Here is a 47,724-nt window from a genome sequence, read left to right on the forward strand (position 1 = left end):
CCAGTCTGTTGCATCTTCTACAGTATCTTTTACTGTATCCTTTACTTTATCCCAAAATCCTGCATGTACTGATACGCTTTGTGATAATAGTAACGTCGTTAATAAGATTAATGATATGGATTTCTTGATTACCTTAGTAGTTTTTTTCATGAATTTCCTCCTTAATAATATAAATAACATTTTAAAATAAGAATTTATATTAAGAGAATTATACTTAATAGCATTTCTTATATTAAAATGAGTATTTTAAATGTAGATAGTTATCATCTGCATGATTACAATTGTAGTCATTGTGGGCAGATTAATACTTTCATAAAGCATTGATGCGCTATTTAATCATAGGATACATTTCACATTGCATTGATTACTTTTGTAGTCATTATTTATTTTAAATATTATCATAGATTAATAAAAATGTAAATGATATCTTTCGTTAATCGCCTCTATTCTTAAATTTTTATAACAATTTCTTCTAAATCTATTGAATCTTTTTTTATTTTTTATATAATATATATAAGTTGAATTAAATAATTGCTATAGAGCCAGCAATTACTTGGTTCTATTCAACTTATAAAATCAAGGAAAATATATTGAATTTATTCAAATAGTGTATAGCTGTTTAAGTTAAATATATATTGGTGATTAATATGCTGGACTTGGATTATTTATTTGATTTGTGTATTATAACCTCAATTAAAGGCATTGTTCTTATTCTGATTATTCTATTGTTACAACATTTTTTCCGGAGAAATTTTACTGCTAGATGGGTTTATACCCTATGGTCATTAGTTATAATTAGATTACTGATACCTACTAGCCCCCTTGAAAATGTATTATCACTTTATAATATGGGAATAGTCAAAAGACTAAGTTTTAATATGAATGATTTAATATTGGGTAGGTTAGGTACCTCTTATGATAGCTTTGAGTTTATTGGAAATAACATCAACATAAACTCATTTGTAAATAATGCTTTTTCAATAGATTGGAAACATCTGTTTGCAATAATATGGATAATAGGCATTTTATTTTTCTTGTCAATTTTTATTTATATCAATATAAATATATTGATACTTTTCAAAAATTCTAATGTATGTACTGATAAAAATATACTAGATATCATGAATAAATGTAGTGAACAGATAAATGTTACTAAAAATATTAGATTATATATTTCTTCTAATTTATCATCACCAATGACTTATGGAGTAATATTTCCTAAAATTATTATACCAAAAGATGTTATTGCTAACCTTGACTATAAAGAATTAAGATATATATTTCTACACGAACTGGTTCATATTAAGAGGTATGATGTTTTATTTAATATATTGGGTATGCTGGTATGTATATTACATTGGTTTAATCCTCTAGTATGGTACGTCTTTTTTAGAAGTAAAAAAGATTGTGAATTGGCATGTGATGAGAGTGTCTTACAATATTTAAGCAGCCAAGAATATACTAATTACGGACTTACTTTAATACAAATCTTGGAATTAACCATTTCAACGAAAGTCACTAACACTATTGTTGCCAAAGCGCTTATAAATGACCGTTCAGAAGCTAATGCAAGAATATCACAGATAACTAATTATAATAAGAAAAGCAAATCCGTTATTATTTTTTCGGTTATTTTGATAATAATAATAGCATTGATAGGTCTTAATGAAGATACTAGTACAAGACCTGCTCTTTCACACAACAAACATAATGTATATGGCTATTTGGGAGTATCTGAACATAATATTCGCACTAGTTTTGGTATCAAGCCGGTACATACCTTCCTTTTGAAGACCAATAATATTCCCTACTATGTTTTATATTATAATGTACTTGGAGAAAAAGTAGAGTTCTGGTTTGATGGCACTGATGGAGATGGGACATCCAGAAAAGCTCTTGAAATTACAACTACTGAATATAAAGGTATTATTCAAGGCATGCCTGCTGATAAAGCCATTAAAATAGCCCAAACAAATGATATGAAACTAATTAACAAGGAAAGCTCTAATTCATTCACTAAATATTTTTATCAAGATACAAAATGTAACATCATGATACTAATTGATTCAGATAAAGGAAAAGTTTATAGTTTAACTTTATATTAAAGGTGGAATGAAATGAGATTAAATAAAAAAATATTTATTGTATTATCATTTTTATGCATAGCCATGTTATTTTACATATTTATAGTGGAAGATATTTACATACATTATGAGGATAACCCTTTAGATGAACCTTTAACTGATAATCTATTTGATGATATTAGTCCTTATGTAGTTGATTCTTATAATGCTATTATAACTGAAAGTACTATATCTACAGGGATGTTTACTGACGCTAATTATAAAAACTTCTATGTTACTATTAAAATTCCTAGTAGCCATCCTTTGTTAAAGGATAAAGATAACGTACATATTGAGTTTGAATCAAGACTGCAAAGCACAAGTGAATGGGTGTGTAACAATAAATATGTTATAAGAATGTACTACTATGAAGACGATAATCCCAATAATGAACCTATAACTTTTTTTAAAAAGAAATGGGTGGGTATAGATAATAGAGTATCTTCTAGACTGCTTGTTCCAGAAGAAGCGCGAGACAATTCTATATATATCCAATATATTTCTGATATAGGATCATTGTTTTTCTTAAAAAATGGTAATGATGTTCGTTTTTTCCATAATTATCTCTCAATCAAAAGTTAATTCATTTAAAACAAAGTATCAATTATTATAAATCTTATTAAAAAATAAAACTCATCAACTGGGTTTTATTTTTTGGTTTCATTTTCATTTAGTAAATCTTTCAATACATCTATATCATTCTGTGTCAGCTTATTATTCTTCACAAAATTAGATACCAAAAGACCTATCGAACCTTTGTATACTTTATTGATAAATTTATCAGTTGCTTCTTTAACACATTCTTCTTTTGACAATAGAGGATAGTACATATTGAATTTTTCTTTTTCAACACCTAATACATTTTTATCAACTAACCTTCTTATCAATGTTCTTACTGTCTTATCACTCCAAGTGGTTTTTAATTCTAACTTTTTAATAATATCATATGCTCTTATCTTTTTGCCATCCCATACAATCTCCATTATTTCCCATTCAGCGTCTGATATTCTATTATCTGTTTTCATGATCTATCATCCTTCTAATTAATTTATATTATATTATTATACACCATTTCTATATAAATAACTAACTTCATCATATACGATTTCATGTAAAATAGAAAGTAGTACTTTCTCATTAATAAAAATAAAAACCATAATTAAAATAATTTTTAACCATGATTTTCAATATATGAATATAATATTTCTATAACTCTATTCTTCCTTCTAATGCCCTTGATAAAGTTATTTCATCAACGTATTCCAGATCTCCACCAATAGGTACACCATTAGCAATTCTAGATACCTTAACATCTAAGGGTTTTATTAATTTACTTAGATACATTGCAGTAGCTTCTCCCTCAACTGTTGAGTTGGTAGCTAAAATAACTTCTTTAATTGTATCGGAAGAAAGTCTAGTCAATAATTCTTTAATCTTAAGTTCCGAGGGTCCTATCCCAAGCATTGGAGAAATTGCTCCGTGAAGTATATGATATACTCCTTTGTATTGTTTTGTTCTTTCATAGGCAGCCATATCCCTAGAATCTTCAACTACCATTATAGTATCTACATCTCTTTTTGGACTGCTACAAATAGGACATAACTCTGAATCTGTAATTGTACAACATTTGCTACAATATTTTACATGTTTCTTAGCATCAACTATTGAACTCGATAATCTTTCTGCTTGTTCTGCTGGCATATTTATAATATGAAAAGCTAATCTCTGAGCTGTTTTAGCTCCAATACCAGGTAATCTTGATAATTCTTCTATTAACTTTCCTATTTGATTTCCAAAGTAGTCCATTATATCATCCTTCTATTAACTATATATAACTTCTGTGGTACTAAAACATTCCTGGCATATTTAATCCACCAGTAACTTTTGACATCTGCTGGTTAACCTTCTCATCAGCTGTACGCATTGCTTCATTAACAGCTGCAAGAATTAGATCTTCTAACATTTCTACGTCGTCTTCATCTACTACTTCTGGGTTAATACTTACTTTTGTTACTTCTTTTTTACCAGTTACTATTACTTTAACTGCTCCACCACCTGCTGAAGCCTCAAATACTTGATTATCCAGGTCTTCTTGCATATCCTGCATTTTCTTTTGCATCTTTTGTGCTTGTTTCATTAAATTGTTCATATTATTAGGCATTCCGCCTCCAAAACCGCCTTTTTTTGCCATTGTAAAATCCTCCTTAAATTCAATAAATTATTGATAATTCTTATTCTGATTTATAGAATCTTAACATCAAAGATACCTTTTGACGTTATTTCTTCATAGTTCTCGTTAATCATTTCTTACCCTCTGTATATTTTACTAATAAAAGCCTCTTATGACAAGTACTTTTTATTAACATCATCAACATAGACAATATACTACACCCCTCCATCTTTCGCAAGGGATTGTATTTATATAAAAATTGAATCCAATAATAATCGTCTATTAAATTATATCACAAAAAGCTAAATATATTCCATAACAAATTACTTATGCACGTATATCAACCAAGTAATCTGTATCTATTTTTGCTGATTCAAAGGTTATCATATTATTCATCATAGCAAGAGCTGATTCAATTATATTAAACATTAAAGGGCAACCCGTCCCCTCTCCCAATCGCATATTCATATGTAAAAATGGTTCTAATCCCATAGTATCCATCATAGATTTGTATCCCGGTTCTAGCGAGTAATGTGAAGGAATCATATAATCTTTGATCACCGGATTCATGGTATAGGCAAGTAATGCAGCTGCTGCCGATATAAATCCATCTATAACAATTGGTACACGGTAATATGCTGCTCCAATATAACAGCCTACAAGGCCCGCTATATCTAAACCACCAACTTTTGTTAATACATCTATAGGATCATTTGGATTTGGCTTATGAAAGTCAATGGCTTTACGAATAACTCTTTTTTTATTTTCTAATGCCTCATCGGTTAAACCACCACCTTTACCTACAGCTATATCCTCATCGCATCCTGTAAGTGTCATGAGAATAGCACTGCTTGTACTGGTATTGCCTATCCCCATTTCCCCCGTACCTAACAGGTTGTAGCCTTGATCTACTAACTGCTTCACTGATTCAATACCAATATTAATAGCTTCAATTGCTTGTTCTCTACTCATTGCCGAACCTTTTGCAAAATTATGTGTCCCATACATTATTTTTTTGTTAATGAGTCTTGGATGCTCTAAATCTGCTTTTATTCCTATATCAATGACTCTAATTTTTGCACCAGCTTGTTTACTCAACACACTGATTCCAGTTAATCCATCTAACATGTTTATGGTTTGCATAGCTGTCACATTCTGAGGGGTTGAACTCACACCTTCTTCAATAATACCGTTATCTGCTGACATAACAATTGTACATTTCTTTTTAATTATATTATTTATTTCTCCTGTGATACCTGCTATTTGTACAGCAATGTCTTCAAGTCTTCCTAAACTTCCTAAAGGTTTTGCCAAGCTATTAACCCTTATTTGGGCTTCAATGAGAGCTTTTTCATCCAACGTATTAATAGATTCCATTATATTCTTTAATTCCATCACTCTACCACTCCTTTAATAAAAGGCTAGATCACTGTTAAAATTTCAAGTGAGATAGCCTTCTTTATCATAAGCATTTATTTATTGTTTCTATAAAATTTCAACATCCAAATTAACCTTTGCTGCAATTTCCCCATAATTATTTTCTACTTTATCCGTATTAACTGTTGAATTACCACCACTTAACATCTTATATTCATCTGCATCTATAATCTTAAGATCGAATTGCTTACCACCTATAGTCTGCAACTCACCGTTTATTTTACTCTTAATCTCCTCTTGGGACAAGTAGTTCTTACCTACATCATCTTTACAAACAATGTATAATAACCCATCATCCATAAATGTAGGCTTTGCATCAACTATAAGTGCTTTTCCAATACCACTGAAATGTTCCACAAATTTATCCCAATTCTCAATGACCTTTTTAATATCTTCCGGAACAGCCTTGGATAAAGGTTTCATCTTAGGCATCATTTTTTTTTCTGGCTCCTTGGAAGTTACTGCACTTTGTGTTTGTACAATTTGGACACCTTTTTCCAATTTTTCTTCTAGGTCCTTAATACGCTCTAGTAAACCCATTGCTGAATTATCCATGGAAGGTTGACATAACTTCATGAGTTCAACTTCTAATAGAATTCTTTTTCTAGATGAATATTTAATTTTGACTTCTAGTTCAGAGAATACTTTTATATAGTATATTAATTCATCCTCTGTTACTCTATCTGCCTGACTCTTAATGTCTTCTATATTTTCCCTAGCCATATCTAGTATTTGAATACCGTCTTTTACTGATTTTAGTACCAATATGTTTCTCAAGTGATTGATCAAATCCATAATAAATTGATTAATATCTCTTCCCTGCATTATTACAGTTTCTGTTAATTCCATACATTTCTTGGCATCTTTCGTATTAACAGCATCTATCATATCTATAAATATTTTAGTATCCACTGCTCCAAGAACTTCTAAAACTTTTTCTATAGTAATCTCTTGTCCTAGATAGAAAGCTATACATTGATCTAATATACTAAGGGCATCACGCATAGAACCATCTGCTACTTTGGCTATATATCTAATTGCTTTTTCTTGTATGTCAATATGTTCCTCGCTCATATAGAACTTAAGTGTATCAGATATTGTCTTTATGGATATTCTTTTAAAATCATATCTTTGACACCTTGAAAGAATCGTTGCGGGAATTTTGTGAGGTTCTGTTGTTGCCAGTATGAATATAACATGTTCCGGAGGTTCTTCCAATGTTTTTAAAAGTGCATTGAATGCTCCTGTCGAAAGCATATGAACCTCATCAATGATATATACCTTGTACTTACCTTCTGTAGGTGTATATCTAACTTCTTCTCTAATCTCTCTAATATTATCTACACCATTATTAGAAGCCGCATCTATTTCAATGATATTCATACTACGATTCTCATTTATGGTTTTACAAACTGAACATTCATTACAAGGGCTTCCCTCTACAGGTGTCTCACAATTGACAGCCTTTGCAAATATTTTAGCAGTAGAAGTCTTACCAGTACCCCTTGTACCGCAAAATAAATATGCATGTGCTATTCTATCTGCCATTATCTGATTGCTCAATGTCTTAACTATATGTTCTTGTCCCATCACGCCCTCAAAACCTTTTGGACGCCATTTTCTATAAAGAGCTATATATGACATGCTTACACTTCCTTCTATACATCTAAGAGATTATTTCTCATCAAAAACTTTTTCTAACATGCACACTATATTAAATTATATCACAAAAAACACACTTGTTAAATAAATACACAAATTTAGGATTCTCCTAAAATTTTATAGATTATAATAAAAATAGTCAGTATTGTATTAACAGGATAAAAAGTTTTTTGTGACCTATATTGAGTGCAAAACACTTTTCTGTCTTACTTATACTTAATTTCTAGAAAAACCAATTCAAAAAAGGCCACTAATAATTACTAGTCAGCCCCATAAATTACATAATTAATCCGTGCACCGCACATCGACAAATATTCATAAGCGTTACCTTTATAGTTAGCTCAAATCAGGCAACCTTACGGCACACAGGAGGTTCTACTTAGTGCTGCTTCCTTCCAGACCTGACACAGTTCATAGATTCCTGTTGCGTAAGACCCAATCATCATCGCCACTTTTAAAGGGCTGCCTTACAAAATAAATGCCTCCGATTGGCATCACCCCTGCTATAGCGGATTGCAGGTATAGGGCACCGCTAACTCCCCGGCTGCACGGAAACTTTATATTATTCATATCTAGTCAAAAATAACCTAATATGATAATTCACTTTTTATAATATAAGTATAAACAAATAAGCAATTATTATACTTTATATTGTATCGAATAGTATATCTGTTTTTCACTAATATGTCAACTGGAATATTATATAATTCATCAAATTTTAATCTTATGTTTGGTCTATTATTTCTTATTAATGAAAAGTTGATGTATTACACTTATTATATTATCCACCTGCTTAGCGTGTTTATAAACTTCAATTTTAGCTTTTAGTCCTTTAATATCTGCTTGAGATTTAGTTGCGTATTTAACACCTAATTTATCTAATAATCCATTAAGAGATTTTAATCTCATACCAAAATCATTATAATCTTTTAGCTTTTCTTCAGTCCACCCGATCTCTGATAAAGCACATAATCTAGGAAATGTTAGATAATCAATTCTATCCAAATCTTTAACATATTCTGTCCATAGAGGTGCTTCTACCCCTAATATATTTTGTTCTTTATCTTTTTGTATACCTTCAAAAACAGGGCTGAACTCATATGTTTTCTTTAAAGGAGTAAGTCCATATGGATAATCTAAATAAACATGATGAACATCAGACATAATAACTTTCCTGTTCTCATTAATAGCTTTTACAGTATTTTCATGTTTATCTCCATCTAACCAGTGTTGTACAACTACTGATTCATCTAGATTACCTGATTTTAGGGAATCATTCCATGTTATAGCTCTTTTATTTTTTTCTTTTAGAAATTTAGCTATTCTATTAGTAAAATACCCTTGAATCTCTTCTTCATTCTTTAGATTTTCTTCTTTTATTTTGTTTTGACAGTGAGGACATTCTTTCCATTGTTCTTTTGGAACCTCATCACCGCCAATATGTATTAGTTCTCCTGGAAATAGCTCTATCATTTCTTCTAGAACATCAAATATAAATTCATAGGTTCTTTCCTTGCCGACACATGCAATATCCTTGATGACGCCAAATTTTGTACACACATCCAATTGTTTGCCGCTACAACTTAGATTAGGATAAGATGCTAATGCTGCCATGAAATGACCTGGCATATCAAATTCAGGAATAATTGTTATATACCTTTCTTTTGCATACTCTACTATTTCTTTTATATCACTGGCTGTATAATAACCACCATGAGGCGTATTATCAGATTTACCAGCTACTATAGTCTCTTTTCTATTAGATCCGATTTTAGTTAATTTTTTATATTTTTTTATTTCCATTCTAAATCCTTGGTCTTCTGTCAAATGCCAATGAAAAATATTCAGTTTATGGAGAGCTGCTAGATCAATCATTCTCTTAACAACTTTTTTATCAAAAAAATGTCTACACACATCAAGCATATAACCCCTATATTCATACCTAGGTTTATCTTCAATTTCTACACAAGGCAATCTCTTAGGATTGTCATTCATTATCTGTCTAAGAGTCTGCAATCCGTAAAACATACCCTGAAGGGTCATAGAATCAAGCTGTACTCTACTATTGGTAATATGAAGCCTATAACCTTCCTTACCTAGATGTACTGAATCATCATTGAGATTCAACTTAATTATATTATTGCCTTCTGATTCATTAGTAATATTAAACTCTAGCTCCGTAGCTTCCTTTAAATATTGTTCTAGAAATCTTATAACAGGTTTGATCTTGTCATCAAAGCTAATCTTAGTAGACTTATCAAGATTGAATACCCCATCTTTTAAAATAATATGATTAGGTTTTGGTATAATATTAATACTCATTTCTAATTCCTTCTTTCTATATTATTATAAATTCAGGTTTATACATTAGATGTAAAAAGTAGTCATATAACAAAAAGGCTTCGCCTCATTATTGCTATTTGTTCTTTTTTCTTAATTGTCTAAAAAAATCTTTTAATAGTTTACTACTTTCCTCTTCCAAAACTTCTGGAGTTATGTCAACTTGATGATTGAATCTTTCTTCTTGCAATAGATTTATAATTGACCCTGCACATCCGGCTTTTTTGTTATAAGCCGCAATTACGACTCTAGGTATTCTAGCTTGAACTATAGCTCCAGCACACATTGGACATGGCTCTAATGTAATATACATTGTACAATCATCCAGTCTCCAATCTCCAACCGCTTTGGATGCTTCATCTATTGCTAGTATCTCTGCATGGGCTAAAGTATTTTTATCTGTATTCCTTCTATTAAAAGCCTTTGCTATTATTTTATCTTCTTTCACGATTACAGCTCCTATAGGTACTTCATCTATATCAAAAGCCTTTTTCGCTTGTTCAAGTGCCACATTCATATATTTAATATCTTCACTATTTTGCACACGCTCACCTACATATCCTATCTACCCTGATTTATTGAAACATTTTCTTGCATTTTCCCTTAGATAATGCTACCATTATTATAAATTAACAGTGCGATTAAAACAATAATTTAATATAACATTTTAATATAATATTTTAACATAAAATAAGGTTAATTCTAGGGAGGTTATTATGTCTACTTCATTTAACACTGTAAAAAAAGGTTATGACCCTAAAGAAGTACAAGAATACATACAACTATTAGAAAAAGAATTAGCATCTTACAAAGATAAAGAACAATTTATTTCAAGAGCTCTAGTTGAAGCACAAGTATCAGCAAAAAATGTAGTCGAACAAGCTAGGAATGAAGCAGTACAGATTGAAGAAGATGCCAAACATAAACTTGAACACATTAAAGAAAAAATTGAAGAATCGAAAGAAAAGATTTATCAATTTGAAGAAGATTATGCTAAGTTCACCAAAAGATTTGAATCTTCCTTTAACGAAAGCGAACTCAATAAATTACTTACAAGTTTAGATTCTATATATTCATCTTTAGACGTAAGTAAATCGACAAAAGATGAAATAGCAGCAACTAACAATAAGATGTAATTGACTCTTTGGTTTAGTTTAAGATTAGGAGTTTATTTATGAATATAAAAGGGTTTACAAAAACAACTTTATTAGATTATCCTGGTCATATTGCATCCACTATATTTACTGGTGGATGTAATTTTAATTGCCCCTATTGTCATAATGGGGATTTAGTTACTTCACATAAGAACCTAGATAATATAACTGAGCAGAGTATACTTGATCATATCAAAAAACGATGCGGTATAATTAATAACATATGTATAAGTGGCGGAGAGCCAACATTACAACCAGACTTAATCAGTTTTCTACAAAAGATAAAAAAGCATCCAATAAAGATAAAACTGGATACCAATGGTAGCAATCCTAGCATTATTAAATCAGCTTACGAGAATGATTTAATAGATTACATAGCTATGGATATAAAAAATAGCAAAGCTAAATATGCTCTTACAGTTGACAGAAAAATCAATATAACTGATATTGAAGAATCTATCGAATATATAAAAACCTGTGGTATCGATTATGAATTCAGGACTACCGTTTTAAAAGAATTCCATACCATAGATGATATAATCAGTATTGGTGAATGGTTGAATGGTAGTAAACGATTTTTTATCCAACAATACGTTGAAAGTGATAAACAAATAGAACAAGGCTTTCATGCACATAGCACTAAAACATTAATAAACTTTCAAAATTCTGTTGAACCTTATTTTGAATCAGTATCTATTCGGGGAGTTGATTAGATGATTAGTAATTCTGGTTATTCCGAGAATAATCAAGAACCATTAGGTTACAAATCCGATGATCAATATTTCATTGTTAACAGTTGTGGAAATGATAAGTTTTATAATACTAGTTTTTGGCAGAGAAGATTTAACGGAAGAAAAGATTATTATCTGATATATGTTAAAAAAGGTGTTCTATCCTGTAATATTAATCAGACTCCATATAAAATCAATAAAGGTCAAGTAATTATTATAGATCCTGAAATATCACATGAAATATATTATTCAGATAAAATATATCATGAAGTTTTTTGGGTTAGTTTTACCGGATATGGAGTTATTAATGTATTACAGCAATTAAATCTTATTTGTGAAAAAATCTATTATGTCAAAGATTGTCCAATTATTGATAACCTATTTATAAATATAATAAAAGAACTTCAGATTAGAAGTAAATCTTATATCATAATATGTAGCGGATATCTTGTTGAGTTGTTGACAACTATCTCTAGATGTGAAAAAAGCAGTCATGGAAATACCCATGTCGGTGAATCTGAATTACATAAGATTATGAATTATTTGAATGAGAGTTACAACCATCAACATACAATAGAAGAGTTGGCTAATAAATGTAATCTATCTCCCTATTATTTTATAAGAAAATTCAAAAAAGTTTCTGGTTATTCTCCACAAAAATATATATTAAAGATTCGAATGGAAAATGCTAAAAAAATGCTTACAGAATCCAATCTCAATATATCGGATATAGGAACTATGGTTGGATTTCGGAATGCATTGTATTTCAGTAAAGCTTTCAAAGAATTTGTTGGGATAAATCCTTCTCAATTCAGGAAAATTTCACAAGATACAGAAGAATAACTAAAATGGGATAATATAATGAAGTCATTCATATAGAAGTATTATTAAAGCTACAGCTGTCAAAGGAATCTGATAACTATAGCTTTATTACCCATGTTGGTAGACCATTTATTACTATATTCAAACTTACCAAGCAAGTACTGTCTTTGTACTAATATCTTCTGTTGTTTCTATTACTACTACGCTCCCAAAAAAACTATGTTCTTCTGCTTTGAATAAATTAATATTAGAAGAAGTTTCCTCATGAGCAATAAAAACAATATATTCTTTATTATTTTTAGAAATTTTTATTGCTTCTACACTTTTAGGATCATGTCCTATAATTTCCCCAACTGATTTAACATCTAATTTCTGAATAGCGGCTTTTGACACGATAGATTCATCATTGATATCAATTACAAAAGTCCTATGACAATTATTATCCGAAAAACTAGTTTTTACTGTAGTGTTAGACTCTATTTTATTATACACCTTTGATATTTTAGTGCTTATTTTCTCCATGTTAATATTGTCCACAAACTGAATAAAAACATTTGATTTCTTGCTTTTATACGAAATCTTATTATAATTTTCCTTCACTTCAATTTTTCCTTCGTTATTAAAGTGAAAATATTCATTGTATTGGTGTTCTCCACTTGTATACATTTCATCTGAAATGATGTATATATCTGGTTTAATAAAAATTATTTTACGATTTACATATACTCCCTGCTCTAAATAACCAATATGGGCACCTTGAATAAAATCATATTTATCAGAGATATAACCTGGTTGTTTTACTGGTGTAGCCAATTTACTAAATCCCCATGAATTAGTCATTTTCATGAAATCCATATTATCTACAATTATTGTATTATGTCCAGTAGCTCCCTTAAGTTCATGTCGAATAGGATTATCAACATAAGTATATCGCCCACTATCAATTAAGATATCTTCTCCATTAGCAATTAAATCAATATGAAGTTTTTCACAGTGTCCATGACCTCCTCCAACACTTCCACAAGAAAAGTGCAGCAAGTTACCATCCTCTTCCCAACTTGAACGAAGATAATAGTTTCCACTACTTTCAAGAAAATAAGATGTATAATCTAGTTCTTTAGCTTCTATTTGATTATATTTTTCTATGGCATCATATCCTAATTCCCATATACTATTAAAATCAAGCTTAGAATAACCAGCGAATTTCAAAATACTATCATTAAAGATATAGCCACTGATTGTAATAATATCTCTAAGGTCAAAATCATCACTGTCACCTTGCATAAATTCTTTATGATTAGGTTTTTTCCATATTATATTTACTAGTGCCATCTGCTTAACTCTTTTTATGAATTTATCTGAAAAAAACACATTATTTTCTTTCCCTATATGAATAACATCTAAAAAACAATGCAAAACTTCATTGTGGTACATAGGTGATTTTTCCCAATGAACACCATCATCCATGATTTGAATGGATATCTCTTCTTCTAATCTTTGTTTTGCAGTTTTGATGTAATCTTCATTTCCTAGTGCAATACCAACTTCAAAAAGCCCATGATTTTCTAATACTCCCCAGTTACTTATTTTACTGAAGGGTACATCTTTTGATAATAAATAATTCCCATGTTCATTTAAACTATTTACAAATTTAGTTATGACATCAGGTGTAATATATCTACTATCTTTAAAATAATTAAAAGATTTCAACCAATATTCACAACGAAGTCCAGCTTCTATAGATCGCCATGTTGTGTTTTTGGTACTATCATTAAATTTTACATTATCAATCCAATGTTGCAATTGATATGTAAATGTCTTAGCATATTTCTCATCCCCTGTTAATTGATATGCCTGACCTAAACAAATCCAGTATCTATGACGATTAAGCGCATACGTCCATTCCGAATCATTTTCAGGATAATACTCCCAGTCTATTTCATTTTCAAAGTGCACGATTTTGTGAGTTTGTTCCATATCCCAGTTGAGATTGAATATGAATTTTTGATTACAGATATTATTAGCCGCTTCAATAACTTCATTTATTTCTTCTAGGTAGTTTTCTGAGCAATAGTGAGCAATTTTTTTAAATTCAATATTAGTTCGCTTTAGATAATTAGTTAATTCTATATTCTGTGATAACATTTTAATACCTCTTCTATTTTAGTGATATTGCTAGATTACAAGTGTTTTTTGCATTCATAAATGAATCTGTGCCATCTGAAGTAGCGATAAATAGATGGGTTGCTTCATCACCGTCAAATAATAGAAACGGTCTATCCATATTACCCATGAGACGAGTAACACCATCTTCCCATCTAAGATTCCTTGGAAATGCTTTATGTCCTATTTTCAAATCCCAGTTTACTCCATCTGTTGAACTAGCAAAAACCCCTCCTCCAATTTCTCCACATATATTACCATACATATCTTTTGCAATCAAACTATATCCATTATCATTTTTCCAAATAAACGGATCTTCGATATTATGCTCCTTTTCATTAAACAAAGGTTTATCTGTTAAATGAGTATAAGGTCCTTTATAGTGAGGTGCATAAGCAACGCCTAGAGCCATTAGGTCATGTAATTCTCCATTATCATAAGGTGGTTTTTTATAACTTCTTGCCTTATAGACCAAAAGACAAGAACCGTCTTCATTTATGCAAGGTGCTGGATTAGAAACAAGATGATTATCAAATTTATCTGGTCGAGTATCCAAAATAGGATGATCAAGTCTTTCCCAAGGACCAACGACGCTCTTAGATGTAGCTATTCCAATCCTTTTATTCGCTCTAGCAGAGATGAATCGATAATTATGCACATCAAAATTCTCATTAGGATGAACATCGTCAAAAGGATATGTTGTACCCATGTAAAATAGTATATACTCATCTTTATATTTTGTTATATGTGGATTGTGAACACTTCTACCATCCCAATACTCTGCCCCACGAGCGGTTAACACTACTTCTTGAAAAATATATGGTCCTTCAGGTGTTTTGGAAACTGCTCGTACAATTTCACTGGCAACACCCCAACCTGGATGCATGGGAAGTGTTTTTTTCCACCGGGACGCAAACATATGATAATTTCCGTCTTCTCCGAGTATTACCGAACCACACCACACCCAATAGCCATCCATAGAAAAGCCACCTTTTAGAGGAATGGGTTCAAAATGCTCTCCTATATTACATTCATTCCTATTCATAAAAAATTCCTCCATTATATTTATATAAAATCTTACCAATAAAGCTCCCAATCTTTTACAAGTCTAGTAAGTGCTTCAAAATAAAAATAGTCTCCCCAAGTATTACATTCATCAACTCCTACATTATTACAAGGATTATTAGGTGATTTTCTAGCATATACACCATGTAAAAGCTGACCATTTGATAGTTTCGTATCTTTTACACTGTAATCGTCTATAAGAGATTTTAATATTTTCAAAGCAACATCTTTATAATATTCTCTTTCAGGTTTATTTAGATATTTAGACATTTCAAGCATGCCACATACAGCTATTGCTGCTGCAGAACTATCACGTGGCTCATCACTTCCATCTGTGAAATCAAAGTCCCAATAAGGTACTAAATCTTTTGGTAAGTTTTCAATAAAATAATTTGCAATTTCCTTGAAAATCATGATATAGTCATTGTTCTTAGTATATTTATAACTGAGTGCTACACCATAAATACCCCAAGCTTGTCCTCTTGACCAAGCAGATCCATCTCTATTCCCTTGTCTTGTAACTCCTTTTATTGGTTCTCCTGTTTTTGTATCAAAAAAGTATGTATGATAAGTTGACTTATCATCACGCATTATATTCTTCAGAGATGTTTTAATATGTTTCTTTGCTATATCAGCATATATATTATCTCCGGTTACTTCAGTTGACCAGTATAGTAATGGTAAGTTCAAAAGACAATCAATTATTAAACGGTAATTATCTTCTGCACCAAGTTCTCCCCACGCTTGTATAAACTCGCCCACTGGTTGATATCTGGAAATTAAATTATTAGCTGCAAGAAGTGCTGCTTTTTTACCATTTTCACTTTTTGTGAGTTTATAGGCAGCTACACAAGAAAGACTATATAAGAAACCCATATCATGATTATCTATGTCTATCCTATTTTCAATACGATCAAGAAAGTTCTCAACTTGAATTTCAGCAGAATTTTTGAATTTTTTATTATTCGTATGCTCAAATGCTAGCCATATTTCACCAGTCCAAAACCCTGATGTCCAACTTATATTATCTTGTGGTCTATAGAAATTATCTATGCTCGCATCCACCTTAAACTTATATGTAAATTCTGGCAAACAACTTTCTACTTGATTGATAGCATTTTCTATAGCTTTTTTCACTTCACAATCTGTAACTTTTTCATAATCCAATAAATCTATCATAGCATATATCCTTTCTCACTATCCTTTTAATCCTGAAGCTGCAACACCTTCTACAAAAAATCTTTGGAAAGCGATAAAAATAATAAAAACGGGTATTAGGGATACTACAGATGCTGCCATAATAAGCCCATAGTCCGCAGAATATTGAGAAATAAACATCCTTATTCCTAATTGAATGGTTTTATTTGATTCAGAATTAAAATAAATCATAGGTCCCATGAAGTCATTCCAAACACCTACAAAACTAAATATTGTTAACGTAGATAATGCTGGTTTTGAAAGAGGTAATATAATTCTAAAATAAATTCCATATTCACTCATTCCATCAATTCTTCCTGCTTCCAAAAGCTCATTTGGAATACTTAAATAAAATTGACGTATTAAAAACACACCAAATGCAGTAAAGGATTGTAGCAAAATAATACTTGTATGAGTGTCAATAAGTCCAAATTTATTCATCATTGTATATTGTGGCAACATATATACTTGCCATGGAATAGCTATAGTAGCTATATAAAATAAGAATAATACATTTCTTCCTTTGAACTCACACTTTGAAAAACCATATGCGGCAAAAGAACTTGTAAACAACTGAATCACTGTTATTATTATAGTTAATTTTGTGGTATTCAATACAAATAATCCAAATGGTATCTTAGTCCAGATGGTTACATAGTTTTTCCATTGAGGATTATTAGGAATCCATTGAATAGGTATACTAAATACATCTTTATCTAATTTTAACGATGCTGATAGCATCCATATTAGAGGAAGTAGTGTTAATATACATATGATAATAATCGCAACATATAAAATAATTTTAGCAAATTTGTTCATTTTATTCATAGTCAGACACCTTTCCTTACATATAACTTACCCATTTTTTTTCAGCCCTAAATTGTATAATAGTAATAGTAGCTACCATAATGAATAGTACAATTGAAATTGCACTAGCTGAGCCATAATCCCAAGCTAAAAAAGCTTTGTCATAAATATAATTTACAAGTAAAGTGGTACTTCTGCCTGGTCCACCTTCTGTCATAATATATACTAGGTCAAATACTTTAAAACAATTTATTGTTAACATCATTATTACGAAAAATGTAGCTGGTGTTAACATTGGAAGTGTTATATATCTAAACCTCTGCCAACTTGAGGCTCCATCAATCTTTGCAGCTTCATATAGTGAGTTTGGTATACCTTGTAGAGCTGCTAAATATATAATCATATAATAGCCCATACCTTTCCATATGCTCACAATAATAACCGCAGGCATAGCCCAATCTAACGATGCTGTCCAACCTGGAGGATTAGCGATACCTATAAACCTTAAAAACTCATTTATAGGGCCAAAATCTTTTTGGAACAACATATTCCATACGACAGCTACCGCAACAATAGATGCTACATAAGGAAAAAAGATTGAAGATCTAAAAAAATTCAAACCTTTTATTTTTTTATTTAATAAAACAGCTAATCCAAGTGATATTACTGCTGTTGTTGGTACAGTCAATAATGCAAAATAGATTGTATTTACAAATGATATTTTAAAAGTCGAATCACTTGCAAGATCGATAAAATTTTTAAGTCCCACAAATTTCAATGGTGAGAATCCATCCCATTCCATAAAGCTTAATCCAAAAGAAAAAAGCACAGGAATCATTATAAATATACAAAACCCAATAAAATTAGGTAATATGAATGATAAACCCACAAAGGTGTTTCTAGTATTTAAACTCAAACCCTTTTTTGCTTTCATACATTTGCCTCCTTCAAGTCATAATCACCTATAAAAAGGTACTTTAATTAATAAAATACCTTTTTACAAATGAATATTTATTTATGTTAATTTTTAACCATTTTATTATTTCTTAATAATTTCTGAAACACGTTCTTTCATTTCTAAAAGTCCTTCGTCAATACTCAATTCTCCAAACATAATAAGTCCATGTTCTTCACCAAGGATTTTATTTATCTCTAATACATGTTCAGCAATTGGTCTATCTAGTTCAATATTTTTAACTGCCAATGCTTCTGCAACACCTTCTGGCATTCCTTCTGCATTAGATACATTAACTAAAGCTTCCTCAGTCAATATTGAAGGTAAAACACCCTTAGTTGAAACATATGCTGCCGCTTGCTCATTTGTAACGAATTCTATGAATTTCCAAGCTGCATCTTTATTCTTACCAGCTGCATTCATAGCAATAGGAGTTGTTGCACCAACTGTATATCCTTGCTCGATACTTTGTGCGTGTGGAAGTGTAGCAATACCCCAGTTAATATCACTTTCACCTTGAGCTTTTTTGAGAATTATTGTATTCATAAACCATGAACCCATTGGCATCATACCAACTTGTCCATTAAGAAATGGTCCTGAATAATGTATATTAGATGTTTTAAGAGTTGCAAAATCCATTGCTGATTTATCATCATTTTGCATTTTTAAAGCTCTTTCATAATATGGTTTCATGAATGCATAATCATCAGAAACAATTGTATTTTTACCATCTTGTACTGCCCAGTTTTGTACACAACCATTCCATGTATGAGTTAAAGCACCATATATCTTGTTAGCGCCTTCTCCAGATGTAATTTTTGCTGCAACTTCTGCATATTGATCCCAAGTCATATCATTAGTTGGATATGGTTCTGAAGCTGTGTCAAATACATCTTTATTATAATAGAGAATATAATAATCTGTTCTATATGGTAATCCATAAGTACCACCATCAAATTGGAAATTCTCTGCTAAACCGTTATATTTATCAAGCTCTACTTTGCTTTCCTTGATATATGAATTCAAATCATGTAGTTGACCTTTTTTATACATTGAAAGTGTTGTATCTGCATCTTTAATATAAAATGCATCTAAATCAGAACCACCATTTAACATGATTGAAAGTTTATTCGTATATTCTGTTGAAGAGACATCAATATATTCCACTTTAATATTTGGATATTTTTCTGTGAATTTTGCAGCAAGGTCATTACCCACCTCTGTTGTACTATTATCCCAGACTGCAACTTTTAGTGTTATATCTTTTTGTGTATCTTTTGACTTATCTGTCTGACTACTTTGGTTTGAATCATCAACCTTATCTTTAGTTTTTTCTTTTGAACAACCGGAAAACATTGTCACAACCAATATCATAGATAATAATAGTACCATGAATTTTTTTTGCATATTAAAACCCTCCATTTTTCTTTGAATTCTTTTTAGCACATTTGATATGTGTAATATTACTATACTAAATTAAATCTTTTTAGTGAACTTACAATTTCGTGATGAAGTAGTTAATTTTTTTAATCTGTGAAAATATACTACTACTATTTTAATTTTATAATAATATTTTTAGATAATTATTATTATAGTTGAAATACTAATATTTAAATAGTATAATTTATATGCAAATCAACTAATTGAAAGGGTGTATCTACACTTATGTTGAACATAAATACCAAAAGTATAAAATCTAAAATAGTATTATACTCAACCTTTAGCCTTCTTATAATAGGAACTCTCTCCAATATATATGTATATCAATATTTCAATAAAATATTATCTCGTAAAGTGGATACTATAAATAATATGAATGTTAGTAATTTATCTTCACAAATAGATATTAGATTATCAAACCTAAATGATTTAACGTTACTCATAGCAAATAATGAATCAATACAAAATATCATAGGATATGAAATTCTAGATACTTCATTTTTAAAATCAAGCGGTATTGAAGCACAAAATATCTTAACCAACTATATTGGTTCATCTATTGTTAATCAATATGTTAAGAAGGCTATGATTTTCAACGAGGATGGTATGATAATAGAATCCAAGGGTAAAGAAAATGGATATCTAGATGACTTTATGAACGTAATAACTAGTGATAATTTCAACTTGATACTAGAAGATCCCAATCAGCTCTATCAAATCATTTCCGAACCTGTAGTATCTTCTGGAAAATTGTGTATGCCAATTTTAAAACCCATTTATAGTTTAAGTAATAGATATATTAATGGTTGGCTTTATATGGAAATTGATTTAGGTATAATTAATGATGTTTTAGATTCTTATAGATCGTATACAAGTTTATTCGTTGCAACTAAAAATAATGACATTATTCACTCAGATAATAATTACAATATAGATTATCATAGCATTATAGAAGCTAAAAGCAATAATTTCAACAACTATATAATTAAAAACTATACTGTAGATAAATATAATTGGAAGATATATACCGTAGAAAAACTTATGAATATAAATATAGAAACAAGAAATATGTTATCTGTCTTTTTTATAACAGTAGGTATATCCTTAGTTGCTGGATTTCTTATATTTATAGGTGCATCAAATATTATCACAAGACCTATTAAACTTCTAAAAACCCGTATTAAGAAGATTTCTTCAAAAGATTTTTCTTATGATGATGAGACTGAAAATCTTCATGGTGAAATTGGCGAAATTGGTCACGTCATAAATGAGATGGCTGGAGATATGGAAGAATTATTAGAGCATTCTATCGAAATAACAAATGAGAAGAAAAACTTTGAAATTGCTATGTTACAGTCTCAAGTTAATCCACATTTTCTATACAATACATTAAATTCCATTCATTGGATGGCAACTTTACAAAAAAACACAGGTATATGTAGACTGGTTGATGCCCTTACTAATTTATTAAAAAATATGGCCCAATCTTTTTCTGACAAAGTCACTTTAGGAGAAGAATTACGACTATTAGATGACTACCTAACCATTCAATCCATAAGGTATATGGAAAGCTTCGAGTTTGTAAATAATATAGATATATGTCTATATAATAAAAAAATAGTTAAAATGACATTACAACCTTTAGTAGAAAATGCGATCTTCCACGGCATTGAACCTAAAGGTAAATTGGGAACAATCACATTGGATAGTCATATAACAGATAATTGTTTATTTATTACTGTAACAGATAATGGTATTGGTATGACTGATGATGACATACGTAAACTTACAAGCAAGACAAAAGAAACCAGTAAAAGCTCAATTAATGGAATTGGTTATTACAATGTCAATCTACGACTCAAATTGATCTATGGAGACCAGTACGGATTAAGTATAAAAAGTGAATTTTCTAAGTATACAACTATAACAATTAAAATACCAATGGAGGAGTAGTCATATGGATAAAAAATTGATTTATAAAGTATTACTTGTAGATGATGAACTTATTATTTTATCAGGGTTAAAATTCATAATAAATTGGGAAACTATTGGCTGCGAAATAATAGATACCGCAAGCAATGGTCAAGAAGCATTAAAGATTATAAAAGAACAATCCCCTGATATTGTAATCTGCGATATAAATCTTCCAGTTTTTGACGGATTGGAGGTTCTGAAGCAATCAAATGAATTTAATCAAAACATAGTTTTTATAATGCTTACAAATCATCAGGATTTTCACCTTGCTCAACAGGCACTTAAACATAAAGCTGTTGATTATATACTAAAAACTAATTTACAACCAAAACTTTTTACTCAATCTATTGAAAATGCAAAAAATGAATTAAATAAAAGAAAAAAAATAAATAAAATTGATTTTGTTGAGAGTTACATTAATAGAAATGAAAAAGAAATGGTGAAAAACAGTTTATTACGTATTATAAATAGCACCGCTAATGATGTTTATCAGCTAGATGAACAATTCAAGATATGTGAATCAACAGGTATTTTTGAATCATACTCAATTATGCAAATTTATATCAATAATCCTGATATTATTAACATCAACTTATTTTCAGCAGAAGATAAGAAAAAAATAACTGAGTGTGAAAAAGATATTATTAATAAAATTTGCAAAAATTTCTTTGAACATTACATAATATTAGATTATGATAGTAGTTCTGTACTTGTGTTTATTTCAAATCAACCAAATATTGATAAAGAATATATAAGACATTTGTATAGAAAGATATTAACAACTTCAAAAACCATTCTAGAAACATCCATCGATATTGCTATAACCCAAGTTTTTGATACCAGTAAAGACATTTACTTATGTATTGAACAATTAAAGCAAATAAATAATTTCTATTATTATAATAATACGAATATTGTCTTTTATGATGAAATAAATCAAGAACTCTACAATGACAGTTTTGACCTATCTAATATCATTAACGACCTAAGTAAAGCATTAACTAAACATAATACAGAAAATATCAATAATGTATTTGAAAAACTTATAGGGCTATTAATTTCTTCAAAACCAAAGAAACAAAATGCTATAAATTGTTGTATTAGAATATATAACTATACTATTGTGACTTTACAATCCCTCGATAACCAAAAAGCTTTTAATGAAAGCTTTAGCAACAGTGCTGATACTATCAATAAGCTAATGTCTCTTGGCACATTTGAAGACGTTATCATATGGATTAAACAATTAAATACCACAGTTTGTAATTACAACTTATTAGTTACTTCAAAAAGCAATAATTTAATCAACAGTGCTAAAGAATTTATATATGATCATATAGATACCAAACTAACCTTGAATTCTGTAGCAAATTACTTGAGCATTACACCAAGTTACTTATCTTGTCTTTTCAAAAAGGAATGCAATCGTAATTTCGTAGATTATATCAATCAATTAAAAATTGAAAAAGCCTGTAATCTATTAAATGAAAAAAAATACTTGATATACGAAATAGCCTATATGCTAGGATTTGATAATGCCTATTATTTTACTAAAATCTTTAGAAAATATAAAGGAGTTACCCCCAAAGAATATCTACAAAAATCCAAAGGAGATCGTAATGTATAACAAAAGAGAAATTTTACTCGCATTAGAAGATAACATCAATTTGCTAGAAACAGATTATATTAAAGAAATGATTCATGACAATTCATTTATTACTAAACAAATAGACTCATTGAAGAATAATGCAAAAAACTACCACCTAGAGACAGAATCACACATTTCATATAGTAAGTACCGATTATTCAATGATACTGGTGATAGAGCTATTTATGAAAAAGAGTATTTCCGTAGGCGTGGTAATCTTATGACATTTTCATTATTATCTTTTTTATACCCAGATGATAATGTCTATATTACAAATCTAGAAAATATACTGTGGAGTATCTGTAGCGAATATACTTGGTGTTTACCTGCTCATTTTCTGGATGCGAAAAATCACATAATTGATTTTCATATGCGTTCTTGTCATATTGATTTGTTTGCATGCGAAACTGGACTTGCCTTATGCGAAACCTTACAAATAAATAGAAGTAATCTATCCCCTGAACTTATTGCAACAGTTGAAAGTGAAGTAAATAGACGTATTATAGAACCTTTCATGAATCCTGATAACTTTTATCGATTTGAAATAATGTCCAATAACTGGAGCTCTGTTTGCGGGGGTTCCATTGGTTCTATAGCTATGTATTTAATTAAGGATAAATATAAACTTGCTAATATACTACATAGATCTTTATCCTGTATTGACGTATACTTAAAGTCTTTTGGTGATGATGGAATTTGTACGGAGGGTCTATCTTATTGGACTTATGGTTTTGGTTTTTTTGTGGTTTTTGCTGATTTATTACATCAAAAAACCAAAGGGAATCTTGACCTTTTTGCTAATGATAAAGTCAAGAGTATCGCACTAAGCCAACAACTATGTTATATTTGTGACAATCACGTAATAAGTTTTGCTGATGGCATACCTACTGATACTTATCGCATAGGTTTAACTTCTTTTTTGCAAGGAAAGTATAAAGAGGTTAAACTACCAGATATTAAATATGCAAAAAAGATTTATGATGATCATTGTTATAGGTTTTGTTTAAGCTTAAGAGATTTTTTATGGATTAGTACAGATACTACTTTTGGATTAGAAAAAACTGTATCTGAATACTTAGAAGACTCTAATTGGTTTATAAGTAAAAACACTAGCATCAGTATTGTTGCAAAGGGTGGTAATAATGGAGAATCTCACAATCATAATGATGTCGGTTCCTTCATCTATTACAAAAATAATAAACCTATTTTATGTGATGTGGGTGCAGGATTATACGATGACAATTATTTTAGTACTAACCGATACAACAATTTTTGTACTAATTCCAGTAGCCATAATATACCTATCATTAATGGTAATTTACAAGAATTCGGTGAACACTACAAAGCTAAGAATAATAAATCTTTGATAACGGATGAAGTTGACGAATATTCTTTAGAGCTCCAAGACTGTTATAATGACCCTACTTTGAGATTATTTACTCGTAGTATTAAGGTTATCAAAAGTATATCTCCTTCAATAACTATAACTGATACATTTGAATTTGATGAAAAGGGCATTGTTACTGAAAATTTTATTTCTCTCTCTCCAATAGAAGTAATTGATGATTGTGTTGTTTTTACTAATGGCAACTTAATATCTCATATGGAATTTGACTTTTATAATATTGATACTGAAATTATAGAAACTTCATTTGTTGATCATTTCAATAAAATAGTTCCAGCATTTATACTCAAATTAACACCAAAAGAAAAATCTAAAAATGTGAATATTATTTTAACCCTAAGTTAGTTTTTCAAATATGACCATAATTATATTATAAGAGCTACTCATATCTATGAGCAGCTCTTATATCCTACACTTTATCAATACCTGACATCCACCAATTGATTGGTTCTAACCTTATAACATCCTCATCTTTTCTGTCAAAGTGATCAAATGCAAAAACTTTATCTAGAACCTTTTTCTTATCGTCTTCTTCATAATTAGATATATCAATATTATCTTCATCACATTGTGCTTTTATCATAGGATATAATTTATCCCATACTTTTTCAGTATTGATTATTTTCATCTGGTCACAATGATTGATTGATAAATTACTTGCTAATCTATTCAGACAACTTAGAACTTTACTATTTTCATATGGATGAACAACTGTAATATCTTGAAGTTCATATTCTAACATATGATTAATCAACAAACTCTGAATATGTTCATTGTCTCCTTGTATCTCTAATATATAACCCTGATTATCCTTCTCATATACCATGTATCCTTTACCATCATCATCATTACAACATTTAATAGCAATATTCTTTCTTGTTAAGTTTATCTTCCAATTATCTGTATTTCTTGATACTTTGCTATCATAATCATTATATAGTGAACTTAACATAGGTATATCCTCAACAGTTGCCACTCTAATATTCTTACCAGTATTCTTACCAGTATTCTTAACTAGTTTAACAGATTGTCTATAATCTAAAGAAAATTTACAGGTTCTGCCGCTATAATCCCATCCGTAATTTTTATAGCGTTGCCTATTACCTGTTAACCATGATATATCATAACCTTCATCATACATCATCTTGATAATTTCTTTTAACATATAAGACATTAAGCCTTTGTTCCTATATTCTTTTAGTATACATACCGTTCCTATTCCACCAACAGTTAGATTTATTTTGCTTCCCCGATACACAGACTCTAACTCTAGAGGATAAATTCCTATACAGCCAACTATCTTATCGTTAACCTTAAGAATTCTTGTATTGGCAATTTCTATTTTAGTGGCATTATCTACATCTGGGAAAATATGAGGTAAATATTTCACAAACCAATTGTCTTCTTTTTTATTGAATGCATCATTAATTACTAACAATAATTCTTCATAGTCTTTTGGCATACATTTCTCAAAACTTTTACGTAAATTATTATTCATCTTTAACCCTCCTGTTATTACTTGGTTTTCTTATCTATTCCTACAATCATATATTCAAAATCTTGATAAACAAATCTTTCTTCTATCCCTCTCTGTAATAAATCTTTGCTGAAATCATTCATACTATTTTTATTATACGGATTGGATTCTATGTCTATTTCAAATACTTCCTTAGACATATTGTCTTGTACATATACTCTATCCCCAAACCATACCGACTGTTCCGGATGAATATTAGCTTGTGTATCAATATCTTCAATCTTTCCTTTATCATTTTCTAAAATGACTTGTTCATCATTTTTATTATCTTGGAACTTATCTCTAGCAATATTGATTCTATCAATAATGTTATTTACAACCTGCTCGGGATTTTTCCACCAATCTAAACTCCATATTCTATAAAGATTCCAACCTCTTGATTCAAGGAATCTTTTTCTATGGATATCTCTTTCTCTTGTTGAAAATTGGTCATAATAAGAATTACCATCACATTCAATTCCTAATAAATATCTAGAACTATCTTTGTCATACACAGCTAAATCAATTTTATAATCCGAAACTCCTACATTCTTCTCTACATAGTAATCTTTTTCTTTTAACTCAACATATAATCTAGATGCAATATCGTCAATGTCATCTTTAGCTTTACCTTTATCTTTTGTGAATACTAACTCTCTAAGTACATTCTCTGCTTCAGCATTTTCTTTGGAAGATACTTCTCTAACATATTGAAGATAATTTTTAAATAATTTAGCTCCAATATTTTTAGTTCCTTCTACCTTCAGTTCTTCTGGTTCTATGGAAGTTATTACATATATCTTTTCCTTAGCGCGGCTTATTGCAACATTCAACCTATTTTCGCCACCATCTTGAGTTAATGATCCGAAATTGACTGATACCTTGCCTGATTCATTAGGGGCATAACCAATTGAAAATATAATTATATCTCTTTCGTCACCTTGGACATTTTCTATGTTTTTAACAAATATACTAACATCTTCATTTCCATTTTTACGAATCTTTTCATGGTTATATAACTTTTTGAACTCTTTATCATAGTTCCCTCTAGCATCTAATAAATCGCTGATCAAATCCTTTTGTTTTATGTTAAATGTGATAATCCCTATAGTCTCATCGTTTTTACTGTTTTTCAATATAGAATCTACTAAATCTACTACTTTACTTGCTTCTGCATTATTTTTTCTATCTATCCATTTACCATCAACTTTTATTCTTTCTATAGGAGACGGCTTATTACCTCTTATATTAACTATGTTAGGGGATATATTAAGATTACCACCATAAAAAGCATAGTTGGAGAAGTTTATCAATTCCTCATATCTGGAACGATAGTGATAGTTAAGGTGTACTGATGGATAGTTAATCTTAGCTAGATCAAGAAGGCTTTCTTCTTCAAAAGCTGCTGCAGTTTCTATAGTAGTTAGTTCTTCATCAAAATCATCATATCTTGCCATGAATGTTGAACTTGGTTTTAACTGTTTATCATCTCCAGTTACAACTACTTGTTTACCTCTATATATAGTTGGTATTGCATTCTCAACATACATTTGAGAGGCTTCATCAAATATTATCATATCGAACATACCTTCTTTTAGCGGTAATATATCAGATACAGTTTCTGGACTAAGAAGCCAACATGGAAAAACAGTCAATAGAAGCTCACTAAATTCAATGACATATTTTCTGATAGGCCATGTTTTACGTTTTTTCTCAGCTTGTCTTTTAAATTCTTTAAAGAGTGGAGTATCAACAAATACTTGTAATTTATCATTCCATTTGCTTTTTATTAGGTCTGCTGTGAGACTGTTCTTCTCCTTCATTAGATTATCAATTTCTTGTATAGTATCTTGGTACATAGAAAAGTGAAGGTAAAAATCGTTGTATTCTTTTGTTTTTTCAATCTCGTTAATATGTAGTAGTGTCGTAAACGGAATAATGTTTGCTAATACTTCATTAAGCTCTACACCATCTCGGGCTTTATTAATCCCATGATCCAGTATTATTACTTCAATCTCGGATAAACTGTCAACCCTATTTTTTAATCCATGGAATATCTCTAATTTATCTGTAGCATCTTTTATATCTTCTAAATCCTTGCTAATATCGAATTCTAGAACGAATCTTTCACATAATGATTGATACATGTCTTCTCTCATCATTGGTTTCATTTCTTTTATTAAAACTATAACTTCATTTATTGCAATACCATACTTTATAAATAATTTTTCCAGCTCGCTTTTTCTTTCCTCAAAAGTGGACACATTATTTTCATGTTCTTCTTTTTTACTTTTATGTTTTATCCAATGATTAGGACTCCACCATTTATTATCTTCATTTTGTTCTATTAGGTGACCGTTAGTTTTTTGATTGGTCATATGTGCATGGTTAATGACTTGTTGCTTAGTCACTCCAAAATCATTTTCTATATATAATCCACCTAATATTTCTAATTTTTCTAATTCAATTTTTTGTATTTCAGAATTAATTTTATCGATAATCTTAACAATGATATCTTGTAATTCCTGAATTTCTATGAAATCTAATTTCCTTGCAAAAGTATCCATCATTGGATTTTCCTTGCACATATCTATATAACTGATATAACTCTTTGCAATCATAGGATTAGATTCTATATGATCCATTGCTTCTCTTAATTTTTGATATTTATACTTTTCAAAAGGGTTGTCCTTACGAAAATCCCTATAACTTTCATATCTAATATCTTCCGTTGAAGTTATAGCTTCTGAACAAGCATACATATCATGAAGAGTTATACCATATTCCCTTTCTTCATGAAGTATTTCTGCCATATTAGTCAGATAACCTATTTTTTCATCTATAGCCAATGCATCATCATCAATCTTCAGATTTAGAGAATTGTCAAAATCCATTGCTTCTGCACTAATGCAGTCACATACTTTTCTATAGAAATCTCTTTTGTTCTTATTAGCATCATGGACCAGAGCAATCTTGGCATTGATATCTGCTAACCTATTGTATATAACATCAAGTGCAGCTCTTTTTTGAGATACCATCAAAACTTTTTTGCCTTTGGCTAGAGAGTCACATATAATGTTTGCTATAGTTTGGGATTTACCTGTTCCTGGAGGTCCATATATAACTAAATTACTTTTTTCGTTTGTACTAAGAACCGCTTTTTCTTGACTGTTATCAAGTGAAGACAAAAAGTACACGTCTTTTTCTGATAGTTGTTTTACTTTTTCTTCTGGTTCTTTGGTAGGTTCATCCGTTTCATTTTCATCTTCTTTGTTCATTAACAGTAACTCAAGAACTTCATTGTACAGTTCTTCCTGTTCTAGATATTGATAATCTGTGTAAATTGAATTAGACATTGGAAATTGTCCTAGAACCATATAATTTTTTAATATTAACTCTCCTGCTTCATAATCCGGTAATTTTTCATTAGTATAATCAATAAATTTTTCTATATCTCTCTTATTGGTATCTTCTATATTGATTTTATTTTTATCAAGATAGGTGATTAATCCTGAAATTACATCCTCTGAGAATTGTTCTAGTGATGAAAATTCCATTTCTATTTCTGTTATCTTAGATTCATTGAATTTACAATAGGCAAAGATGAACACTTTGTTAATAAGAATTTCTTGATCAACAATATTGGATAACTGCCATTTATTGCTTACTTTTTCTAATTTCACCGGAAACATGAAAAGAGGTGCTCTAACGAAGGTGGAGTCATTGAATCTTCCCTCAACAAAAGGATAGCTTAGATATAATTCGTATTTTCCTGTTTCTTTTTCTACTGCATCAATCTCTCTAAGCAAATAATTAATATTGTTAGAGTAATTGATCATCTTTTCAATCTTAGCATCTATCTTCTTTTTGTCAGCAACTACTTCCATATCATATTTATCATTTATTTCTTGTTTTCTTTTTTCAAGGACTTCTTTTTCTTCTTCAGATACATCATTCAATCCTTTTATAGTATCTTCAAGCGCTAATAATTCCTGTTTTCTATTATTACTATTTTGTTTTTCACTGGTTTTCAGGTCCTCGTTTCTTACTTTATAAGGATCTTCGATTATTATTTTCTTTCCTTTTTCTCTTTTAACCAAGAAATTGATAAGCTCATCATTCATATTTTTATCTAATTCAATCAATCTTGATATATCAAATGATCTTTTTTTATGTATTTTCTTAAGAACTAAACTTCTATTTCGTCCACTTAGGTTTATTAACCTGTCTTTATATGTTTTTAGAATATCTCTCACCTATTATTACCCCCTGCTAAAGTAGATAAACTGATATTTATTGTTTACTAATGGTTTTATTATATCAAAATTATAGCTTATTACAAATTATTTATAATAAAAAAGCGATGGTATCAAATATCTCTACCATCGCTTTTTTCATTATCATGAGTTAACTTATAGATTTTTTAATCAATATTTACTTTGATTATTGAATTCATTTTATTTCCAAACTTTAAATGCATCATGTACTATATACGTATTGGATGAGTTGGTATTCTTAACCCCACTTACAACTATTTTTATTGTATGTTTATTATTGGCAAGACCCCTTACGCTATATAAACGTTGTTGATGCTGTTTAGAAGATGCTTCATAACAATCCAAGTTTTCTTGTACTAGTTGATCATCCAAATATATATCGGCATAACCTAGATTAGAATTTTTCGCACCTATCCATTCTACTCCCGTTCCAGTGAATTCATGTTCTACATAGCTATCTTGTGTATTATTATAATGTTCGGTACCTAAATAATTGCTAAGGTCTTGACTATATTGTACCCATGTACCTTGATATACATTAGCTATGTCAGTATCATCAATAATATAACTATAGGATTTATGATTTCCAGCTTTTGAAATTGTATCAACAACATATGGTATATTCATATCTGGTGCAGATGGATTAGGTCTAGATGATGAACCTGGATATGTAAAATGATCATGGGGGTAATTCTCAGTCATTACTGAATCCATATGTCCAACCATACTATCTCTATCTGACATTTCTGACCAATAACCTACATTTCGATTAAAGAAAAATGTATCTGGCTGTGATGATGCTACTCTATAAACTACATTTCTACTTATATCCGTATATCCTGAACTTCCTTCATCTAAATATATACCTCCTGGTGCTCCTACAACATTATCATGGACATGATTACCTTTTATTCTTGAACCAGGCTGATATCCAAGCATGTAGATTCCACCACCATCATGTAGTTTTTCAAGACAATTTCTTATATGGTTATATTCTATTACGTTTTGTCCAGCTATAGTTGGACAATCGTATCCCCAACTCCATCCACTGCTTATACCTGTATAAGATACGTGATTAAGGTCATTATAACTGACAATTGTTCCTTTCGTTAATCCTAACCATACACCTATAGCTCCATTATAACTTTCTCCAATATTATATATTTTATTGGCTAGTATTTTGTTATTTTTTACAACATGTGCATCTGTAGCATAATTAGATTCTTCTGAATTTTCAGGTCCTATTTGTATACCCGAAGAACCTATACCATCAAATTCACTTCCAATTACAGTATTATTCTGGCTTTCTCTATGGAAATCAACGCCAGCTTTACCTATCATCTTGAACTTACAATTATCAAATCTAATGTTACTGGAATAATCAAATCTGATTGCTCCTGGCATTTTAGTCCAGTTACCGTTACGTTTTAAAAATGACGCCTGTCCTGTAACAGCCCCTTCTTCACTATTTGGACTATTATAACCTGTACATTCAAAGGAGATTCCTGTAAATGATATATTCTTTAAATGGTCATTACTTTCTCCAGAACCTAAAATCAAATCTTCAACTTTTGGTACATAAACTTCTGCACTCTGCATATCTTCACCATTTCTTGGCATATAATAGATATACTTTGAACTTCTGTCGAAATAACTCTCTCCTGGTTCATCTAATAGTTCAAAAGCATTTTGAACATAATTAGGGTCTTGAATAGCAAGAGGCCCTCCTATTCCAGTTTGTACATCATAGAAAGCTTGTGGTTTCATTTCTATGTTTAATCCCCCGGAAGAATTAGTTTGTGCACTCTTAATTGGTATAATATGATATGTCCATCCTACAAGGTATACCATCTCAATATCTGATACATTTCCCCAATTATTCATATTATTAAACTCGTAAGAAGAGTCTGTTGTATATCCTTGATGAACAGTTAGAGTTCTATCTCTTGCAGTATCTTCATAGTATTTTGGGAAACCATCAATTGAATTATCGTACCATGTCATATTTGGATTATCATAACCACTCCATCCATTGATTCCTGTTCCTGTATTTCTTGCGATTACCGCTCTTCTTCCATTAACATATATTTCTCTAGAATAGTCTACATCGGCTGGTGCTAAAGCTCTATAAGCGCCTGCTTTATCTGGTGCCACTTCCCATCCTTCAACTTTTTTCCCACCACTGATTACTGGTGCCTCATTAGGGTATGCTTTATATAATACATTGTATCCGTTTGTTCCTGAATCAGTTTTATTAAATATTATAGATTCATCAATAAAATATGTTCCACCCCTAAGATATACAATTATATCACTTGTCATATTGCTATTTATGGTTCTTACGAAATCTCTTGCTCCTGCAATAGTTTTTAATGGTGCTTCTATAGTTCCAACATTATTATCATTCCCATCGGGTGACACGTATAATTCAGCTTGATAATTATCTTGTTTTGTAACAGTTACATTCCACGTATAACTATTACCATTCTTTGTAGTTACTGTATATTCTACAGATCCATTACTGAAATCCATTGCTTGATTGTTTTCAGGTGAACAAGTTGTATAATCTGTAGTAGTTATTATTGGATACACTTTAGTTAGATCTGTATCACCGAATACTTTTATATTTATTTGTTGATTAGTATAATCTATATTAGATGGACCTATTTGATTTGGTACAACAAATGATTTTATACCTGCTTTTTGAACAACCACATTAACTTCTGGTTGTAAATTGTCAGGATTATTAAAATAAGGTGGTGAAGTAAAAAGATTATTATTAATAGTTCCTGTGAAACGATAAATCCCTGACTGATTGGGATTAAATGGATTGTTTATATCTTCTTTCCAACTTTTATCCTGATCTGATGAAGGATATATATCTATCCTTCCCCTAAGATTATTTTTTTCTTGTGTTGCATACATAGCTTGATGTGGTAATGGAAGATTGTCATTTGCTATTCCTTCTGTGACTATTATATCATCAATACTTCTTATGCTTGTTAGCTTAACAGGTTCTCCATAGACTTCCATTTCTACAATATGGACCCAATCATTACTTGGTGTTAATTTAATGTAACGTACAGTACTGCCATAAGATATGCTGCATTCATATGGCTCATAATATGCAGGACTATTATTTATACCACTTGCATTTGGTGGATCTATTCCCGTATCCTGATCATATACTGTTGTCCAGTTCGTTTTATCATTACTTACTTCTAATTTTATATGAACTGGTGCACACTCAAAATTAACATTATTAGAATTCTTGTTAAAATATAATAACACTTTATTTATGGATCTCTCTTGTCCCAAATCCACAATTGCCCAATAAGGTTCTATATAGTTCTCTTCAAATGGTGCCCAAAATGTTGCCACACCATCTACTGATGCCCTGTCTTTTCTTCCGTCAACAATGGCACTTGCTGGATATTCTGGATAAGATGAAGATGCCTCTACATTTTTACCTAATGCATAATTTTCACTGACCGATTCTGCATGTACTGTTAAATAACTAAATGATAAATTAAATAGATTGGTGGATACATAAAAACATAATACTGTAACAATTAATAAACGTGAATATCTTTTTATACCTATCATAATAAAAACCTCCTTCTTAAAATATTGTTAGTCCTCATTATTTATTATATTTGATTAGATTAAACAAACAATAACAAAATATCACTAAAAATATAAACATATGATTATTATTGATAATTCTTTGGTATAATTTACTGATTAAAAGAATTTTAACAATATATCTTGTAATAATATAGCTTATTATTTTAAATTATACATGCTATTAATTGTACATATTTTACATATGCTATTCTACAACAACATATATTACTTATTCTATTATTATTAAACAATATTTGCTTAGAATTCTTTCAATATAATATGACGTAATATTCATAGATAATATGGTTAAACTAGATATTGAAATAGATATTAGAAGGGAGCATACCATGTTAAATAGTATATACGAAACACGTACAAGATTAGATGAAGGTTACCATATCTCTTTAACCATACCAAAAGAAGAATACACTATCATCTATGGAAATGACATTAATGAAAAAAATGCTACAGATATAGTTACTGAGCATTTACAACACCGAGATGATGATGGAGAAGCTCATGACATAAAGATATATGACCATGAAGCTAGTAATATAATAGAAATAGAAGCTCAGTTGAATTATATAGGAAATGAACATACCGATTATACCAAGTCTCAAGGCGAACTATTCTCCAATAATAGAAACTAATAATACTATAACAAAGGGCTTAATTATTTTAGTAATTAGCCCCTTTTTATTTCCCAATAAAGGACTCATGTCCATTGACTGCTATCGGGAATTATACTATAATTATAGTACTTAAATATATTATTAGTCATATGTATTAATATATTTAAGCATTAAACTAAACAAATTATTGGGAGGATTGTTATGAAAAACAGAGTAAGAAAGTTATTAAGTATGTTATTAGTTCTAACCGTAGTATTTAATCTACATACTGTATTCATGTATGCCAGTGAGGATACTACAACATCAACGCCTGTAACAACTGACACAACCTTACCAGCAGTCAATCAGCTAGAAAATGTCATTGACATATTAACCGTCAACGACTTCCACGGAAACGTAAAAGAAAATGGTAAAAACATCGGTATGTCTAAAATGGTACGTTATGTCAATGATCAAAAAGTTGTAAATCCTAATACGATTGTTGTTTCTGGTGGAGATAACTACCAAGGAACTGCTCTTTCTAATCTTACATATGGTGCTCCTGTTAATGAGATGTTCAAAGGTATGGATGTTCTTGCATCAGCAGTTGGAAACCATGAATTCGACTGGGGTGTTGATAGAATAGAACAATGGGCAAAAGATGGTAATTTTACTTTCCTTGCTTCTAATATCTATGATAAAACTACTAATGAACCTGTAACTTGGGCCAAGCCTTATTTAATTCATGAAATAGCTAACAAAAAAATTGCTTTTATTGGTATATCAACAATTGAAACAGCACATAAGACTAAAGTCGATAATGTAGCAACTCTTGAATTTAAATCAGCTGACGACGCTGCTAAAATTTGGGTAGATTATCTACAAGCTGGTAAAGCTGAAGAAGGAACTCCAGACATAATCATCGCTCTCACTCATGTTCCTACATGGCAAGATAATTATGGAGAAAATCCTGAGACTCCTATAACAGGTGATGAAATCAATGCTCTATGTCAAGTTGAAGGTCTTGATGCAGTGATAACAGGTCATTCACATAAGACTGTCGCTGGTTATATAAATGATAAACCTGTTGTTCAAGCATATAAATATGGTAGAGCAGTTGGTAAAATATCTATTGAATTGAATGAAGATGGTTCAGTAAAATCTATTACTCCATCTGTAGAATCTGTTTATAAAAATTCTAAGGACCTACTTGAAGATCCAGAAACCAAAGAAGTATATGATAAATATGAAAAAGACTTTTCTCCAATAGCTGATGAAATTGTAGGACAATCAAAAGGACGTTTATCACATGATACTAAAAACGTTACTCCTCTTGGCTACTTTACTACAAATATCATGAGAAAAGCTACCAATTCACAGATCGGATTAACTAATGGTGGCGGTCTTAGAAGAAGTCTTGAAGAAGGTACGATTACTATGGGAGATTTATATGAAGTAATACCTTTTGATAACACTTTGGTTACAATGGAAGTAACAGGTGCTCTACTTAAATCCTTAGTCGATCATGGTATTGAAGCAGATGACATGGGAGACGGTCAATTTGCAGGCTTAAAAGTAATATATGATCCTACTGCAGAATATGAGAATAGAGTTATCAGTATTACACTAGAAGACGGTACTCCATTAGACATGGATAAAAAATATACATTGGTAACTAACGATTTCGTCGCTACTGGTGGAGACAAATATAATTTTGAAGGCGCTGAAAATGTTGTAGATACCTTTGTTCCAATAAGAGATGAACTTGTTAAGGCAATAAAAGCAGAAGGTACAGTTGTAGCTCCTACAATAGACGTAATGTCACCTATTGGTACATATAAGATAAAAGCCGGTGATGTTTTATGGAAAATTGCAAAAGTCTATAATACAACTTATCAAGAATTAGCAAAATTAAATGACTTAAAAAATCCTCATAAAATATATGAAGGAAAAGCATTATTAGTACCCGCTAACTAATTAGTATTTTAGTAAGGGGCTGTATCATGATACAGCCCCTTTTCTTAACCTGAAATAAGGAGAAAAATGACATGAAATGTAGATTATTTATTTTAATTGTACTTATTTCATTATTCTTGACGTCTTGTAATTCAAAACCCGAGGGTGATATCACCAAAGATGAAAAATTAGGTGGTCTCGCATCTTATTATGAAGAAGATATGGAAAAACCTGAATATGATGTAGTAAAAGCAAAAGTAATTAGAATAGATAGGGATGATACTACTCTAGAACGCCCAGACACTCCAATAGAACAAGACATCAGATACCAGCATCTCTATATCAAAATATTACAAGGAAAGCATAAAGGCGAAGAATATTCAGTACGAAATACTGTTGAAATGGTTAATCCCTATAGATTAGTATTCAAAACCGGTGATAAAATGTATATCTATGTTTATGAAACCGATAAAGGTACAGTTGGAAATATACATATTTATGAACGTTGTAGAGATAGTGCAATATTTTTTATTGTTATATCCTTTTTAATATTATTAGTAGTAATTGGTGGACTGAAGGGACTAAAATCAGTAATCACATTAACTTTTACAATAATCTTGATAGCATTTGTTATGTTACCTCTCATTCTTAGAGGTTTTAATCCTTTGGTAGTTACCGTAGGAATTATATCAGTCACTACAACTGTTACTTTGATTATAATAAGTGGTTGGAATAAAAAAACAAGAACAGCTATCTTAGGTACTGTAGGTGGTGTTCTTGTCGCAGCATTAGCAGCAGGACTTGTCGGTAGCGTTGCAATGCTTACTGGACTTGGTGATGAACAAGCAAGAATGCTTGCTTATATTCCTCAGAACAGGCACCTAGATTTTAAAGGTATTTTATTAGCTGGTATTATAATAGGAGCTCTAGGAGCTGTTATGGATGTTTCTCTATCCATAGCTTCAGCAATGTGGGAAATCGAAGAAAACAAGCCTAATATAACAACCAAAAAATTAATTAAATCAGGGATGAATATAGGTAAAGATATCATGGGCTCTATGTCCAATACACTTATTTTAGCTTATGTTGGAGGTTCATTACACCTTTTGTTGCTGTTTATCGCTTATGATATAACAATAATAGAGATCCTAAATATGGACATGATAGCTTCAGAAATAGTACGAGCAGTAGCAGGAAGTATAGGGCTTATTTCAGCCATTCCATTGACTACTTGGATAGGTGGTACCTTAGGAAGAAAAAATTAAGTTTTTATAGACAATTAATGCATTATTCTATATAATTATATTTGTACTGTAGCAGAGCAGATATTGCGCGTTAAGTGTTAGCGGATGGGAAGTTTCCTCTAAACGAAAAACCTTATTCTTAGGTTTGCGGTGTAATATTGTTTCCGCTGTTGCATAGAGAATAAGTGTATGAGTAATACCTTTTTTCTTTTTATGTAACAGGTAATATGTAAAAAGAAAGGGGGTTTTTTGTTTATGCAAAATAATACAAATACCGTTTATGTGATGCTTTCATAGCTATTTTCCGATTATTTAATTAATTTTTCAATAAAATAATAGGAGGCACATAAATGAATAAATCACAAACAAGCAAATATATAAAAGTAATAGTACAAACAGGATTATTAATAGCAATTGCACAAATTGTAAAAATGTTCAGCACTTATATCTATTTTGCAGGAACGCCAGCAATCAGAATCAGTTTTTCGGGTCCATTTACTAAAATGCCCGGTATTTTATTTGGTCCTGTCGTTGGTGGTATCAGTGCTGGTCTGTCTGATATTATAGGCTATCTGATTAAACCTCAAGGACCATATATTCCTTGGTTAGGAGTAACAGCTATATTAGGAGGTATTCTCACCCCTCTTATTTGGAAGGCACTAAAAAACATTAGAATCAATAAGCTACAAACTATATGTATTATTGTTTTTTCTGCAATCGGTCTACTTGGCATATTTAATCATCTTCAACTTACTTATAATCAAACTGGTAGTTGGGCAAAATATATATCATCTATTGGTAAAACTACTACTTTCGCAACAGTTCTATTAATAGCTACTTCCCTAGTAGGATTTTTATTACTATTAATAGACAGGGTTATTCAAAAAAGATTTAATGACTTAAAAATATATAACAATTTTTTAAAGTTGATTATATCTGTAGGTGTACCAGGATTAATAGTAACTACAATAAATACTGAATTACTTAGGATGTTTATTCCTGTGTTATCCAAAAAAGCTTTTATTGCTTTCCTACTACCTAGAATTGTAGAAGAGTTATTCATAACTGTCTATATATCATATATGTTGTCGCTATTACTATATTTATACAATAATTTATTTAAAAACAAATAATTTCGAGGTATGGACAATGAAAAAATTATATTCAACAAATAGATTAGTACTAAGAACCATAGATACATCCTTTACAAGAAAAGTATTAGATTATTATACGCGCAACAGGGATTTTTTAAAACCTTGGGAACCTAATCGTGAACAAAATTTCTATAAGCCTATGACTCACAAAAAAACTATCCGTAGAGAAGTAGATCTAATGAATAATCTATCTATGATTAGACTCTGGATCTTCAAGAAAGAAGATACTGGTTTTGAAAGAATAATCGGCACCCTCTCTTTCTCAAATATTGTTAGAGGTTGTTTTCAATCCTGTTTTTTAGGTTATAAGTTAGATAAAGATGAGATTAATAAAGGTTATATGTCAGAAGCTCTTGAAAAAGGTATAGAGGTAATGTTTCACGATTACAAACTTCATCGTATAGAAGCTAATATTATACCTAGGAATAAAGCTTCCATAAATTTAGTTAAAAAATTAGGATTTGTTAACGAAGGAGTATCAAAGAAATATCTTAAGATTAATGGAGTTTGGGAAGATCATTATCATATGGTATTACTTAATGAAGATATGGAATAAGATGTACTTATAATAGTAAATAAAAATGTTTACACATTATTTACATTTGAAACATGGATTATACACAATTATATAATATGATGATATTGTAAGAAAAATTCTTACATAAAAAACTCCCCCCTCATTCTTTATATAATAAAAAGCATTGATACAATCCTCGGATCAATGCTTTTTTGTTTGTTATTATCTTGCATTTATTCACTAGATATTATTTATTAATCTTACTGTTATTTATTGAACTCAACAATATTCTTTCTATATCTAGTTGGAACGAATTGCCTTTGTAACACCTTATTCTTTCTCTCTTTAATTCCTATATGCTCAAAATAACCTTTCCACATCTCTTGAAAATTCTTTTCTCTTTCTGATATATTTATATCATCTTGATACTGAAAATCGGTTATCATCCATTCTATTTTATTATATATAACAGCTTTTCTACGCTTTTTATCATGTATTATGAAATTTTCATTTTTCATTCTATCTGCAAAATGGTCAGCTAACAATTCAATTACATCATTATCAGGTGTTAACGGTGCATACAGTACATCGCCAACTTCTTGAAACCTTAGCAAGCCCAACAATCTATGCCTCTCCTTAGATACTTTGGATGACAGTTTGTGGATATTTATCACATCTTTATGAGTATGTTCGTTATCTATTTTATATCCCATTTTAAAACCTAGCTCTAGATATTTTAATATATAGCAGTCTTTTTTGTAATCATCAGATAAAAATGTATAATAGACATTCTTCATAGCTTCATCAGATATCTTATTCCATATAGCAGTATATACTTTGTCTGCTTTTTCATCATCTGTAGTAATATTAACTTCTTGTTCTAATAGTTCCATTTCATATCTATTCTCATAGTATATTCCATTGGTTTTTTCACTATAATAATGTTCGTATATACAAGTTAAGAGTCCATTAAAAGTTCCATCATGCAAATACACCATATTATCAATCCTTTTTCATTGATTATTGCTATATATATTGAACTTAAACACCTATACACCCATTTCAATAAGTTCAATATATTGTCCTGATTTAACTCATATCTATTTATACATTGAGAGTAAGTTGTTCATAGGGTGGTAAAGGATTCAATATATTCTTTATTGTATCTGGGTCAAGATTTTTCTCTCCATAATATTTGCCATTACATGTAATGAAGAATCTAGCCCTTTTTAGAACTATTCCCATTTGTTTTAAATCCTCATAAGAAATTGATCTCACTTTTCTTTGTTTTAGTATTCTTCTAGCGGAAACTATTCCAATCCCAGGAATCCTTAATAATTCATTTACCGATACTTTATTTACTTCTTTTGGAAATTCTTTAATATTTCTCATCGCCCATATCATCTTAGGGTCATAATCCAAATCAAAATTCGGATTACTATTATCTAATAATTCCTTTGCTTCAAATTTGTAGAATCTTAGCAACCAATCTGCTTGATACAACCTATGTTCTCTAACCATCGGAGTTGTATTTGAACTTATGGCAGGCAAGTTACCCCCTTTATTAACAGGCACATACGCAGAAAAATACACTCTTTTCAGATTGAATTTTTTATATAATTGATCAGTTATGCTTAACATGGATAAATCGCTTTCACTGGTAGCTCCTACAATCATCTGAGTAGATTGACCTGCTGGAACGAATTTTCTTGCATATTTATATCTGGCAACTTCATAACTTGACCTTTTTATCTCTTCTTTTATTTGATCCATTGGTAAGAATAATTTTTTCATGGTCTTCTGAGGTGCTAATAATTTCAGTCCATCTTCTGTTGGTAATTCTATATTAACACTCATCCTATCAGCAAGTTCTCCTGCTTGTTTGATGAGTATCTTATCTGCTCCTGGTATAGCTTTTACGTGGATATAACCAGAAAATCCGTAGTGATTTCTAAGTATAAGTAGAGTCTTGACTATTTTTTCCATTGTATGATTAGGATTTTTCTCAACAGCTGAGCTTAAGAATAGACCTTCTATATAGTTTCTTCTATAAAATTCAATAGTAAGTTCAGCTACTTCTTCTGGTGTAAAACTAGCTCTTTTTACATCATTACTTAATCTATTGACACAGTATTCACAATCATATGCGCAATAGTTGCTGAGTAGTATCTTTAACAGAGATACACACCTTCCATCAGAAGCCCATGTATGACATATTCCACTAGCTTGCGAACTTCCAATCTTGCCAGAATTTTTACGATTGACACCACTAGAAGCACAGGAAACATCATATTTCGCTGCATCAGCTAAAACCTGTAATTTTTCTATTATATTCTTCTTCATTTTAATCACCATCTATATTATAACAAATATGCGGCAAAAACTCAAACATATGTTCGTATTATTCAGCAATAATATTATTGATATATTCGTATACTTCTTTTGCTAACTTTTCTGGTTCATTTTGATTAAATGATATATAAGAGCTTTTACCACTAATCTCAATATAACCATCTTTTGAATAAGTCATTCTTCTAACTTTTTTAGTGTTATCAATTACATATGTAAAATCCATAAAATAAAACCCTTCTGTATTAGATGAATGGTAATCAGGGTCAAAAGTTTTATGATATTTTGTTTTCTTCATTATATCCATTATATCTTGGAATTGTTTCACTGTCAGTTTAACATTACTGTTATCCCTACCACCCCCAGGTTTGTAATCAATAATGTAAACACTACAATAATTAACTACTGTATTAGAGGATATTGAAAGTATATCTTGTAGTTTTCTAGGTATGTTGAAGTTAATAATCTGTATTATAATTACTAGTGTAATAAGCATTAATATATATTTTTTATATTTCCTCATATAACACCTCTTAATATATGCTTGTTGTTCCATTAATAATAGCTAATAAGTTTATTACAATTTTATGCTATGCTTATAATCCCTCACATACCTCATAATTTCTTCTTCAGTAAAGAAGGGATCATGACCTATAGGACCCAGTGGTGCTGTATAAGTCTCACCCATAGCGTTCTTATACACCATATGATAGCATATATCATATACGTTGAATTTACGTTCATCATCTGGTTTTGGAAGAGTCATATTCACAGATATATTATTATCAGAAGTATTTACATCCATATCAATAATATCTGAAAGTTGCTCTTGTAGATCTGCTTGAATATCTTTTACTAAAATCTCTCCATCCATCTCATAACTATTTTCTGATTTCTCCTTAGGTAATCCTACGTGACTTACTATAGGTGTCAATTCTTGGACTTCTTTCTTCTCACGGTATAAAATAATTCGTCCTAAATCAACTTCTTGTGTAGATAAATCTGAATAAGCAATGATAGCTTTATTCAGTTCAACTTTTTCTAAGCCAGAAAATATTTCGTCTTTTGCCACTGCTAATGTAAATCTTACTATTTTATGTGTATAGTAATTATATTTATACTCATAATATGGCTCAGCAAATATCTTTATATTGACTTCTGGAAAAAATACATTGCTGATATTTTTATTACTATTGTTATTATCAATATACTCAATAAAAAATCTATCATAAAAATGCTCATAATATCCTTCATAATAATGTTTTAGAAATATAGGTTCTGGAATTAATCTTCTATATGCAGTAAAAACATTATAGGCTAAAGCCACAACTACTAATCCCAACGCTAAATAGAAATATTTGCGTTTTTTTATCTGAGCAAACATTTACTTTCACCTACTTCATATATATAATTTAATTCTTCGTACGTAATTGTCCATTAAAATATTTTTTAACAGTATTCATGTTAACAGCCCATACTATTGTAGTTATAGCAATTGCAATACCACCTATAAGATTCATACACATTGCTGTAGACTCTTCTACATTCATACTGAAAGTAATAATAAAAATTGTTATTAATTGTATATAGAGGAAAAGGTTACGACCACTTTTTATTTGCTCCACTAGTTGAATCCTTTCTTTTTCTAACAGTTTTATTGTAGCTTCATATATGTAGAACGCCAGTACTAATAATAGCAATGAAACTACAATACCAATGGCTGTTGATACTATAGTGTCTTGTGCGTTTTGACTCAAATAAAAGAAAAAAGTAATAATACGTACAATCACACATAATGAACCCAGCTTAGCTGCTATATGAAATTCTCTAATCTCTGTCTCATTATATAATTTTGATACCCCACTTGTAATAAGCATATATCCTACTACATTTGGCATTATGTCAATAAAACCTATGTTTATATTAACTATTAAAAATACTATGCCCCATACAATTGTTCCAAAATGTTTTCCCATTCTATAATCCCCTTTTCTTAACAAGTTCTAACTGCTTTATCTGTTATATATAGTGAATACCTTATGTTAACGATTCATAGGCTTGAAACGGTACACCCTAAGATATTATATCATAGTACGACACGAAATAAAATTTTCCTCCTTGACTTAACTTTTATTCGTATTACAGCAAATAGTAACAATAAGTTAATATCTAATTACTCATCATAATCTTTTATCAATCTATGTTTTAATGCCTCTAATTTATTAAGGGAATCCTGTGAATTAACAAAAAATTCATTTTTGCTCACTTCAGAATAAGAAACGTAGTAATTATCTTTACTGGTCTCTACAATGACATTTTCTTTATCTTCATAATTAAATACCGGATTAATAATTGTATCTACAAGGCAGTATATATTATCATCATTAATATCTAGTGAATTAACTTTTTCTTTAATAAAAATTAAATATTCATCATCCTTTTCTAATAAATTAGTAAAACCCATATTAGCACTCATATCATCAAAGTAATATCTCCAATGTCCTGCCATAATAAAAATCATATCACCTTTTTTTATATCATCTCCATTGTATACTTCTTCTACAATAACACGCTGCTTATAAAGCTTAAACATATTTTCAACTTCGCCCTCAGCCTTTACTTTTAATATTATATTAGCATTTGGTAAATCCTCTTCCATTCTATCTATGGTATTTAATACTAACTCATTATTCAAAACCGCAACAGAAAAATTATCCATTGCATTATCCATATTTGTAATATTTGTATACGTTTGCTTATTCAATATTCCAATAATTACTGCGGCAATAAATACTGTAACATAAATACCTACAATTACTTTCTTCATCATATTTCACCGCCCATCATATAAATTACCACTTTTCATATAATACACCTTATCAGTTAGTAAATTAATATCCTCTTTATTATGACTGGCTATGAGAATCATAGCCCCTCTTTTCTTTTCTTCTAATATAATTTTACGGATTTCATCAACTCCATTTTCATCAAGTGCATTGGTCGGTTCATCCAGCATAATAATATCAGGTTTTTCCATAATAGCCTGTGCTATTACAATACGTTGTTTCATACCAAGAGAATATTTCTTAATTGTTCTATTATCATTAGGCTCTAGTCCTACTCTTCTAATTGCATCTTTTATGTCATCATCATTAATTTTCTTATTAATATTCGCAAGTAATTTTAAGTTTTTAAACCCAGTAAATTCTTGATATAATCCTGCATTTTCAATTACAAGCCCTATATTATCAATTACATCTATATCTTTATTAAGTACCTTGTTGTTACAAATAATCTCTCCCGAATCAATTTTTATTAGACCTGACAACGCCCTAAAAAGCATTGTTTTTCCAGAACCGTTTCTTCCAACAAATCCGTAAATAATTCCACCTTCTAATGAAAGATTAATGTTTGATAATATTTGTCTGTTTTTTATTGCTTTATTTACATTCTTTGCTATCAATTTCACTATATCTTACCTTCCTTTATTAATAATCTCTATACTCCGGTTTCATTATTAGCCATTATTAAATCCTTTCTTTTTACCACTATACAACCAACTACTGTTACTATGATGCTTAGTAATAAAAATAATACTACTGAAATATTTAAATCAAATGATTGGTAATAGATATTTATTTTCATATTCAATTTTTCTATAAAACTACTGTGCCATGCCAACACGAGATGAGCCACTGGATTGAACTGTAAGAATAAAAAATTTCTATCCATAAAAGGGCTATCTTGTAATGGTAGTACATTTTCCCATAATATTAATGAAAAAATACAACCCATTTCTAAACCCGCTACGGCTATAAAAGCTATACTACTATTAAATCTAATAGCTATAATATTAATTAGTAGTGTTGTTAAATACAACCACAACGAATAAATAATCAAATAATAGACTAATAAAATAATAGACTCTAAATCAAATATTATTTCATTAGTAATTATTGTTACCATCACTCCCCCTGCTAACATACAAAATAAAAATATTAATACATATGTATAGAGTAAAAAAGCTTCTCTTAACAACCACTTTGTACGATTAATGCATCGTGAAAAATAATAATTACTTGCTGAGCAAAAATGTTTATAAATACATGTACCAAATAATATTTGAAATATTAAATATGGTAAAAATTTTATTGTCATATTCATTATATACGGCGTTTCTATATATTTTTTTAAAAAACTAAACTGAAAAATAATATCAGATAAAATAATTTTTTCATTTAATCTCAAATAAAATAATGCTTCCAATACTCCCCAAAATAATGATGCGATAATACATTTTATGTATGTACTCATTACAATGAATCCTTTCTGCTTTTTGTCATAATCATTACTATTGACACCAATAAAATTAATACTATTGTTAAACAATATCCTATTAGACTTTTTTTTGAACAATCAAATATGCTCAAATAGTTAAAATAACTCAAACTAACTTTTATAGAAGGAACTATATGTCCAATCATCCCTATACCATAAAGTAATATATACACAGGTAAAAATAATAAAATTTTGAATTTGATATTATACATGGAAATAGCTACTACAAAAACAGTTAAGACACCACATATTAATCCAAATACCAAAGTAACAAGAAATGTATAAATATATGGATGAATGACATATAAATTATAAAAAAAATAATTTCCAACTAAATCAATATATATTTTTTCATAAATATTTGCATTGGACAAATCTCCTGTAGCATTTATCGGAAATGCTATACAGTTAATTATTATTTCAATAATGAAAGGTATGGTGAATACAAAAAAAGCAACTAAAAATACAGAAATTATCTTCCCTATGTAATAGTGTTTTAACCCTACTCTCGATTGAATGTAAATTATTTCTTTTGAATCTCTATCATAAACATAAGAAAATGCAACTGGTATAATTACTAATAATGGAAAATACTGCATAAAGTAATAATTGGCTGCACCACTACCACTTGATAGTAATAAAAGTTTCATAGGAAAATACATATCAGTAATATCTTTTCCATTATATTTTAGAACATTAGTAAAATAATTAATAAATACAAATAACATTAGAATACACATAGTTATAAATACTTCTTTATGGTTTAATATAGACTTAATTTGCATTCTAACTGATTTTAACAACATATTTTTGACCTCTTCTCATTTTTGACTATTATTTTATATTATACCTTTATATTTTATCTTTGATATCCTCATTTTATAATTTGTTATACTATTTGTCAATATTTTGAACAATAAATAAAATAACGCAATAATATATTAATTAATGTCTAATTAGCCTATTGTTTTTGATATAATTATACAATCACATGGAGTTTTCAATTCAAAATACGCTACCAAACAGCTCTAAAAGGTAAATG

38 protein-coding genes, 1 other RNA gene and 1 riboswitch are annotated in these 47,724 nt (G+C 29.9%); of the genes, 13 read left to right on the forward strand and 26 right to left on the reverse strand.

Annotation, left to right across the window (positions count from 1 at the left end; all coding sequences use genetic code 11):
* Positions 1–647: 647 nt before the first annotated feature.
* Positions 648–2,105 carry a M56 family metallopeptidase gene (locus tag ACX6CF_RS07720; protein ID WP_458784739.1) on the forward strand — a complete coding sequence of 486 codons (1,458 nt, stop codon included), beginning with the start codon at positions 648–650 and terminating at the stop codon, positions 2,103–2,105.
* A gap of 12 nt (positions 2,106–2,117) precedes the next feature.
* A complete protein-coding gene (locus tag ACX6CF_RS07725) occupies positions 2,118–2,705 on the forward strand; it encodes a hypothetical protein (RefSeq protein ID WP_458784740.1) in 588 nt (195 codons plus the stop codon).
* A 65-nt stretch (positions 2,706–2,770) separates the two neighbouring features.
* On the opposite strand, the gene ACX6CF_RS07730 is transcribed toward ACX6CF_RS07725, so the two are convergent.
* The 8 genes from ACX6CF_RS07730 to tadA all read right to left on the reverse strand — a co-directional run bounded on the left by ACX6CF_RS07730 (position 2,771) and on the right by tadA (position 10,276).
* Positions 2,771–3,148 carry a BlaI/MecI/CopY family transcriptional regulator gene (locus ACX6CF_RS07730; RefSeq protein ID WP_458784741.1) on the reverse strand — a complete coding sequence of 126 codons (378 nt, stop codon included), beginning with the start codon at positions 3,146–3,148 and terminating at the stop codon, positions 2,771–2,773.
* 181 nt (positions 3,149–3,329) lie between these two features.
* Positions 3,330–3,929, reverse strand: coding sequence for a recombination mediator RecR (recR, locus tag ACX6CF_RS07735; protein ID WP_458784742.1), 600 nt, complete (start codon positions 3,927–3,929; stop codon positions 3,330–3,332).
* Between the two features lie 40 nt (positions 3,930–3,969).
* Positions 3,970–4,314: a YbaB/EbfC family nucleoid-associated protein gene (locus ACX6CF_RS07740; RefSeq protein WP_458784743.1), complete on the reverse strand. Its 345-nt coding sequence runs from the start codon at positions 4,312–4,314 to the stop codon at positions 3,970–3,972.
* A 306-nt stretch (positions 4,315–4,620) separates the two neighbouring features.
* Positions 4,621–5,688: a nicotinate-nucleotide--dimethylbenzimidazole phosphoribosyltransferase gene (gene cobT / locus ACX6CF_RS07745; protein ID WP_458784744.1), complete on the reverse strand. Its 1,068-nt coding sequence runs from the start codon at positions 5,686–5,688 to the stop codon at positions 4,621–4,623.
* A 90-nt stretch (positions 5,689–5,778) separates the two neighbouring features.
* Complete coding sequence (dnaX, locus tag ACX6CF_RS07750) at positions 5,779–7,374, reverse strand: DNA polymerase III subunit gamma/tau (RefSeq protein WP_458784745.1); 1,596 nt, start codon at positions 7,372–7,374, stop codon at positions 5,779–5,781.
* 308 nt (positions 7,375–7,682) lie between these two features.
* An RNA gene (ffs, locus tag ACX6CF_RS07755) (signal recognition particle sRNA large type) lies at positions 7,683–7,944 on the reverse strand.
* Between the two features lie 186 nt (positions 7,945–8,130).
* Positions 8,131–9,714 (reverse strand): beta-N-acetylhexosaminidase, encoded by a 1,584-nt coding sequence (locus ACX6CF_RS07760; protein WP_458784746.1) that lies wholly within the window; start codon positions 9,712–9,714, stop codon positions 8,131–8,133.
* A gap of 94 nt (positions 9,715–9,808) precedes the next feature.
* Complete coding sequence (gene tadA / locus ACX6CF_RS07765) at positions 9,809–10,276, reverse strand: tRNA adenosine(34) deaminase TadA (RefSeq protein ID WP_458784747.1); 468 nt, start codon at positions 10,274–10,276, stop codon at positions 9,809–9,811.
* Between the two features lie 172 nt (positions 10,277–10,448).
* On the opposite strand from tadA, the gene ACX6CF_RS07770 reads away from it, so the two are divergent.
* From ACX6CF_RS07770 to ACX6CF_RS07780, 3 genes are read left to right on the forward strand one after another with little or no spacing between them, the layout of a single operon-like run.
* A complete protein-coding gene (locus ACX6CF_RS07770) occupies positions 10,449–10,868 on the forward strand; it encodes a DivIVA domain-containing protein (RefSeq protein WP_458784748.1) in 420 nt (139 codons plus the stop codon).
* Between the two features lie 38 nt (positions 10,869–10,906).
* Positions 10,907–11,599 carry an anaerobic ribonucleoside-triphosphate reductase activating protein gene (locus ACX6CF_RS07775; protein ID WP_458784749.1) on the forward strand — a complete coding sequence of 231 codons (693 nt, stop codon included), beginning with the start codon at positions 10,907–10,909 and terminating at the stop codon, positions 11,597–11,599.
* A complete protein-coding gene (locus ACX6CF_RS07780) occupies positions 11,600–12,460 on the forward strand; it encodes an AraC family transcriptional regulator (protein WP_458784750.1) in 861 nt (286 codons plus the stop codon).
* 126 nt (positions 12,461–12,586) lie between these two features.
* Here ACX6CF_RS07780 and ACX6CF_RS07785 read toward each other — a convergent pair whose 3' ends face one another.
* From ACX6CF_RS07785 to ACX6CF_RS07810, 6 genes are all read right to left on the reverse strand, one after another.
* On the reverse strand, positions 12,587–14,584 hold the full coding sequence (locus ACX6CF_RS07785) for an alginate lyase family protein (protein WP_458784751.1): 1,998 nt from the start codon (positions 14,582–14,584) through the stop codon (positions 12,587–12,589).
* Between the two features lie 13 nt (positions 14,585–14,597).
* On the reverse strand, positions 14,598–15,647 hold the full coding sequence (locus tag ACX6CF_RS07790) for a glycoside hydrolase family protein (RefSeq protein ID WP_458784752.1): 1,050 nt from the start codon (positions 15,645–15,647) through the stop codon (positions 14,598–14,600).
* 32 nt (positions 15,648–15,679) lie between these two features.
* A complete protein-coding gene (locus tag ACX6CF_RS07795; protein WP_458784753.1) occupies positions 15,680–16,846 on the reverse strand; it encodes a glycoside hydrolase family 88 protein in 1,167 nt (388 codons plus the stop codon).
* An 18-nt stretch (positions 16,847–16,864) separates the two neighbouring features.
* The gene (locus ACX6CF_RS07800) at positions 16,865–17,692 is read right to left on the reverse strand and encodes a carbohydrate ABC transporter permease (protein WP_458784754.1); all 828 of its coding nucleotides are present in this window, start codon (positions 17,690–17,692) and stop codon (positions 16,865–16,867) included.
* Between the two features lie 16 nt (positions 17,693–17,708).
* Positions 17,709–18,605 (reverse strand): carbohydrate ABC transporter permease, encoded by an 897-nt coding sequence (locus ACX6CF_RS07805; RefSeq protein WP_458784755.1) that lies wholly within the window; start codon positions 18,603–18,605, stop codon positions 17,709–17,711.
* Between the two features lie 105 nt (positions 18,606–18,710).
* Positions 18,711–20,033 carry an ABC transporter substrate-binding protein gene (locus tag ACX6CF_RS07810; protein ID WP_458784756.1) on the reverse strand — a complete coding sequence of 441 codons (1,323 nt, stop codon included), beginning with the start codon at positions 20,031–20,033 and terminating at the stop codon, positions 18,711–18,713.
* A 258-nt stretch (positions 20,034–20,291) separates the two neighbouring features.
* Here ACX6CF_RS07810 and ACX6CF_RS07815 point away from each other — a divergent pair, with 258 nt between their 5' ends.
* The 3 genes from ACX6CF_RS07815 to ACX6CF_RS07825 are packed head-to-tail and all read left to right on the forward strand — an operon-like array spanning position 20,292 to position 25,438.
* Positions 20,292–22,019, forward strand: a complete 1,728-nt coding sequence (locus tag ACX6CF_RS07815) for a sensor histidine kinase (RefSeq protein ID WP_458784757.1) — start codon at positions 20,292–20,294, stop codon at positions 22,017–22,019.
* Positions 22,020–22,023: 4 nt separating this feature from the next.
* Positions 22,024–23,667 carry a response regulator transcription factor gene (locus ACX6CF_RS07820; protein ID WP_458784758.1) on the forward strand — a complete coding sequence of 548 codons (1,644 nt, stop codon included), beginning with the start codon at positions 22,024–22,026 and terminating at the stop codon, positions 23,665–23,667.
* Complete coding sequence (locus tag ACX6CF_RS07825) at positions 23,660–25,438, forward strand: heparinase II/III domain-containing protein (protein WP_458784759.1); 1,779 nt, start codon at positions 23,660–23,662, stop codon at positions 25,436–25,438. Before ACX6CF_RS07820 ends, ACX6CF_RS07825 begins: the two co-directional genes overlap by 8 nt.
* Before the next feature lie 64 nt (positions 25,439–25,502).
* Here ACX6CF_RS07825 and ACX6CF_RS07830 read toward each other — a convergent pair whose 3' ends face one another.
* The 3 genes from ACX6CF_RS07830 to ACX6CF_RS07840 form a co-directional block, all read right to left on the reverse strand.
* Complete coding sequence (locus tag ACX6CF_RS07830) at positions 25,503–26,591, reverse strand: GNAT family N-acetyltransferase (protein WP_458784760.1); 1,089 nt, start codon at positions 26,589–26,591, stop codon at positions 25,503–25,505.
* Positions 26,592–26,608: 17 nt separating this feature from the next.
* Positions 26,609–30,865, reverse strand: coding sequence for an AAA domain-containing protein (locus ACX6CF_RS07835; RefSeq protein ID WP_458784761.1), 4,257 nt, complete (start codon positions 30,863–30,865; stop codon positions 26,609–26,611).
* A gap of 201 nt (positions 30,866–31,066) precedes the next feature.
* Positions 31,067–34,492, reverse strand: coding sequence for a discoidin domain-containing protein (locus ACX6CF_RS07840; protein WP_458784762.1), 3,426 nt, complete (start codon positions 34,490–34,492; stop codon positions 31,067–31,069).
* Between the two features lie 368 nt (positions 34,493–34,860).
* Here ACX6CF_RS07840 and ACX6CF_RS07845 point away from each other — a divergent pair, with 368 nt between their 5' ends.
* The 5 genes from ACX6CF_RS07845 (at position 34,861) to ACX6CF_RS07865 (ending at position 40,034) form a co-directional block, all read left to right on the forward strand.
* Positions 34,861–35,163, forward strand: coding sequence for a hypothetical protein (locus ACX6CF_RS07845; protein WP_458784763.1), 303 nt, complete (start codon positions 34,861–34,863; stop codon positions 35,161–35,163).
* Positions 35,164–35,346: 183 nt separating this feature from the next.
* A complete protein-coding gene (locus ACX6CF_RS07850) occupies positions 35,347–37,101 on the forward strand; it encodes a 5'-nucleotidase C-terminal domain-containing protein (protein WP_458784764.1) in 1,755 nt (584 codons plus the stop codon).
* Positions 37,102–37,172: 71 nt separating this feature from the next.
* Positions 37,173–38,345 carry a YibE/F family protein gene (locus ACX6CF_RS07855; protein ID WP_458784765.1) on the forward strand — a complete coding sequence of 391 codons (1,173 nt, stop codon included), beginning with the start codon at positions 37,173–37,175 and terminating at the stop codon, positions 38,343–38,345.
* 50 nt (positions 38,346–38,395) lie between these two features.
* Positions 38,396–38,496: riboswitch (THF riboswitch) on the forward strand.
* A 178-nt stretch (positions 38,497–38,674) separates the two neighbouring features.
* Entirely contained in the window at positions 38,675–39,457 is a 783-nt protein-coding gene (locus ACX6CF_RS07860) for an ECF transporter S component (protein ID WP_458784766.1), read from the forward strand.
* A 16-nt stretch (positions 39,458–39,473) separates the two neighbouring features.
* Entirely contained in the window at positions 39,474–40,034 is a 561-nt protein-coding gene (locus tag ACX6CF_RS07865; RefSeq protein WP_458784767.1) for a GNAT family N-acetyltransferase, read from the forward strand.
* 227 nt (positions 40,035–40,261) lie between these two features.
* On the opposite strand, the gene ACX6CF_RS07870 is transcribed toward ACX6CF_RS07865, so the two are convergent.
* The 9 genes from ACX6CF_RS07870 to ACX6CF_RS07910 all read right to left on the reverse strand — a co-directional run bounded on the left by ACX6CF_RS07870 (position 40,262) and on the right by ACX6CF_RS07910 (position 47,488).
* Complete coding sequence (locus ACX6CF_RS07870; RefSeq protein ID WP_458784768.1) at positions 40,262–40,993, reverse strand: TIGR03915 family putative DNA repair protein; 732 nt, start codon at positions 40,991–40,993, stop codon at positions 40,262–40,264.
* A 106-nt stretch (positions 40,994–41,099) separates the two neighbouring features.
* On the reverse strand, positions 41,100–42,338 hold the full coding sequence (locus ACX6CF_RS07875; RefSeq protein WP_458784769.1) for a putative DNA modification/repair radical SAM protein: 1,239 nt from the start codon (positions 42,336–42,338) through the stop codon (positions 41,100–41,102).
* Positions 42,339–42,396: 58 nt separating this feature from the next.
* Positions 42,397–42,867 (reverse strand): hypothetical protein, encoded by a 471-nt coding sequence (locus ACX6CF_RS07880; protein ID WP_458784770.1) that lies wholly within the window; start codon positions 42,865–42,867, stop codon positions 42,397–42,399.
* Positions 42,868–42,921: 54 nt separating this feature from the next.
* Positions 42,922–43,728: a hypothetical protein gene (locus ACX6CF_RS07885; RefSeq protein WP_458784771.1), complete on the reverse strand. Its 807-nt coding sequence runs from the start codon at positions 43,726–43,728 to the stop codon at positions 42,922–42,924.
* A 28-nt stretch (positions 43,729–43,756) separates the two neighbouring features.
* Complete coding sequence (locus ACX6CF_RS07890) at positions 43,757–44,320, reverse strand: hypothetical protein (protein WP_458784772.1); 564 nt, start codon at positions 44,318–44,320, stop codon at positions 43,757–43,759.
* Positions 44,321–44,517: 197 nt separating this feature from the next.
* Positions 44,518–45,174 carry a hypothetical protein gene (locus ACX6CF_RS07895; RefSeq protein WP_458784773.1) on the reverse strand — a complete coding sequence of 219 codons (657 nt, stop codon included), beginning with the start codon at positions 45,172–45,174 and terminating at the stop codon, positions 44,518–44,520.
* A 3-nt stretch (positions 45,175–45,177) separates the two neighbouring features.
* Positions 45,178–45,813 (reverse strand): ABC transporter ATP-binding protein, encoded by a 636-nt coding sequence (locus tag ACX6CF_RS07900; protein WP_458784774.1) that lies wholly within the window; start codon positions 45,811–45,813, stop codon positions 45,178–45,180.
* A gap of 29 nt (positions 45,814–45,842) precedes the next feature.
* Complete coding sequence (locus tag ACX6CF_RS07905) at positions 45,843–46,310, reverse strand: hypothetical protein (protein WP_458784775.1); 468 nt, start codon at positions 46,308–46,310, stop codon at positions 45,843–45,845.
* 347 nt (positions 46,311–46,657) lie between these two features.
* A complete protein-coding gene (locus tag ACX6CF_RS07910) occupies positions 46,658–47,488 on the reverse strand; it encodes a hypothetical protein (RefSeq protein WP_458784776.1) in 831 nt (276 codons plus the stop codon).
* Positions 47,489–47,724: the final 236 nt, after the last annotated feature.

This window comes from Vallitalea sediminicola (assembly GCF_054408565.1).

Excerpts from the sequence above, each read along its gene's own strand:
- ACX6CF_RS07910 (WP_458784776.1), bottom strand. The coding sequence starts at position 47,488 with ATGTTGTTAAAATCAGTTAGAATGCAAATTAAGTCTATATTAAACCAT.
- ACX6CF_RS07885 (WP_458784771.1), bottom strand. The coding sequence starts at position 43,728 with ATGTTTGCTCAGATAAAAAAACGCAAATATTTCTATTTAGCGTTGGGA.
- ACX6CF_RS07720 (WP_458784739.1), top strand. The coding sequence starts at position 648 with ATGCTGGACTTGGATTATTTATTTGATTTGTGTATTATAACCTCAATT.
- ACX6CF_RS07805 (WP_458784755.1), bottom strand. The coding sequence starts at position 18,605 with ATGAAAGCAAAAAAGGGTTTGAGTTTAAATACTAGAAACACCTTTGTG.
- ACX6CF_RS07780 (WP_458784750.1), top strand. The coding sequence starts at position 11,600 with ATGATTAGTAATTCTGGTTATTCCGAGAATAATCAAGAACCATTAGGT.
- ACX6CF_RS07890 (WP_458784772.1), bottom strand. The coding sequence starts at position 44,320 with ATGGGAAAACATTTTGGAACAATTGTATGGGGCATAGTATTTTTAATA.
- ACX6CF_RS07815 (WP_458784757.1), top strand. The coding sequence starts at position 20,292 with ATGTTGAACATAAATACCAAAAGTATAAAATCTAAAATAGTATTATAC.
- ACX6CF_RS07850 (WP_458784764.1), top strand. The coding sequence starts at position 35,347 with ATGAAAAACAGAGTAAGAAAGTTATTAAGTATGTTATTAGTTCTAACC.
- ACX6CF_RS07895 (WP_458784773.1), bottom strand. The coding sequence starts at position 45,174 with ATGATGAAGAAAGTAATTGTAGGTATTTATGTTACAGTATTTATTGCC.
- ACX6CF_RS07775 (WP_458784749.1), top strand. The coding sequence starts at position 10,907 with ATGAATATAAAAGGGTTTACAAAAACAACTTTATTAGATTATCCTGGT.
- ACX6CF_RS07725 (WP_458784740.1), top strand. The coding sequence starts at position 2,118 with ATGAGATTAAATAAAAAAATATTTATTGTATTATCATTTTTATGCATA.
- ACX6CF_RS07790 (WP_458784752.1), bottom strand. The coding sequence starts at position 15,647 with ATGAATAGGAATGAATGTAATATAGGAGAGCATTTTGAACCCATTCCT.
- ACX6CF_RS07880 (WP_458784770.1), bottom strand. The coding sequence starts at position 42,867 with ATGAGGAAATATAAAAAATATATATTAATGCTTATTACACTAGTAATT.
- ACX6CF_RS07865 (WP_458784767.1), top strand. The coding sequence starts at position 39,474 with ATGAAAAAATTATATTCAACAAATAGATTAGTACTAAGAACCATAGAT.
- recR (WP_458784742.1), bottom strand. The coding sequence starts at position 3,929 with ATGGACTACTTTGGAAATCAAATAGGAAAGTTAATAGAAGAATTATCA.
- ACX6CF_RS07860 (WP_458784766.1), top strand. The coding sequence starts at position 38,675 with ATGAATAAATCACAAACAAGCAAATATATAAAAGTAATAGTACAAACA.
- ACX6CF_RS07825 (WP_458784759.1), top strand. The coding sequence starts at position 23,660 with ATGTATAACAAAAGAGAAATTTTACTCGCATTAGAAGATAACATCAAT.
- ACX6CF_RS07875 (WP_458784769.1), bottom strand. The coding sequence starts at position 42,338 with ATGAAGAAGAATATAATAGAAAAATTACAGGTTTTAGCTGATGCAGCG.
- ACX6CF_RS07840 (WP_458784762.1), bottom strand. The coding sequence starts at position 34,492 with ATGATAGGTATAAAAAGATATTCACGTTTATTAATTGTTACAGTATTA.
- ACX6CF_RS07870 (WP_458784768.1), bottom strand. The coding sequence starts at position 40,993 with ATGGTGTATTTGCATGATGGAACTTTTAATGGACTCTTAACTTGTATA.
- ACX6CF_RS07905 (WP_458784775.1), bottom strand. The coding sequence starts at position 46,310 with ATGGTAACAATAATTACTAATGAAATAATATTTGATTTAGAGTCTATT.
- ACX6CF_RS07855 (WP_458784765.1), top strand. The coding sequence starts at position 37,173 with ATGAAATGTAGATTATTTATTTTAATTGTACTTATTTCATTATTCTTG.
- dnaX (WP_458784745.1), bottom strand. The coding sequence starts at position 7,374 with ATGTCATATATAGCTCTTTATAGAAAATGGCGTCCAAAAGGTTTTGAG.
- ACX6CF_RS07810 (WP_458784756.1), bottom strand. The coding sequence starts at position 20,033 with ATGCAAAAAAAATTCATGGTACTATTATTATCTATGATATTGGTTGTG.
- ACX6CF_RS07730 (WP_458784741.1), bottom strand. The coding sequence starts at position 3,148 with ATGAAAACAGATAATAGAATATCAGACGCTGAATGGGAAATAATGGAG.
- cobT (WP_458784744.1), bottom strand. The coding sequence starts at position 5,688 with ATGGAATTAAAGAATATAATGGAATCTATTAATACGTTGGATGAAAAA.
- ACX6CF_RS07845 (WP_458784763.1), top strand. The coding sequence starts at position 34,861 with ATGTTAAATAGTATATACGAAACACGTACAAGATTAGATGAAGGTTAC.
- ACX6CF_RS07830 (WP_458784760.1), bottom strand. The coding sequence starts at position 26,591 with ATGAATAATAATTTACGTAAAAGTTTTGAGAAATGTATGCCAAAAGAC.
- ACX6CF_RS07795 (WP_458784753.1), bottom strand. The coding sequence starts at position 16,846 with ATGATAGATTTATTGGATTATGAAAAAGTTACAGATTGTGAAGTGAAA.
- ACX6CF_RS07760 (WP_458784746.1), bottom strand. The coding sequence starts at position 9,714 with ATGAGTATTAATATTATACCAAAACCTAATCATATTATTTTAAAAGAT.
- ACX6CF_RS07800 (WP_458784754.1), bottom strand. The coding sequence starts at position 17,692 with ATGAATAAAATGAACAAATTTGCTAAAATTATTTTATATGTTGCGATT.
- ACX6CF_RS07740 (WP_458784743.1), bottom strand. The coding sequence starts at position 4,314 with ATGGCAAAAAAAGGCGGTTTTGGAGGCGGAATGCCTAATAATATGAAC.
- ACX6CF_RS07820 (WP_458784758.1), top strand. The coding sequence starts at position 22,024 with ATGGATAAAAAATTGATTTATAAAGTATTACTTGTAGATGATGAACTT.
- ACX6CF_RS07770 (WP_458784748.1), top strand. The coding sequence starts at position 10,449 with ATGTCTACTTCATTTAACACTGTAAAAAAAGGTTATGACCCTAAAGAA.
- ACX6CF_RS07785 (WP_458784751.1), bottom strand. The coding sequence starts at position 14,584 with ATGTTATCACAGAATATAGAATTAACTAATTATCTAAAGCGAACTAAT.